At 61.7% G+C, this 49,194-nt stretch carries 50 protein-coding genes and 2 pseudogenes; 23 read left to right on the top strand and 29 right to left on the bottom strand.

Annotated elements, in window-relative coordinates; all coding sequences use genetic code 11:
* Positions 1-128 precede the first annotated feature (128 nt).
* The 4 genes from NCN06_RS11755 to NCN06_RS11740 are packed head-to-tail and all read right to left on the bottom strand — an operon-like array spanning position 129 to position 5,049.
* Positions 129-932 carry an inositol monophosphatase family protein gene (locus tag NCN06_RS11755; RefSeq protein ID WP_226399034.1) on the bottom strand — a complete coding sequence of 268 codons (804 nt, stop codon included), beginning with the start codon at positions 930-932 and terminating at the stop codon, positions 129-131.
* A complete protein-coding gene (locus NCN06_RS11750; RefSeq protein WP_250398969.1) occupies positions 926-2,743 on the bottom strand; it encodes a TolC family protein in 1,818 nt (605 codons plus the stop codon). The genes NCN06_RS11755 and NCN06_RS11750 overlap by 7 nt, the downstream gene beginning before the upstream one ends.
* Positions 2,744-2,768: 25 nt before the next feature.
* Entirely contained in the window at positions 2,769-4,166 is a 1,398-nt protein-coding gene (locus NCN06_RS11745; RefSeq protein WP_250398968.1) for a TIGR03279 family radical SAM protein, read from the bottom strand.
* Between the two features lie 19 nt (positions 4,167-4,185).
* The gene (locus tag NCN06_RS11740) at positions 4,186-5,049 is read right to left on the bottom strand and encodes an undecaprenyl-diphosphate phosphatase (RefSeq protein WP_250398967.1); all 864 of its coding nucleotides are present in this window, start codon (positions 5,047-5,049) and stop codon (positions 4,186-4,188) included.
* Between the two features lie 111 nt (positions 5,050-5,160).
* On the opposite strand from NCN06_RS11740, the gene NCN06_RS11735 reads away from it, so the two are divergent.
* The 3 genes from NCN06_RS11735 to nadB all read left to right on the top strand — a co-directional run bounded on the left by NCN06_RS11735 (position 5,161) and on the right by nadB (position 8,121).
* Positions 5,161-5,871, top strand: a complete 711-nt coding sequence (locus NCN06_RS11735; protein WP_226399031.1) for a DUF3120 domain-containing protein — start codon at positions 5,161-5,163, stop codon at positions 5,869-5,871.
* A 112-nt stretch (positions 5,872-5,983) separates the two neighbouring features.
* A complete protein-coding gene (gene psbU / locus NCN06_RS11730) occupies positions 5,984-6,391 on the top strand; it encodes a photosystem II complex extrinsic protein PsbU (RefSeq protein ID WP_226399030.1) in 408 nt (135 codons plus the stop codon).
* A gap of 71 nt (positions 6,392-6,462) precedes the next feature.
* Positions 6,463-8,121: an L-aspartate oxidase gene (nadB, locus tag NCN06_RS11725; protein WP_226399035.1), complete on the top strand. Its 1,659-nt coding sequence runs from the start codon at positions 6,463-6,465 to the stop codon at positions 8,119-8,121.
* Position 8,122: 1 nt separating this feature from the next.
* Here nadB and NCN06_RS11720 read toward each other — a convergent pair whose 3' ends face one another.
* Complete coding sequence (locus NCN06_RS11720) at positions 8,123-9,052, bottom strand: vitamin K epoxide reductase family protein (protein ID WP_250398966.1); 930 nt, start codon at positions 9,050-9,052, stop codon at positions 8,123-8,125.
* An 85-nt stretch (positions 9,053-9,137) separates the two neighbouring features.
* On the opposite strand from NCN06_RS11720, the gene rimO reads away from it, so the two are divergent.
* Together rimO and NCN06_RS11710 are read left to right on the top strand one after the other, a co-directional pair.
* A complete protein-coding gene (gene rimO / locus NCN06_RS11715; protein WP_226399028.1) occupies positions 9,138-10,514 on the top strand; it encodes a 30S ribosomal protein S12 methylthiotransferase RimO in 1,377 nt (458 codons plus the stop codon).
* Positions 10,511-11,734, top strand: a complete 1,224-nt coding sequence (locus NCN06_RS11710) for an MFS transporter (RefSeq protein WP_226399027.1) — start codon at positions 10,511-10,513, stop codon at positions 11,732-11,734. Before rimO ends, NCN06_RS11710 begins: the two co-directional genes overlap by 4 nt.
* Here NCN06_RS11710 and petL read toward each other — a convergent pair.
* Positions 11,727-11,819: a cytochrome b6-f complex subunit PetL gene (gene petL, locus NCN06_RS11705; RefSeq protein WP_115025429.1), complete on the bottom strand. Its 93-nt coding sequence runs from the start codon at positions 11,817-11,819 to the stop codon at positions 11,727-11,729. The two genes, NCN06_RS11710 and petL, sit on opposite strands and share 8 nt — an antisense overlap.
* 144 nt (positions 11,820-11,963) lie before the next feature.
* Between petL and NCN06_RS11700 the strand changes: the two genes are divergently transcribed.
* Positions 11,964-13,538, top strand: coding sequence for a B12-binding domain-containing radical SAM protein (locus tag NCN06_RS11700; RefSeq protein WP_226399026.1), 1,575 nt, complete (start codon positions 11,964-11,966; stop codon positions 13,536-13,538).
* Between the two features lie 3 nt (positions 13,539-13,541).
* On the opposite strand, the gene NCN06_RS11695 is transcribed toward NCN06_RS11700, so the two are convergent.
* The 4 genes from NCN06_RS11695 to NCN06_RS11680 all read right to left on the bottom strand — a co-directional run bounded on the left by NCN06_RS11695 (position 13,542) and on the right by NCN06_RS11680 (position 16,816).
* Positions 13,542-13,949 (bottom strand): DUF4346 domain-containing protein, encoded by a 408-nt coding sequence (locus tag NCN06_RS11695; RefSeq protein ID WP_250398965.1) that lies wholly within the window; start codon positions 13,947-13,949, stop codon positions 13,542-13,544.
* A 9-nt stretch (positions 13,950-13,958) separates the two neighbouring features.
* Entirely contained in the window at positions 13,959-15,134 is a 1,176-nt protein-coding gene (locus NCN06_RS11690) for a GNAT family N-acetyltransferase (RefSeq protein ID WP_226422697.1), read from the bottom strand.
* 78 nt (positions 15,135-15,212) lie between these two features.
* Positions 15,213-15,887, bottom strand: coding sequence for a RibD family protein (locus NCN06_RS11685; RefSeq protein WP_226399023.1), 675 nt, complete (start codon positions 15,885-15,887; stop codon positions 15,213-15,215).
* Positions 15,888-15,895: 8 nt separating this feature from the next.
* On the bottom strand, positions 15,896-16,816 hold the full coding sequence (locus tag NCN06_RS11680) for a 6-pyruvoyl trahydropterin synthase family protein (RefSeq protein ID WP_226422698.1): 921 nt from the start codon (positions 16,814-16,816) through the stop codon (positions 15,896-15,898).
* Between the two features lie 51 nt (positions 16,817-16,867).
* Between NCN06_RS11680 and NCN06_RS11675 the strand changes: the two genes are divergently transcribed.
* Complete coding sequence (locus NCN06_RS11675; RefSeq protein ID WP_226422699.1) at positions 16,868-17,443, top strand: shikimate kinase; 576 nt, start codon at positions 16,868-16,870, stop codon at positions 17,441-17,443.
* 2 nt (positions 17,444-17,445) lie between these two features.
* On the opposite strand, the gene NCN06_RS11670 is transcribed toward NCN06_RS11675, so the two are convergent.
* Positions 17,446-17,709 (bottom strand): CRR7 family NDH-1 assembly protein, encoded by a 264-nt coding sequence (locus NCN06_RS11670; protein ID WP_166018518.1) that lies wholly within the window; start codon positions 17,707-17,709, stop codon positions 17,446-17,448.
* Between NCN06_RS11670 and NCN06_RS11665 the strand changes: the two genes are divergently transcribed.
* A complete protein-coding gene (locus NCN06_RS11665; RefSeq protein ID WP_250398964.1) occupies positions 17,708-18,385 on the top strand; it encodes a DUF6816 family protein in 678 nt (225 codons plus the stop codon). The genes NCN06_RS11670 and NCN06_RS11665 overlap by 2 nt on opposite strands.
* Here NCN06_RS11665 and NCN06_RS11660 read toward each other — a convergent pair.
* From NCN06_RS11660 to NCN06_RS11640, 5 genes are all read right to left on the bottom strand, one after another.
* A complete protein-coding gene (locus NCN06_RS11660) occupies positions 18,351-19,076 on the bottom strand; it encodes a glutathione S-transferase family protein (RefSeq protein WP_226422865.1) in 726 nt (241 codons plus the stop codon). The two genes, NCN06_RS11665 and NCN06_RS11660, sit on opposite strands and share 35 nt — an antisense overlap.
* Positions 19,077-19,233: 157 nt before the next feature.
* On the bottom strand, positions 19,234-19,596 hold the full coding sequence (grrA, locus tag NCN06_RS11655; RefSeq protein ID WP_226422701.1) for a GrrA/OscA1 family cyclophane-containing rSAM-modified RiPP: 363 nt from the start codon (positions 19,594-19,596) through the stop codon (positions 19,234-19,236).
* 241 nt (positions 19,597-19,837) lie between these two features.
* Positions 19,838-20,479: a hypothetical protein gene (locus NCN06_RS11650; protein ID WP_166018512.1), complete on the bottom strand. Its 642-nt coding sequence runs from the start codon at positions 20,477-20,479 to the stop codon at positions 19,838-19,840.
* 205 nt (positions 20,480-20,684) lie between these two features.
* Positions 20,685-21,296 (bottom strand): hypothetical protein, encoded by a 612-nt coding sequence (locus tag NCN06_RS11645; protein WP_166018511.1) that lies wholly within the window; start codon positions 21,294-21,296, stop codon positions 20,685-20,687.
* Between the two features lie 216 nt (positions 21,297-21,512).
* Positions 21,513-21,740, bottom strand: a complete 228-nt coding sequence (locus NCN06_RS11640) for a DUF1651 domain-containing protein (RefSeq protein ID WP_350223195.1) — start codon at positions 21,738-21,740, stop codon at positions 21,513-21,515.
* A gap of 316 nt (positions 21,741-22,056) precedes the next feature.
* Here NCN06_RS11640 and NCN06_RS11635 point away from each other — a divergent pair, with 316 nt between their 5' ends.
* The 5 genes from NCN06_RS11635 (at position 22,057) to NCN06_RS11615 (ending at position 26,308) form a co-directional block, all read left to right on the top strand.
* Positions 22,057-22,263: a DUF751 family protein gene (locus tag NCN06_RS11635; RefSeq protein ID WP_166018509.1), complete on the top strand. Its 207-nt coding sequence runs from the start codon at positions 22,057-22,059 to the stop codon at positions 22,261-22,263.
* The gene (gene rbfA, locus NCN06_RS11630; protein ID WP_226399053.1) at positions 22,263-22,667 is read left to right on the top strand and encodes a 30S ribosome-binding factor RbfA; all 405 of its coding nucleotides are present in this window, start codon (positions 22,263-22,265) and stop codon (positions 22,665-22,667) included. Before NCN06_RS11635 ends, rbfA begins: the two co-directional genes overlap by 1 nt.
* Positions 22,648-24,249, top strand: a complete 1,602-nt coding sequence (locus tag NCN06_RS11625; RefSeq protein ID WP_226399056.1) for a glycoside hydrolase family 3 N-terminal domain-containing protein — start codon at positions 22,648-22,650, stop codon at positions 24,247-24,249. The genes rbfA and NCN06_RS11625 overlap by 20 nt, the downstream gene beginning before the upstream one ends.
* Before the next feature lie 65 nt (positions 24,250-24,314).
* Positions 24,315-25,517 (top strand): glycosyltransferase, encoded by a 1,203-nt coding sequence (locus tag NCN06_RS11620; RefSeq protein ID WP_250398963.1) that lies wholly within the window; start codon positions 24,315-24,317, stop codon positions 25,515-25,517.
* Positions 25,514-26,308, top strand: a complete 795-nt coding sequence (locus NCN06_RS11615; protein ID WP_226399051.1) for a uroporphyrinogen-III synthase — start codon at positions 25,514-25,516, stop codon at positions 26,306-26,308. The genes NCN06_RS11620 and NCN06_RS11615 overlap by 4 nt, the downstream gene beginning before the upstream one ends.
* Here the strand turns inward: NCN06_RS11615 and NCN06_RS11610 are convergent.
* From NCN06_RS11610 to zds, 3 genes are read right to left on the bottom strand one after another with little or no spacing between them, the layout of a single operon-like run.
* Positions 26,287-26,787 carry a hypothetical protein gene (locus NCN06_RS11610; protein ID WP_250398962.1) on the bottom strand — a complete coding sequence of 167 codons (501 nt, stop codon included), beginning with the start codon at positions 26,785-26,787 and terminating at the stop codon, positions 26,287-26,289. The genes NCN06_RS11615 and NCN06_RS11610 overlap by 22 nt on opposite strands.
* Positions 26,762-27,199 (bottom strand): SRPBCC family protein, encoded by a 438-nt coding sequence (locus NCN06_RS11605; RefSeq protein ID WP_166018502.1) that lies wholly within the window; start codon positions 27,197-27,199, stop codon positions 26,762-26,764. The genes NCN06_RS11610 and NCN06_RS11605 overlap by 26 nt, the downstream gene beginning before the upstream one ends.
* The gene (zds, locus tag NCN06_RS11600) at positions 27,199-28,665 is read right to left on the bottom strand and encodes a 9,9'-di-cis-zeta-carotene desaturase (RefSeq protein WP_166018501.1); all 1,467 of its coding nucleotides are present in this window, start codon (positions 28,663-28,665) and stop codon (positions 27,199-27,201) included. Before zds ends, NCN06_RS11605 begins: the two co-directional genes overlap by 1 nt.
* A gap of 70 nt (positions 28,666-28,735) precedes the next feature.
* Here zds and NCN06_RS11595 point away from each other — a divergent pair, with 70 nt between their 5' ends.
* The 4 genes from NCN06_RS11595 (at position 28,736) to NCN06_RS11580 (ending at position 31,204) form a co-directional block, all read left to right on the top strand.
* Positions 28,736-29,128, top strand: coding sequence for a HesB/IscA family protein (locus tag NCN06_RS11595; RefSeq protein ID WP_166018500.1), 393 nt, complete (start codon positions 28,736-28,738; stop codon positions 29,126-29,128).
* Positions 29,129-29,177: 49 nt separating this feature from the next.
* Positions 29,178-29,597 carry a hypothetical protein gene (locus NCN06_RS11590; RefSeq protein ID WP_166018499.1) on the top strand — a complete coding sequence of 140 codons (420 nt, stop codon included), beginning with the start codon at positions 29,178-29,180 and terminating at the stop codon, positions 29,595-29,597.
* 168 nt (positions 29,598-29,765) lie between these two features.
* Complete coding sequence (locus tag NCN06_RS11585) at positions 29,766-30,935, top strand: lipid-A-disaccharide synthase-related protein (protein WP_166018498.1); 1,170 nt, start codon at positions 29,766-29,768, stop codon at positions 30,933-30,935.
* Positions 30,932-31,204, top strand: coding sequence for a DUF8620 family protein (locus tag NCN06_RS11580; protein WP_166018497.1), 273 nt, complete (start codon positions 30,932-30,934; stop codon positions 31,202-31,204). Before NCN06_RS11585 ends, NCN06_RS11580 begins: the two co-directional genes overlap by 4 nt.
* On the opposite strand, the gene NCN06_RS11575 is transcribed toward NCN06_RS11580, so the two are convergent.
* Entirely contained in the window at positions 31,152-32,081 is a 930-nt protein-coding gene (locus tag NCN06_RS11575) for a TIGR01777 family oxidoreductase (RefSeq protein WP_250398961.1), read from the bottom strand. The two genes, NCN06_RS11580 and NCN06_RS11575, sit on opposite strands and share 53 nt — an antisense overlap.
* A gap of 81 nt (positions 32,082-32,162) precedes the next feature.
* Here NCN06_RS11575 and NCN06_RS11570 point away from each other — a divergent pair, with 81 nt between their 5' ends.
* Complete coding sequence (locus NCN06_RS11570; protein WP_186570730.1) at positions 32,163-32,417, top strand: NAD(P)H-quinone oxidoreductase subunit O; 255 nt, start codon at positions 32,163-32,165, stop codon at positions 32,415-32,417.
* Here the strand turns inward: NCN06_RS11570 and NCN06_RS11565 are convergent.
* The 6 genes from NCN06_RS11565 to NCN06_RS11540 form a co-directional block, all read right to left on the bottom strand.
* Positions 32,396-34,462: a glycosyltransferase family 39 protein gene (locus tag NCN06_RS11565; protein WP_250398960.1), complete on the bottom strand. Its 2,067-nt coding sequence runs from the start codon at positions 34,460-34,462 to the stop codon at positions 32,396-32,398. The two genes, NCN06_RS11570 and NCN06_RS11565, sit on opposite strands and share 22 nt — an antisense overlap.
* On the bottom strand, positions 34,459-35,127 hold the full coding sequence (locus NCN06_RS11560; RefSeq protein WP_250398959.1) for a J domain-containing protein: 669 nt from the start codon (positions 35,125-35,127) through the stop codon (positions 34,459-34,461). Before NCN06_RS11560 ends, NCN06_RS11565 begins: the two co-directional genes overlap by 4 nt.
* On the bottom strand, positions 35,124-36,092 hold the full coding sequence (cysK, locus tag NCN06_RS11555; protein WP_166018493.1) for a cysteine synthase A: 969 nt from the start codon (positions 36,090-36,092) through the stop codon (positions 35,124-35,126). The genes NCN06_RS11560 and cysK overlap by 4 nt, the downstream gene beginning before the upstream one ends.
* Positions 36,093-36,203: 111 nt before the next feature.
* Positions 36,204-37,856 carry an iron uptake porin gene (locus tag NCN06_RS11550; RefSeq protein ID WP_250398958.1) on the bottom strand — a complete coding sequence of 551 codons (1,653 nt, stop codon included), beginning with the start codon at positions 37,854-37,856 and terminating at the stop codon, positions 36,204-36,206.
* 221 nt (positions 37,857-38,077) lie between these two features.
* Positions 38,078-39,589 (bottom strand): iron uptake porin, encoded by a 1,512-nt coding sequence (locus NCN06_RS11545; RefSeq protein WP_226399057.1) that lies wholly within the window; start codon positions 39,587-39,589, stop codon positions 38,078-38,080.
* A 219-nt stretch (positions 39,590-39,808) separates the two neighbouring features.
* Positions 39,809-39,949, bottom strand: a complete 141-nt coding sequence (locus tag NCN06_RS11540; protein ID WP_226409869.1) for a hypothetical protein — start codon at positions 39,947-39,949, stop codon at positions 39,809-39,811.
* A 70-nt stretch (positions 39,950-40,019) separates the two neighbouring features.
* Here NCN06_RS11540 and NCN06_RS11535 point away from each other — a divergent pair, with 70 nt between their 5' ends.
* Genes NCN06_RS11535 through NCN06_RS11520 form a run of 4 tightly spaced genes read left to right on the top strand, consistent with a single transcriptional unit; the run spans position 40,020 to position 45,708 of the window.
* Positions 40,020-41,630, top strand: coding sequence for an ArnT family glycosyltransferase (locus NCN06_RS11535; RefSeq protein ID WP_250398957.1), 1,611 nt, complete (start codon positions 40,020-40,022; stop codon positions 41,628-41,630).
* A gap of 23 nt (positions 41,631-41,653) precedes the next feature.
* Positions 41,654-42,784 carry a glycosyltransferase gene (locus tag NCN06_RS11530; RefSeq protein WP_250398956.1) on the top strand — a complete coding sequence of 377 codons (1,131 nt, stop codon included), beginning with the start codon at positions 41,654-41,656 and terminating at the stop codon, positions 42,782-42,784.
* Entirely contained in the window at positions 42,747-44,282 is a 1,536-nt protein-coding gene (locus tag NCN06_RS11525; protein ID WP_250398955.1) for an ArnT family glycosyltransferase, read from the top strand. The genes NCN06_RS11530 and NCN06_RS11525 overlap by 38 nt, the downstream gene beginning before the upstream one ends.
* Positions 44,260-45,708, top strand: coding sequence for a DUF2079 domain-containing protein (locus NCN06_RS11520; RefSeq protein ID WP_250398954.1), 1,449 nt, complete (start codon positions 44,260-44,262; stop codon positions 45,706-45,708). The genes NCN06_RS11525 and NCN06_RS11520 overlap by 23 nt, the downstream gene beginning before the upstream one ends.
* 7 nt (positions 45,709-45,715) lie before the next feature.
* On the opposite strand, the pseudogene NCN06_RS11515 reads toward NCN06_RS11520, so the two are convergent.
* Positions 45,716-47,143 (bottom strand): annotated as a pseudogene (locus tag NCN06_RS11515) (DUF2079 domain-containing protein); the annotation flags it as partial.
* Positions 47,144-47,235: 92 nt separating this feature from the next.
* The gene (locus NCN06_RS11510; RefSeq protein WP_250398953.1) at positions 47,236-48,171 is read right to left on the bottom strand and encodes a hypothetical protein; all 936 of its coding nucleotides are present in this window, start codon (positions 48,169-48,171) and stop codon (positions 47,236-47,238) included.
* 132 nt (positions 48,172-48,303) lie between these two features.
* Here NCN06_RS11510 and NCN06_RS11505 point away from each other — a divergent pair, with 132 nt between their 5' ends.
* Positions 48,304-48,999, top strand: coding sequence for a DUF8692 domain-containing protein (locus tag NCN06_RS11505; protein WP_250398952.1), 696 nt, complete (start codon positions 48,304-48,306; stop codon positions 48,997-48,999).
* A gap of 52 nt (positions 49,000-49,051) precedes the next feature.
* On the opposite strand, the pseudogene NCN06_RS11500 reads toward NCN06_RS11505, so the two are convergent.
* Positions 49,052-49,194 (bottom strand): annotated as a pseudogene (locus NCN06_RS11500) (photosystem II D2 protein (photosystem q(a) protein)); the annotation flags it as partial.

Here is a 49,194-nt window from a genome sequence, read left to right as displayed (position 1 = left end):
ATCTTGTAAGTCGCCTAAGACACATCAAGACTTTCGCCTTCAGCGCTTCGGCTTGCGCGCTCGCCTCTCGGCTCCCGCGCAAGACAAAACCATAACACCACATCTCCCCAGCTCGCAAGAGGCACGTTTCAAGGCTGCACCAGAGCCTCTCCCCATGGAAGGAAACGCGCCAGATGAGCCCATGAACCTGCCGCCAACATGGGGAAACCCCGTTCAGCAACGTCCTCACCCGGAGAGAGCTGAGCTGGATCCACATCCAACCAGCGAATTGGACAACCGAGTTCGTCGAGCACCAACCAGGCCGCAGCCAAATCCCAGATCTTGGGAGTGGCCTCTAGTGAAGCGATGGTCTGCCCCATCGCCACGCTCACCAGATTGAGGCTGGCAACACCAAGCAAGCGAATCTTTCCAGGGAAGCGCTGATCAGGTTTGCGCTGCAGCACACGGATCGAACGACTGCAAAGCGAAACACAGGCACTGGTCGCCAACGCTCGGGTCTCAGACGTGAGCGGTTGATTGTTTCGGGTGGCGCCGCGGCCACGCAGAGCGACAAAGCGTTGCCCCAGTGCTGGCACATCCAGAAAGACCTCACTGGGTCGGCCGTCAACAAAACGCGCCACGGAAATCGCCCAATAGGGAATGCCGGCCGCAAAATTGGTGGTCCCATCCAAAGGGTCCACCACCCAATAGGCCCGCGTGGCTGGGACTGTTTTGGATCCCTCCTCGCTGAGGACGCCCTCCCCCGGGGCAATGCTGGCCAAGCCCTCAACCAGAGAGGCATCACTCCAGCGATCGCAGTCGGTGATCAAGGAACCATCCGGCTTCACATCGGAACCGATCTGGCCAAAATCCTGCAGCTGACGAGCACGAATGCGATCCAGCAGCAGATGTACTGAGCTCAGTTGATCGTCACTGAGCACCAACGTCACCACAGAGGCTGAACAGGACTGCTCTCAGTCTGATTCACCGTCGAATCTGAGGAAGCTAAAGAGGGACAGGCGGACTTGAGCGGCGTTGGCTCAATGGGAATCGGTGCTTGATCAGGTACCGGCTTGGTCGACGGCAATGAGACCGCATTGCAGGCGACCAACGCATCCAAACCTGTGCGGCGCTGTAGCTGCGCCAGGCTGGTGTTGTAGGCGTTGATGGCTCTGGCGTAACGCAGCTCTGCTTGGGTGAGATCACGCTGATTGTTGACTACCTCTCTCTGGGTGCTGACACCAGCCTGAACCCGCAGATTGGACAGGCGAAGGGATTCTCGGGATGAGAGAACCTCGCTGGCTGTGGTGTCGATTTCTTGGATGGCCGTTCGCAGGCCAATGAAACTTTGCTCCACTTCAAGGCGGATCTGATCACGGGTGCTGGCGAATTTGAACCGGCTTTCTTCAGCGGCCTGCTTGGAGCGTCTGTATTGGGCCCGTGCACGACCGCCATCAAACAGACGCCAGTTCGCCTTCAGCACCGTGCTGTTCTGAATGCCGTACGTGAAATTGCCCATATCAATGTCATTCGACGTCTGACCGGTCTGACCTTGGGTCCGACTTGTCGAGGTGGAGTTGACAAACCTGAGAACGGGCTGAACAGCGGCAAGAGACGCATTAGCTCGGCTGTTGTTGATGGAGATATCGAGGACTAATTGATCAAGCTCTTCGCGGTAGTTGTAAGCAGCAACGATGCTTTCCTGCAGTGAGGGCTCCCAGAGACCCAAAGGCCGGGCAGGTGATGCAGCGGTTGGGGTGATGTCCTGCGGAAGGTCCAGCACCGCTGCGAGATTGCGTCGCTCGAGATCCTGTTTGCCGAGATTCCCCGTCAGGATGTTGCGGTCTCGGGCCAATTGAGTCTCCGCTTCCAACACCTCCAACTTGGTGTTGACACCAGCGTTGAAGCGAGCTCGCGCATCACGCAGGCTGACCAAGGAAGCCTTCACAGAAGCCTGACCGATGCGAACACCCTCATCAGCTTCTTGAAGATCGAAATAGCCCGTTGCCGCTTGAAGACGAAGATCACGCAAAGCAATCAAGTACGAATCGCCAGCCCGCTCAAATTGATCACGGGCTGCAGCTATCTCGGGAACGCGCGCCGGATTGATCAGATCCCAGCTCAATTGCAAGCTGATGTTTAAGCGCCACTCCCTGCCGTAGCGCTCGTTGAACCCATCCCGCGTGACAGGCTTTGTGAACTCTTCACCGGTGTTGGGATTGGTCCCACTTTTTTCACCGGTGACGGGATTGATAACGCGGGTCGTGGGTTTTCGAACTACCCGATCTGGGACGAAATCTGGATTTTGGTAGGAGTACGACTTGAAATATTCTGGGAGACCACTGGCCGAGAGGTCGACAGTGGGGTACCAAGCTGCAATCGCTGCGCGGAGTGCAGACTTGGCCTGATCAACCTGACTGGCAGCAGCCTTGAGCTTCGGGCTGTTGAACTCGGCCAGCTGAAGAGCATCCTCCAGGGTGAGAGGACGCAGCTCATGAATGCGCACCTGAGCCGGCGCATCAGGGAGCGCCAGGCTGGGGGGAGCAGCCAAAGGAACGAGGGGAGGCGGCAAGACGTCGAGAGCCGGAGCTACGACAGATGGATCAGCCTTGGGGCGTGCACCCTTCAAATCGATCGCATCGGGAAGCGTGTTCTGGTCAACCAATGCCGACTCAGACTGCGCAGTCTCCTGGCTGAATGCAGAGGGAACACCGGTGGAGACGACGCCCGCAACGAGACAAATACCCGCGGTGATCCGGCGCACAGCAATCAAAAACCTTTGGCGGAGTTTAGGGACTTTTTCCTACGGCACTCAAAACTGAGGCCACGACGTCAGCCGCCCCATGCACAATCCGGATGGGGGCCGGCAGCTGCGCGGCCAGGGCCTCCAAGGTCATGTCATCGAGGAACACAGGCTGCCCCTGCCGCAACATCACCGACGGCAGCAGCAGCTCATCGCCAAGATCTCGCCCCTGCAACCCACTGAGCAGATCCTGACCTGTCAACAGTCCGGTCACCACTTGGTCCTGCCCCCAATAGGGACTGGGCAGTCCGATCAGGTGAAACTCGACACCATCAACGCCATTCAACCGTTCGGCCACGGGCTGCAATGCCTGGGCGACGATCTGACCCACCACCCAGCTGCAACGACGGGGCTGCGGAACCGCTCTGGGCAGGTCTTCAGTCGCGGCATCCAGAGCTTCGAGGAAGGCGCGAATGCTGCCCACGCCGTTCTCCTGCTGCGGAAGATCCTCGTAGTCATCCCGAGGCGGCAACGGCAACCCAGCCATCAAGTACCACTCATCCGAGAGCCAGGCAAAGCGGGTGCCCAAGGCCGCCTGGAAGTTCTGCTGCATGGGTTCCACCTGGGCAATCACCTGCCGGGCACAGGCCGGATCCACAGGGACAAGGCCATCTTCAGCCGGCCTGAACCGGGTAAGCCCCACCGGAACAACCGCTGCGGACAGCACCGCCGGCCAGGGGCCAGACGCGAAGGATGCCAGGTCGTTCAAGGTCCTCTCCAGTGCAGGACCGTCATTAAGCCCTGGGCAGACCACCACCTGGGCATGAATCTGCAGATCACGCTGGTCAAACCAGGCGAGCTGATCCATCACCTGCGCAGCACGCGGGTTCACCAGCAGCCGGGAGCGCAGGTCGGGCTCCGTGGCATGCACCGATACAAACAATGGAGATAAACGCTGCTCCTCAATCCGCTGCCAATCGGCCTCGCCCAGATTGGTGAGGGTCAGATAGGAGCCATAGAGAAAGCTCAGCCGGTAATCGTCGTCTTTTAGGTAAAGACTGTCGCGCCGGCCTGGGGGCTGTTGATCGATGAAACAGAACGGACAATTGTTATTGCACTGACGCAAGCCATCAAACAGGGCCTCGGTGAAGGCCAGGCCAAGACCGTCATCAGCCTCCTTTTCCAACTCCACCTGATGCAGAGCACCCGCTGCATCACGCACCTCAAGGCAAAGCTCCTCATCCACGCAGAGGTAGCGGTAATCGATCAGATCTCGTGGTCGAATGCCGTTGATGCTGAGCAACTGATCGCCCGGCTCAAAACCCAACTCCTCCCCGATCGAGCCGGCCTCTACGGAGGCCACCACAGCAGGCTGAGGCTGGCGGCCACTGCTGGTTGGATCCAGAGCTGCTACGGCAACTCCAGCGGATGGCTCATTCCACACAAGCCGACTTCATCTGAACTCAGTGTGCGCCGTGAGCGCCCCACCAGACCAGCAGAAGCAGACCGAAGAGCAGCCGGTAGGCAACAAAGATCCAAGTGCTGTGGCGCTGGAGGAACTTCAGCAACCAATCAATCGCCAGCCAGGACACCAAGGCAGCTGAAAAAATGCCTACCAACAACGGGAGGGGGCCATTACCAGCACTGGCATCCAGAGCATCCTTGAGTTCCACCATCCCCGCAATCGTGATTGCGGGGATGCCGAGCAGGAAAGAAAAGCGTGCGGCGTCGGCCCGGTGCCAACCATCGAACAGGGCAGCTGTGAGGGTGCTGCCAGAACGGGACACCCCTGGAATCAAGGCCAACGCCTGCGCCACACCCACCACGAAGCCATCACGCCCTGAAACATCCGGGAGCTGCTTGCGACGGGTTCCAGCCCGTTCCGCCAAAGCAAGCAACAAAGCCATCACGATCGAGACGATCGCAATGGAAAGAACACTGCGCAAGGGCGACTGTTCGTAACCATGAGCCCAGAAGAATTTGATGCCCAGCCCGACCACCAGGATCGGCAGGGTGCCCACCGCCATGGCGAGTCCAAGACGTGCCTCCGGCTCCCGCCACTGGCCATGGCGAATGGCACGACTGATTCCCCGCAGCACCTGGCTGAGATCGCTGCGGAAATAGGCGATCACCGCAACGATGCTGCCCAGTTGAATCGCGGCGGTGACGGAAACGCCAGGGTCGCCCCAACCCAAGAGCACAGGCACCACCTTTAGATGAGCGGTGCTGCTGATCGGCAGAAATTCAGTGAGGCCCTGCACAACTCCCAGCACCAGATCACGCCAGCAGGCCTCAAGCAGGGTTATGGATGCAGAGGGGTCCGCCATCGAGACAACAGATGTCGCCTTGACGGTATCCCCGGCCCGCAAGGCAGGGATGTCGGCCGCGTCACTTGAAGATGTCTTCTAAGGTTCCGTGACTTTCTTCATGAAAAGGATTTGATCGGCGGCACCTGGCACACCTCAGCCTCCGCACGGTCGTGGTCCTTTCCGGTCGCGCGCATCGCTGCAGCAATGGTGGTGCTGCCTGTGTTTCTGCAGGCACCTTGGGTTCGTCTGGATCCTTTCTCAGCAACCCTTTTCACGGGTGTTCTGATTGCAGCCGGCCTGGTGTTGCATCAGAGCCGCTCCCAGACGGCATCCGACCTGGGTTCCCTTCTCGTTGGTTTCAGCGGTAGCTGGCTTGCGGGCTGCATTTTCTGGGGTTGGCTGCGGGCCCATCCCGTGCTGCACCTGCCCGTTGAAGCCTTCGCTTTGCCTGTTGCCTTGGGTGGCCTGCAGGGCCGCTGGCGGCTGGCGGCAACGTTTTATTTGTCATCTCTATTGGGTACAGCCTGCACAGACCTGGCCATGGCGGCCACCGGCGTGATGCAGTTCTGGCCGGCAGTCGTGACCGCTTCCCTGGATCAGGCTCCTCTACTGCTGCATCAGGCAGGGCTGCATTTGCTTCAGCCCCTGCCCATGGTCACCCTGATGATTGCTGCTGCGATCGTCCTATTCGTTGGACGTCGCCTGAACACGAATGGCAACAATTCCAACGGTGAGACCGGAGCCATGGCAGCTGCTGTGTTGATCACAACCCTTTGGGTAGACGGATTATTCCTGCTCTCGGCGTTGCTGCAGCCCGGGCTCAGCGGGTTGATCGAGTGAAACGAACTGCAAAAGCTGCTGCAAATCAGAGGGTTTAAAGGGGCAACGACTTGTAGTCTTCACGAGCCGGCAACGCCGGTCGTCCCGTTCTGACCCCTGATCGAGAGTTGAGATGAAGCGGCTTCTGAGCTGGCTGACCGGCGCACTGGTTATGGCAAGTCTGATGGCAGGCCTTGTGCTTCCCAACAGCGTTTATGCCGACGACGACCTTCGCAGCAAGTATTCCGGCAACGAGATCCGCAACGTTGTGGACGACAAGATCGCTGAACGTGAAGGCAAGGTCGACCTCAACAATTCCTCCGTGCGTCGCTTCCAGCAATTTCCTGGCATGTATCCGACCATGGCCGGGAAAATCGTTCTGGGCGGCCCCTACGACAGCGTTGACGACGTGCTGTCTCTCAACCTGACTGATCGTCAGCAAGAGCTCTTCGCCAAGTATCGCGACAATTTCACTGTCACTCCTCCCTCCATTGCTCTGAATGAGGGCGACGACCGCATCAATGACGGTCAGTACCGCTGATCCATTAACCCCGTCACAATGACTGTGATTGCTTGAACCGCCGGACCACCGGCGGTTTTTTTGTCCCCGTGATGGCACAGCCCCGCAGCTCTGATCCCATCCCCTCAGGTCCCTGGGACGTGGTGGTGATCGGTGCCGGGGCAGCTGGATTGATGACCTGCCTTGATCTACCCCCAGAGCTCAAGGTCTTACTGCTCAACCGCAACACGGGGCGGCGTTCCTCCAGCCGCTGGGCCCAGGGCGGCATCGCCGCGGTGACCCGGAAGGAAGACAGCGCCGACAGCCATGCCGAGGACACCCTTCTGGCCGGAGCTGACCTCTGTGATGGCGATGCGGTGCGACTGCTGGTGCAGGAGGCACCCCATTGCGTGGATCGTCTTGACCAACTGGGCATGGCTTTTGACCGGGATCAAGACGGTCTTGCCACCACCCTGGAAGCAGCCCACAGCCACAGGCGAGTCCTGCATGTGCAGGACCAAACCGGACGGGCTCTTGTGGATGTGCTGCGGGATCGTGTCGAGCAACGGCCGGGGTTGCTGCACCGCCGCGGCGTCCGGGTGACCCAGCTGCTGGTGCGCGATAGGCGCTGCTGCGGCGTACAGGTGCTGGATGGGGCGAATCTTCACGGCATCGAAGCCCGCGCTGTCGTGCTGGCCAGCGGCGGGGGAGGCCATCTGTTTGCCAACACCACCAATCCTGCCCAGGCCTGCGGCGAGGGCATCGCCCTGGCCTGGCAAGCGGGGGCTGCAGTGGAAGATCTGGAGTTCGTGCAATTCCATCCCACGGCCATCCGCCTGGATGACGCCCCCTGTTTTCTGATCTCCGAAGCCGTGCGCGGTGAAGGTGGAGTGCTTGTGGATTCCCTCGGGGGAAGCCCTGTGGCCCATCTGCGCCAACGCGACCTCTCACCGCGGGATCAGGTGAGCCGGGCCTTAATGCAAGCCATGCAGCGGCAGCAGGTGCAACAGATGTGGCTGGACTTCGCCGCCATCCCGCGCGACCAAGCGGAGCGACGCTTCCCAACAATCCTGGACCGCTGCGATGAACTCGGACTCAATCCCTTGGAACGGCCGATTCCCGTGGCCCCGGCTGCCCACTACTGGATGGGAGGAGTCGCCACGGATCTGCAGGCCGCCACCACACTGCCGGGGCTTTATGCCGTGGGGGAGGTGGCCTGCACCGGCCTGCATGGGGCCAACCGTCTTGCCAGCAACTCCCTGATGGAGTGCCTGGTGTTCGCCCATCGACTCAAGGAGATCGAGCTCGGGCCAGCCCTGCCGACACCTACCAACGGCACAGCCCAACCCCTCGAGCTCGACCTGGACGGGAGCAGTAGTTCGCAGTTGATCGACGCGATCGAACAGCTGCGACAACTCTGCTGGCGGCGGGCGGGTGTGGAGCGGTCCGCCTCCGGACTGCGCAAGGCCCTAACCCAGGTCAAGGAGGACGAACAGCACCTGGAACAGCAGCCTCTGCTTCAGGCCTTGCTGCGAGCGGACCCCTGTGCCCCTCGCCTGCTGGCGGAAAGCAGCCGACGCGATCTGAACCTGTTGCTGGATCTGCACCACCGGCTATTAACCAGCCGTCTGATGCTGGAGGCCTGCCTGTTTCGCGGAGAAAGCCGAGGCGGTCATTACCGCAGCGATGCTCCGGCGCCGCTGCCGCAATGGCGGCAGCATTCCAGGCAGCAACGAGAGCAGGGCATCTTCACCCGAGCCGTGCGCCCTTGATTTAGAAGTCGGTGTTGCCGTCGTAGCCGCTGAGTTCCGCCAAGGTGTCGAGCCCTTTCACGCCAGAGTCGACGCTGCCATTGATCTCCCAGCTGGGGAAGCCCTCTAATCCTTTGCTGCGGCAGAGGTCAGCCTGATTGTTTTCACCATCAGGCGCGCACTCAACCACCTTGAGCTGATCGGAAGCCTGCTTGCCGAAAAGCTCCTTCTGGTCATGGCAATGGGGGCACCAGTAAGCGGAATACATCACCGCGCCACTGCTGGTGAGGTGCTCGGCCAAGGCGATCGACGCAGGTGTGCTCTCGGTCGTGACGAGCGGGGCAACACCGGTGCCGCTGGCCACGGTCTCGGGCCGATTGGGATCGACCACCGACGCCCAAATCAAGCCCCCCAGAAGCACGGCCAGGGCCAGCAGCACACCGCGGAACAGCAGCTGCCCCAGATCCTCCCAGCCGCCTCCAATGATGGAGAGCACCAACAAAGCCAGGGACAGCGCCGCAGAGAGAACACAGAAGAAACAGAAGGCCTGAATCTTGAGCAGCATCACGCCCAGCAGCACACCGCTGAAGACGGCCATCGCTAGGGAGACCGTGAACAGGCCCCACCAGGTGCGTCGCGAGAGGTCGGCCTTGTTTTCCTGCAGACCTGGCAACAAGGGCAGCAGCGCCATCAGGAGCACCGCGCTATAGGCCAGCACTCCTATCAGCGCAAGAGGGATCTCAGCGAAGACCGTCCCCCAGGCGCTGTTGAGCACCTTGTCGCAACCGTCAGCCCCCATCGGACAGGTGAGGTTGCCTAGCAGGCCCCAGCGCTTGAGGGTGATCGAACCGGTGTCGATCAGCCCAGCAGTGGCCAGCACCGCCATGGCGATGCGGGCCCATTTCGCGCCTGAATCTTGGCGTCGACGGCTAACGAGACGGGTGGTGCCCATCCTTGATCTTCAAGTATTCGAATTCTGTCAGTTCCGGCGTGATCAAGCCGCTTCGTAGGCTGAGAGATGGCCTGCCGGCGACGTGATGACAAGCACCCCGACAAAACCGACGGTCGCGTTCGCCCACCTGGGGTGCGAGAAGAATCGGGTCGACACCGAACACATGGTGGGGCTGCTGGCGGAAGCGGGCTATGGCGTTAGCACCGATGAAAACGATGCCGCCGTGGTGGTGGTGAACACCTGCAGCTTCATTCAGGACGCCCGCGAGGAATCGGTGCGAACCCTGGTGGGACTGGCAGAACAGGGCAAGGAGCTGATCATCGCGGGATGCCTGGCCCAGCATTTCCAGGAGGAATTACTGGAGTCGATTCCGGAAGCCAAGGCCATTGTGGGAACCGGCGATTACCAGCACATCGTTGACGTGCTGCAGCGGGTGGAGGCAGGGGAGCGGGTCAACCAAGTCAGCGCCGTGCCCACCTTTGTGGGCGATGAATATCTGCCGCGCCAGCGCACCACCGACCAGGCGGTGGCCTTCCTCAAAGTGGCCGAGGGCTGCGATTACCGCTGCGCCTTCTGCATCATTCCGAAGCTGCGGGGGGATCAGCGCAGCCGACCGATCGAATCGATCGTGGCCGAAGCCCACCAACTGGCCGAACAGGGGGTGCAGGAGCTGATCCTGATCAGCCAGATCACCACCAACTACGGCCTCGACCTGTACGGCAAACCCAAGCTGGCGGAACTGCTGCGGGCCCTGGGCGACGTGGAGATCCCCTGGATCCGGGTGCACTACGCCTACCCCACCGGGCTGACCCCGGATGTGCTGGCGGCCTACCGGGAGGTGCCCAACGTGGTGCCCTATCTCGATCTGCCGCTGCAGCACAGCCATCCGGAGGTGCTGCGGGCGATGAACCGCCCCTGGCAGGCGGATGTGAACGACCGCCTGCTGGATCAGATCCGCGAGCAACTCCCCGACGCGGTGCTGCGCACCACGCTGATCGTGGGGTTTCCTGGCGAAACGGAAGAGCACTTCCAGCACCTGATGGGCTTCCTCGAGCGGCAGCGCTTCGATCACGTGGGGGTGTTCACCTTCTCGCCGGAGGACGGCACGGCAGCTGCCGACCTGCCCGATCGCGTCGATCCAGAGGTGGCCCAGGCACGCAAGGATGCCCTGATGGCTCTGCAACAACCGATTTCGGCGGAACGCAACAGCCGCTGGGTGGGTCGCACCGTGGACGTGCTGATCGAACAACACAACCCGCAAACCGGCGAGATGATCGGTCGCTGCGCCCGCTTTGCTCCAGAAGTGGACGGCGAAGTGCGGGTGCAACCCGGCGCCGATGGTCAACAGGCCGCACCGGGGAGCCTGGTGCCGGTGGAGATCACCGGAGCCGACATCTATGACCTAAGCGGGCGGATTGTCGGTGCCCGCGCCATGGTGGCCGCAGCGAGACGCCAGGGTTGACCCTTCTTAAACTGCGGGCCGAGCAGCAGCGCCAGCTTTTTCTGATCGCCTCTGGCGTCAGTACAGCAGGGTCTTTCGCCGGCATCACCGCCAAGGGCTGGATCCTGATGAAAGGGGGCGTGGATCCCTTCGTGCTGGCGCTGAACTTCGCCGCGCTGTCGCTGCCGACCCTGCTGGTGAGCGGACCAGCGGGAGTGCGCACCGACCGCGTGGGCTGTGAAGGGGTGCTGGTGCAGGCGCAATGGGCGCTGCTGGCCGCCTCAGGCCTGGGGGCACTGGCCATTCCTCTCTTGGAGGGCACACCCCAGGTGCTGCTGCTGCTCTGCAGCACGTTGCTGGTGGGCATCGCCGGCGCCTATGAGCTGACAGCCCGCAACAAGTACTGCTCAATCCTGGTCGAGCAACCCGGGCAGCTGGCGGGCTACCTCACCAGCTTTTCGGTGGTGTTCAACGTGGGCAAGCTGGTGGGCCCCCCAATCGGTGCTTGGTTACTGGTGGCCACGGGCCCGGCCTGGGCCCTTGGCATTGATGCGGCCAGCTATCTGCTGCCGATCGCCAGTGTGATGTTCCTGCTCAGTCCGAATCGGGATCAGGAGGTGCGCAGCGGCGGCGGCCAGGACGCCAGCTTGCTCAATGCCTGGCGCCACTGCGGCAGCACCCTACAGGGGGTGCTCAGCTTCACCGCCGTTCTCTGTCTGATCGGGTTCTACCACCCGGGACTGGCCCCATTGATTGCAGATCGCATGCTGGGACCCGATCCTGGAGACCTGGCGCTTTTCACCAGCGTGCTGGCCGCCGGAAGCATCGTGGGCGGCGCGGTGCTGCAACGCAACAGCCAACGTTTCTGCCGGCGCCCGTTCCTCACCCTCGGGAGCTTCGGCTTGGTCACCGCTGTGGCCCAGCTGGGGATGGCCCGCACACCCGGGCCAGGATTCAGCCTGGCCATGGCCTTCCTGATCGGCGCCGGCACCGCCGGACTGCTGAGCAGCTGCAACCTGATCAGTCAGATCGGTTCACCACAGGTGATGCGCGGCCGCATGGCTGGACTGAGCCAGATCGCCTTCCTGGGCGGAGGCGGCATGTGTGGATTGCTTATTGCCCTGCTGGTGAAGACCACCAGCCTGTCAACGGCCTTTGCACTCACCGGAGGCCTCAGCGCTGCTGTGGCTGTGCTCTGGATGCGAAAACGAGGGGCGAAGCGTCTGGAACAGCTCAGATGAGCTTGATTCCCTTGAGGATCTTGGTGAGCACAAAAGCCGTCACCAGACCAGAACCAACCAGGCCGAGATAAATGCCGACGCCCATGTGCAAGTACTGAGGTGACCACTATTAGATCAGACATTCGCCTGGGTTCAGGCCATTGCGCTTAGGGTTTGTGAACAGCCGATACCTATTGAGAGGTATCTCTAACCGGGCCAACCGGACGTCCATCCATCAACGCCCGACGCCATGCGTACCCTTTTTGTTTACCCCGAGTTCCCAAAGACCTTCTGGAGTTACGAGAAGATCCTTGAGCTGGTGAACCGCAAGGTGTTGCTGCCTCCTCTGGGGATGTGCACGGTAGCTGCGCTGCTGCCCCAGGACTGGGAGATGAAGCTGGTGGACCGCAACGTGCGGGAGGTGACAGAAGAGGAATGGAGCTGGGCCGAACTGGTCATCATTTCGGGAATGATCGTTCAGAAGGACGACATGGCCGTGCAGATCGGCAAGGCCAAGCAGCGAGGCCTACCAGTGGCCATCGGAGGCCCCTTCGCCAGCTCCACACCGGATGCACCCGAACTGGATTTGGCGGATTTCAAGATCCTCGATGAGGGGGAAATCACCCTGCCGATGTTCCTGGAAGCCCTGGAACGGGGCGACACCAAGGGTCGGTTCACCTCAGAGGGAGACAAGCCGGACGTCACTGCCACACCGATTCCCCGCTTCGATCTGCTGCAGCTCGACGCCTACGACTCGATGAGCGTTCAGTTCTCCCGCGGCTGCCCCTTCAACTGCGAGTTCTGCGACATCATCGTTCTCTACGGCCGCAAACCCCGAACCAAAACCCCCGAGCAATTGGTGGCGGAGCTGCAGTACCTCTACGACCTGGGCTGGCGACGGTCGATCTTCCTGGTGGACGACAACTTCATCGGCAACAAGCGCAACGCCAAGCTGCTGCTACCGCAGATCCGCACGTGGCAGGAGGAGCGGGGGTACCCGTTCAGCTTCGCCACTGAAGCCTCCGTGGACCTGGCCGACGACGACGAGATGATGCGGATGATGCACGATGCGCGATTCGAAAGCGTCTTCCTGGGCATCGAAACCCCAGATGAAGCCAGCCTGGAAACAGCCCGCAAGGTGCAGAACACGCGCAACCCGCTCGATGCTGCTGTTGACCGGATCACGGCGAACGGCATCCGAGTCATGGCTGGCTTCATCATCGGCTTTGACGGCGAAAAGGATGGAGCAGGCCGCCGGATCGTGGACTTCGTGACCCGCACCGGCATTCCCGCCGCGATGATGGGCATGCTTCAGGCCTTACCCAAGACAGCCCTGTGGGCGCGGCTGGAGCGGGAAGGTCGGCTGATTCAGGGAGAAGATGCCGCCAAGGGCGTGAATCAGACCAACTTGCTCAACTTCGAACCCACCCGACCGATCCGAGACATCGCCAACGAGTACGTGGAAGCCTTCTGCGCGCTCTACGAACCCAATGCCTACATGGATCGGGTCTACAGCTACTACCTGAAAATGGGTGCCCCCCGCTGGAAAGCTGCCGCAAAGCTTCCGACGTGGATTGATATCAAGGCTTTGAGCACCGTGGTCTGGCGTCAGGGGATCAAACGCGATACCCGCAGTCGTTTCTGGAAATACATGTTTGGGATGGCCCGCCATAACCCTGCTCTGCTGGAGCAGTTTTTGGTCGTGTTGGCCCACAACGAGCACTTCCTCGAGTACCGCTCGATCGTTCAGCAGGAAATCCGCGAGCAGCTGGAATCCTTGCCGCCTGAAGAACCCACCACTCCAAAAGAATTACAACCCGTTTAAAACTCAGTCCTGCACATAGTCCGTGCCGTCTCGGAGACACTGTTCGGCCTTCTGCAACTCTCGCCCGAGATAAAGGGCATGATCGAGAAGACTCAGCGGATGAGGCTCATCCCCCTCAGTGAGATCAATGCCGAGCTGTTTGGCTGTACGGCCGCGATAGATCGCTGAGGGCCGCCGGGGGGCATTTGCCCCGTCACAACGCAACACCTCACCGGTGTCGGAATCTCTGGCCAGCCCTTTGTCATCAATGGTGTTGCTGTAGTGCTCCAGCACCAGTTCGGCTGCATCACGATCCAGCTTGATCAGGAAATATCCGCTCGGGTCCAAGGCGATGAAACGCTGAGACAGGCGATGATCCAGGGCATCCATCGCGGCGGCGGTCGATGCCGGTGCTTCAGGGGTTGTGGTCATGCCTTCAACCTACAAAGCCAAGGCAGGAGGTTCTGCTTTGAAGGGCAGCTCCGCATTGATGGCCTCGATCTCTTCCAGCATCAGGCCGTTCACCTTCGGCAACCAGGTGCGGATCAACTGATCCATTTGGGGCTGGTACCACCGGTGCAGGCTGGCGTGAGGGCGTGCCACAAAGCCCCGGCGACGTTTGTGACTGCCACCGGCTCCAGGGTCAAAACTGGTGATGTTGTTGGCCAGGGCCCATTCAATCGGGGCGTAGTAACAGACTTCAAAGTGGAGACAATCAATTTCCTCGTTGCTGCCCCAATACCGGCCCCACAACTGACGGCCGTCCTGGACGCACATCGACATGGCGACCGGATCGTGAGGATCACCGCGGTGGGCTGAGAAGAGCACCAGCTGATCGCGGTGCAGCCGTGCCAGCGCTTCAAAAAAACCCTCCTCCAGATATTTGCTGCCCCAGGGTCCCCAGCGAGCACAGTGCTGCTCATAAAAGCGATGCATGGTCTGAAGCAGCTTCAGATCGAGCTGGTCTCCGCTGAGCGGCGTCACTGTGATTCCCGCCTTGGCTACGGCCTTGCGCTCCCGCTTGATGTTGCGGCGCTGGTTGGCATTGAAGCCCTTGAGATAGTCCTCAAAGCTCTGATCATCGCCTCGGCTCCAGAGGCTCTGCTGGTTCAGCCAAGCGGCGCAGCCTCCCGATTCCGCCAGGGGCCGCCACTGCGGATCCACATAGAGAAAATTGCAGCTGAGGATGCCGTTCTGTTCGCAGAAGCGATCAATCGCCCGCAGCAGCTCCCGTGTGAGCAGAGCCTCGTCCTCTCCAGCCCGCACATGAAAGCGATACCCCAGCACGGGGCTGACCGGGCTCATCCCAAGGAGCTTGGGGTAGTAGTGCAAGCCCAGATCAGCGGCGAGGCGCGCAAAGGTCTGGTCAAACACAAACTCGCCATAGCTGTGCCCCTTCAGGAACAGAGGGGCCACAGCAATCGGACTGTCATCCCGCCAGAGGGCCAGATGCAAGGGTTGCCAGCCTTGATCAGGGATGGTGCTGCCGGAGCTTTCCAGGGCCTCCAACCAGCTCCAGCGGTAAAAGGGGATCGCATCGTCTCCAACCAGGCTGTTCCACTGCTGCTCAGTGATCTCGTTGATGGAGCGATGCCAGCGGGCCGTGAGTGACGTCATTCAGACGGTGTCATTGGCCATCGCTGATGACCTTAACCAGAGAGAACCACGGGCTGATTAAAGGCTCAGGAAAGTTCCCTAGCGGATCCTCTCGTAGCGAAGAAGCCACTCCCCGTGACCGAGGTCCTCAACGCCATCGGACTGCCAGGCGCCCGGTTGCACCAAAGAAGCAGGCAATGGCGAATCCGTGAGTGGCAACCAGCTGAAGGGACCGCCAAGCAGCTGGGGCACCACTGTGAGCTGGAGAGCATCGACGCAGTCCGCTGCCAGCAGATCTGCGGTGAGTTGAGCGCCACCCAAAAGCACGAGCCGCTGAATCCCAGCCGCGCCCAGCGCTTGGAGCCGCTCCGGCCAGGTTGGCGCCAAAGGGAACCAACGATCAAAGCCCTGATGCATGGGTGCCGGAGCCAAGAGCCAACGCTGAAGTGGCTGGTCAAAGAACTGCCAGGTGCGCGAGAAGCCGAGCGATCGGCTGACCACCACAGCGGCCGGCTGCTGTGGTCGCCCCTCCTGCAGGCGCTGCTCCAACAACTGAGGGTTACGGATCAAGCAGGTGCACTGATGGGCGCGCAAGGTCCCAGCGCCAATCAGGCAGGCATCTGCCCAAGCCAGTGCCTGCTCCAAAGCACGCCGGTCTCCGGCTCCACCCAGCTGGGCCGCACCGCCTTGAGGCGGTGCCAAGCGGCCGTCGAGGCTGATGGCCAGCACCAGCCGGACCGTGGGGCATTGAGAGGTGGGGCGTTGGGGCGTCAAGCCGTCAGTCAGACGGCCGCCACTGCATCGAGGGCAGCCGGTGACATCTCCAACTGCGGTGCTTCGGCATAGACCTCAGCCGCATTGTTCGGACTTTCCTGCAGCCGCACCTTGTGAAGGCTGGCACCAATCGCCTTGATCGGGCTGGAGAGACGATCGGTGATGTGCAAAGCGATGTTCTCAGCTGTGGGCACACACTCTTCGAAGAACGGCACGTCCTTGTTGAGGAAGGTGTGATCGAAAGGCTCCACCACCAGATCATCCACGAGGCGTTGCAGGGCGGACAGATCGCAGACCATGCCGGTGCGGGGATCAATCTCACCGCGCACGGTCACATCCACCAGATAGTTGTGGCCATGGCCATGGGGGCGGGCGCACTTGCCGTAGATCGCTTCGTTTTCCTCCTGGCTGAGCTCCGGGCGAGCCAGGCGGTGGGCAGCAGCGAAGTGAGTGCGGATGGTGAGGAAGGCGTCCATGGGATGTCCGAGATAGTCGGCCCAAAGGCCCGGTTGTTCGTAGAGGCGCAGAGCCGTAATCGGCAGATGCGGGCTGAGGCGCTGCCAAATCACCCGCACCAGGGCCTCAGTGGTGGGGAGACAGCCGGAAGGACCGGAAACATCGAATTCCGGCCAGGCCTCATTGAGGAAGCGGAAGTCGAGCTGGCCGGTGACCTCGTTACGAATGGCGTGCTTCACCTCCGAGAGGTTGAGCACCATGCCGTCGGCATCCAGTCCGCCGGCCATGGACACGATCAGTTCGTAGTTGTGACCATGGCCTGGAGCCAAGGCGCAGGGCCCAAAACGGGCGGCGTTGTCATCGGCGGATAACTCCGGCAGCCAATAGCGATGGCTGGCGCTGAAACAGGCCCGCCGGGTAATGACACAGCCACGACCTTGGCCGTGCCGCGCTGGTGACTTCGTTTCAGTCATGTGACGTTCCGGCCGCCAGGCATCCTAATGAGCTAATGCCGATTCCGAGTCATGGCGGATTCCACCCCCACCCTTAAGCAGCGACTGGGCGGGCGCAGCCTGTACCTGGTGGGAATGATGGGCAGCGGCAAGACCAGCACCGGACGGCCCCTGGCCGAACGCCTGGGTTACGGCTTTGTCGATGCTGATGCTGTGATCGAACAGGCAGCAGGCTGCAGCATCCCGGAGATCTTTGAGCGGGATGGCGAAGCAGGCTTCCGCAGCCTGGAAAGCCAGGTGCTGAATGCCATCAGTCAGCGCCACTCACTGGTGGTGGCCACCGGTGGCGGTGTGGTGACCGAACCGGAGAACTGGGGGGTGCTGCACAGCGGCATCGTGATCTGGCTCGATGTGGTCCCCGACCAGTTGATGCAACGTCTTAAAGCCGACAGCACGGTGCGTCCGCTGTTGCAGACCGCCGATCCAGAAGCCGACCTGAAGGCGCTGCTGAACAAGCGACAGCACCTTTACGCCGAAGCCGATCTCACGGTGGTGATCAACGACGAGACCCCGGACGTGGTCGCCGATGGGATTCTGCAGCTGCTTCCGAGCCTGCTGAAAGATCCGAGCCAACGCCGCACCGACTGAAATCAAGCCGTTGGCGGCTCCAGCCGTACTGCAAACCACTGCAAGGTCAGACCGGGGCTGATCTCCAGATCGCAGGCCGTGTCGATCAAACGCTGAGCCGCCGCTTCCACATCGGGTTGATCCGCGAGATCGGCCGGCAGCTGATCGAGCCTGCGCAACCAACCGCTCAGCCATGTCAACGTGTCGGCAGCGCTGAGCAGCTTCTCCGGCTTGCCGGGCTCCAGCACCACATAGTCATCAAGGGCACGGATCAGGGGATCAGACATGGAACGGGGGTTTTGGATGCTGCTGATCAGCCTCACCATCCTGCTCAGTGGCGGCCCCGCCTGGGCTCAAGGCAGCCTTGAGCAGCGGCTGAACAGTTGGCCCGACTGGAGCCTTCCAGCACCATTGCCGCGGCCCTCGAATCGGGACGACCTGGTTTATCCCGACTGGTTTGACGGGCTCTGGCAAGTGGAAAGCATTGATCTGGATGCCCCTGGCGATCCAGCTCTGCGCCATCAGGCACGGTTCAAGGCCGACCGACGCGGTCGCCTGATCGGCGATCGAAGCTTCAATGCCACAGCCATTGGCCGAGCCCTGCTCGGGGAGCAGCTGCTGGGGGTCGAGGAAGACCCCGACTCCGCCAATCGCCAGATCGCTCGACTGAAAGGCGACCTGTTCCTGGAGACAACGGTGACGGGCCGCCGCCAAGAGAGCCCGAGCCCTGAGACTTTTCTTGCAGACGAACTGGTGCTGCAAATCTTGCATGCCCCAGGACCTCCGCGGTTGAGCAGAATCGAAACCCTCAGCCGCTACAACCGCTGCGGCAAAGACATCTGCGCTGAGCAGTGGCAAGGGCGCTATGCCTCCCCAGGGGAAAGCCTGCGGGATCAGGCCATTGCTCAGCACCACTACAAACTGCGCTTCACACCTCTTCCAGCGTCCGCTCCATCAATTTGAGTTCGAGCTGGTCACGCCATTGGAATAGGGGCTGCAGCTTGGGGTGATCGCTCAACCCGGGCACACCCTTGCCAGCCAGGGCCGAACCCGCTGAGGGGGGAAATCGAAGCAGCGACAGCTGGGCTGCCACGGCGATATCGGCCAAGGTGAGGCTATCGCCGACCAACCAGGGGCTGGCCTGCACCGAGGCGGCGAGCTGCTCAAGGCTGGCAAGAAGCTCGGTGCGTTCGTTCTGGTTGACCAGCTCGGTGATGTTGCTGACCCAACCGCCGGGGATCACACCCATCACCGAACGCACGGGATCGGGAAGATCGTCGGGCAGCAGTGCAACACGTAGCTCTGGGTCTAATGCCGCGGCCTGCACCAAAGACGAGCGACCGGCCATCGCCAAGGTGGTATCGGCCCAGTCCTCCAACAGATGCACCTGGGCAACCTGACGTGGATCAGCCGGCAGCAAAGCAGGGTCGGGCTCACGTCGATTCAGGTGCAGCGCAATGGCACTGGAGTCGGCAATCACTTGCTCCCCATCCACCAGCACAGGCACCTGCCGTTGCCCGGACAGCCGGAACACGGCCACCTGGCCAACGCCAGGGGTCACCTCCACGGTGCGGAAACTCAGCCCTTTGGCCTGCAACACCATCCGCACCTTGAGGCAGAAGGCGGAATGGCGGAATTGATGCAGCTCCAGCATGTCCAAAACAGCCATAGGCCCGGCAGAGTAGCCAGCACATTCCGAAGCTCGCCAGAACCATGCGGGAGTTTTGCCCAATTTCAGGGCTACGAATCCCCCATCTGGGTAGGCAATAAAAATCCCGCCATTGCTGACGGGGTGAAGTCAGCTCGCAGTTCTACCAATTCACAAAGCCACGTCGCCCGCCACCGTTGCCCCAGGCACCTGAACCGTTGCGCCAGCCACCACCACCGGCGTTAGCGAAACCACCACTTGAATTAGCGAAACCGCCACCATTGCGCCAGCCACCGCCATTGGCCCAGCCACGTCCGCGACCGTTACCCCAAGCAGCGATATCCAGCGGTTTGTGCAGCTTTGCATTCAACAGGTGCGACCAGCCGTCGTCACTCCGTGCAGCAGCAATGCGTTGCTCGATGCTGTTGTCAGCTTTTTGAACTGAATATGTTCCGGCCTCAGTGGCGCCAACACTGCTCCAGGTGCTGAGCAGGATCAGTGTTCCAAGAAGGGTGGTTGGCTTCATTAGGCCCATTGAGCAGCTGAATTTCTGAAGTACTAGCCATAGTGGAAGCGGCGGGTCATGTGTCAGACGTGACTGCTTGAAGTGTTCCCCGATCTGGTCAAGCAATAAAAATCCCCGCCATCGCTGACGGGGTGGCTTGTATGTGAGGTCTTGTCGAGAGATGGATGGCGACAATCGTGTCGCCTCTTGGCTTATTTACGATCGATCTTGTAGTGCTTTCGCCCAAAAAAACACTTTTTTGCTAGCCAATGGCAAGATCGACGGCCCTGGATAGGGTGAGGCCAAAAACGTCTAGAACAACAAATCCATTTAAAAGTCTTACCGCTTTCGAGGGGGCAGTCTTGCATGAATCTTGCGAGTAATCAAAACAAACTTCGGCCGCAAAAAAGAAATATTCCATGGCTCCAGGTGCATCATAGACCAGAATGGCAGGAGGTAAATTCCTAATCGAACGACCTTCATTGATGCGCCAATACCACCACGAAAAGCAGATCAAAATTATGGGTATAAATAGAAGAAGTTCAACAATTAAAAGGACTGGGCTTTTGATCGGGGCAACAAGAAGTAAATTCATGATAACAAGCTCTAAAATCCAGCACACTGAGAGAAATATTGCCAATATATCGACGCCTTTTCTCACTCCCTTGTTCGCCAAATTCAAGACAATAAGGATAAATGTGTAGCCAAAAAATATGGCGCCAATTGGCTGCATATGGTTGGTAAGGGCGTCCAGAAAAGCATGTGCAACTTCTAGGAAGTTTTTTATTGCTCCTTCTTCTACTGCCTCGAGGTTGAGGTTTCGATCGAATTGTTCGGTAAAAATAAATGTAGCGAGTAATACGTAGATTTCTGCTGGTTTTTTGATTCGCTGAAGAAATGTCATGTCTCTGCAGTCGTCTTCACAATCTTACTGACAAAGCCTGAGGTGTCTCCAGTTGCCTTGGAGAGTACTGCGCCTAAAAGCAGGTGTTTGTTCGAGAAGGACTCACCCAGAGAATGGAAGGATTGGGCTGAGATCACATTCTCTCGCATCTGAGTTGAGGCTCTCCCCCAGGTGCCAACCAAGCAGCCTGCCCTGCTCGTCCCGATCATTTCTTCAGTGGGTCAGCCTCCAACTTGATGCGCTGCTTTTCAGCGGCTTCAGGGTTGCTTTCAGCCCATGCCTTCATGCCAGGGTTTGCCTCCAAGTAGGCGCTCCAGTCGCACTCGAACGCAACAAGCCTCTTGGAGCATTTAGGGCGCTTCGCTTCAGCCTCTATGGCTCGCCAATTGTCTTCAGCATGCTCGCAACTGGAGTTCCAACCTTCTTGAGGAGCGACTGAAGGGCAGGTAGAGGTTTGCTCGACCTCGACGGTGGCACCAAGACGCAGGATTCCAACCTGCAGCTCGTCCTTCCAGAAGTTGTAGTTGTTTCCGCAGCGCCAGGTGGACTTGCCAGCAACCAGCGGTTCGTGGTGACCTCCGCCAAGTCCAACCCAGTCGCAGTAGACGCGCTGGCATTTGCCTTCGCCGACATAGGCGTGATTTTCAGGGCACTTGTTGCCGAGGTACTCAGGGGTTCCAGCCTGAGCCTCTACACAGCCGCGATAGTCGGCGGCTTGAAGACAGAGCTGGTGGATTTCAGGGGCGACATCACCAGCAGCAGTTACAGGAATTGCTCCAGCAATCAGAGCAATGGTTGCGAGAGCGGCGCGAATCATGAGCCAATTGTGGTCTCAAACCGTTTCTGGTGCCCAGCCCACTTACTTCTGCCACGTCGACGCCCAAAGCGTGCATCACTACTTCAGGCGCTCACCCTGCTGCAGTTGCTTTTGTCTGAGGTTGCATCGCATCAGATCTTCCAACAGAAATTTCCAGGCCCTAATTACATACACACCAGGACGCTGATTCCCCCCATACCCCCTTCGTTCTAGAGCTCAGCAGAGGCTCCCTCCCCAACAAGGCTCCACTTGTTGCCAGCCAACGCGATGCAACTCCTTCCAGAGCTGCTCTGCAGCGTCCCTGCGCAGATGCACACGTGTCTTGAGGAGTGGTGGTTCTTCCGGTATGGGTATCCCCGTGTCGAAAAAGACCTTTGGATCTCTGATCCAGCTCTTCTTATCCCGGTGAAACCGCTTCGTTTCTTTGGTCGCCGGATCTTGGATGAAGCCCTCTGACCCAAAAACTCTGATTTAGTTCATATGTACCAAGCTATTGCAGGTCACATCAATAGATCGAGCCAGCCTGTCCAAGGCGTTGGATAAAACATGTCCAATAACCCCGCAGATGCACTGCAATTACAAGAGATCTAGAAGTCTCAGGCAAACTCCCTCACGGTTTTTTGAGCCGAATAAACTCCACGCATCCAAGGCATCTCTTGCTGAACACCGGTCCGTTATGGATCTGTGCTGCGTCAGCAGCCTCTGCCCAAGAATTGTCTAAGCCTTCCAAACACCTCCAAAAACGTTGCAATAACTAGATATGAGAGAGTTTTTCCTCAACGTCTCCCGTTACCCCCGCTACTTGGTGGCCTTCACCCTCGGGGTGATGAATTCCGTCGCCGAACCCCTAGTCGCACGCCGGAGCAATCCCGTCACAGCCGTCGCCTTGATCGGCGCCCTGATCAGCGGGGGAATCAGCCTCATACTTGTGCTGCGTGCCATGGTGAATTCAGCACCGATGGCGTGATGGCACAGGGGCGTCGAGTGGAGCGGGTTGCCGCGCTGATCCGCAAAGAAGTCAGCGAACTATTGATCAATGGCATTCGGGATGAACGGGTGCACCAGGGCATGGTGAGCATCACCGAAGTGGAGGTGTCCGGCGATCTGCAGCACTGCAAGATCTTTGTGAGCGTGTTCGGAGAGGCCCAGGAGCGCGCACAGGTGCTCGAAGGCCTTCAGGCCGCCAGCGGTTTCCTGCGGGGAGAACTGGGGCGGCGGCTGCAGATGCGCCGCTCCCCCGAGGTGGTGTTCCAACTTGACCGCGGCCTGGAACGCGGTACCTCCATGCTGGGGCTGCTGAATCGCCTCGAGGATGAACGGCAGCAGCGAGGTGAGGTTCCACCGGGGAGTGATGAACACCCCAGCGAGTAGCAACCTGCGTCGCCAGGTGGCTGAGCTGCTGGTGCTGCGGGCCAGTGGTCATCTCAGCGACCACCAGCGCCGTTACCCGCAATGGGAACTGCCCAACGGCACACTTCAGCGTCTGCTTCAGGAAGGTGTCGGCGGCGTGATTCTGCTGGGGGGCAGCGCCGTGGAGCTGCAGCAACGCACCCAGCAACTGCAGGGGTGGAGTAGCCAGCGGTTGCTGTTCTGCGCAGACGTGGAGGAGGGCGTGGGCCAACGCTTCGAGGGCGCCAGCTGGCTGGTGCCGCCCCTGGCCCTTGGACGCCTCTACCGGGGCGACCCCGAGCTGGCCATGGCACTAAGCGAACGCTACGGCCGCTGCACCGGCGAACAGGCTCGCCGCTGCGGCCTGAACTGGGTGCTGGGACCGGTGTGCGACGTCAACAACAACCCCGCCAACCCCGTCATCAATGTGCGGGCCTGGGGGGAGGATCCCAGCAGTGCGGGCGCCCTGGCCGTGGCTTTTCAGCGGGGGCTATCGCAGGCCGATGTGCTCGGTTGCGCCAAGCACTTTCCCGGCCACGGCGACACCGCCAGCGACTCCCATCTCGACCTGCCGGTGTTGCCCCACAGCCGCGAACGGCTGGAACAGGTGGAACTGCCCCCATTCCGTGCCGCCATTGCCGCCGGCATTGACAGCGTGATGACGGCCCACCTGTTGCTGCCGGAACTGGATCCAGAGCAGCCCGCCACCCTCTCCAAGGCCGTCCTCACCGATCTGCTGCGGCGCAAGATGGGGTTCAACGGTCTGGTCGTGACCGATGCCCTGGTGATGGAAGCGATCAGCGCACGGCATGGCGCAGCAGAAGCGGCCGTGCTGGCCTTTGACGCCGGAGCCGACCTGATCCTGATGCCGGCGGATGCAGATGCCGCGATCGATGGCCTCTGCGCTGGCTTCAACAGCGGACGACTGCCCCTCGAGCGGTTGGAGGAGAGCCGTCAGCGCCGTGCCCATGCTCTGCAATCAATCCCTATCAGCGCCCCTTCAGGGCCAATTGTCACGGCAGCCGACCAGGCCCTGGAAGCGGAGCTGGTGCGCCACAGCGTCACCATCCGCGATGCAGTGGTGCGGGCTGACGCAGGGATCAACCTGGTGCGGGTGGATTCACTGTTACCAAGCGCAGCCGCCCTCAGCGGCTGGTCACCGGCCCTGCGCATTCCCGAAACCCAAGGATTTCGCTCGGTGGTGCTGCATGGAGAAGGCCTGTCGCCCTGGAGCGGCCAGCCGGAGGCACCCCTTGCGCTGGAAGGCCTGGGGAATGGCCCGGTGATGCTGCAACTCTTCCTGCGGGGCAACCCCTTCCGCGCTGGGCGTGACGCTCAGGAGCCCTGGGCTGCAGCCATCCAACAACTGGTCACCCTCAACCGACTGGCCGGGGTCGTGATCTACGGCAGCCCCTACCTCTGGGAGAGCCTTCAGCCCATTCTGCCCAGCGGTTGTCCGGCCGCCTATTCCGCTGGCCAGATGCAGGAGGCCCAGCGCCAGGTGCTCACCGCGCTGTTTCCCACCAGTTCGCCGGCTAGCGGAGGCGGTGCATTCACCGACTGACCACATCCAATCAACCGCACGGACCAACCGCATCTAACCTCTCGCCAACTTCCAGCCGGCCGGCCATGCTCAGCCTCTCGATGATCGTGCGCGATGAAGAGGCGCGTCTCGGGGAGTGTCTGCGCTCCGTGCAGGGCTTTGCCGACGAGCTGGTGGTGGTCGACACCGGCTCCAGCGATGCCACGGTGGCCATTGCCGAAGCCGCCGGAGCCAGGGTTGAACGCATCACCTGGCCTGGGGACTTCGCCCCGGCCCGTAACCAGGCCATGGAATTCCTTAACGGTGACTGGGTGCTGGTGCTGGATGCCGATGAACAGCTGCGCCCCGAGGCCATCCCCGCCCTGAAGGCTCTGATGGCCCAGCCCGATGTGCTGGTGATCAACCTGCTGCGCTACGAGGTGGGAGCCGCCATAGCGCCCTATTCCAGCGTCAGTCGCCTGTTCCGCCGCCACCCCTCAATCCAGTGGAGTCGGCCTTATCACTCGATGATCGACGACAGCGTTCGCGCCCTGCTGGAGACGGAACCCCAATGGCGCATCGCCGATTGCAGTGAACCTGCGATCCTCCACGACGGCTACAGACCGGAGCTGCTGGAGGGCAGCGACAAGGCGGATCGGCTGCGGCAGGCCATGGAAGACGACCTGCGGGACCGCCCCGGTGATCCTTACGCCAGCGCCAAGCTCGGGGGTCTGTTGATCAGTGAAGGCAAGACCGACGACGCCATTCCCCTACTTCAAGCGGGACTCCAACACTGTGATGGGGGCAGTGCCGAACGCTATGAGCTGCTGCTGCACCTGGGATTGGCCCTGACCCCCAGCGATCCCGCCCAAGCGGTGCGCTGCTACCGGCAAGCGCTGGAGATTCCCCTCGACACCCGGGTGAGTCTGGGAGCCCGACTCAACCTGGCGGCCCGACTGATGGAACAGGGCGACCTTGAGGAAGCCATCAGCCTCACCCAAACCGCCGCCCAGCGCGCCCCGGAAGTGGCCCTGGCCTGGTACAACCTGGGGCTGATGCAACGACGGCGCGGTGACCTCGCTGCGGCCCTCGAGGCCTACGGGCGCGCCCTCGGCCTGGATCCCAACAACGCCGCGTGCCATCAGAACAACGCGGTGGCGCAATTGCTGGGCGGCAACATCGATGCGGCCCGCAGCAGCTTCATCCGCGCCATCAGCCTGCTTCAGGCGCAGGGGCAGTCCGACGCGGCCGACGCGCTCCGGGAGAAAGTGCAGGGGGTCGTGAAGCTGAACGGGGAGGCTGTCGCTTGAGCCATCCCTTGAAGAGCCGAACGGTGATCGTCACCCGCGCGGCCGACCAGCAGGGGGCCGCGCGTCAGCTGCTGGAGCAGCGAGGTGCCACGGTGCTGGACCTTCCGGCCCTGGTGATCGGACCACCCGACCACTGGGGCCCACTGGATGACGCCCTTGAGGAGCTGGACAGCTTTCACTGGCTGGTGTTCTCCAGTGCCAATGGCGTGCAGGCCGTGGAGCAGCGGCTGCAACGCATCGGGCGTTGCCTGGCCCGGCGCCCCGCCAGCCTCAAGATTGCGGCGGTGGGCCGCAAGACGGCGCAAGTGCTGGAGAACCTTGGGGCTGCAGCGGATTTTGTGCCCCCAAGCTTCGTGGCCGACAGCTTGATCGATCACTTCCCAGTGTCGGGCTGGGGCCTCAAGATGCTGTTGCCACGAGTGCAAAGCGGTGGTCGCACCCTGCTGGCGGATGCCTTCGGCGAGGCCGGAGTGCGGGTGGTGGAGGTGGCGGCCTACGAATCCGGATGCCCCTCCTCGATGCCGGACCCAACAGCAGCCGCCTTGGACGAGGGCAGCGTCGATGCCATCGCCTTCAGCAGCGGCAAGACGGCGGAGCACACCGCTCAGCTACTGGAGCAACGCTTCGGCCCAGGGTGGACCAATCGACTGGAGGGAGTGAAAGTGATTTCGATCGGCCCCCAGACCAGCCGCAGCTGCCTGCAATGCTTCGGGCGGGTGGATTCCGAGGCCGACCCCCACGATCTCGAGGGACTGGCCGACGCCTGTGCTCAGGCGATGCAAAAGTCCTGAGGTTCGTCGTTCAGCGACAGGCGGATGCAGCCGCTCACCATATCGATGCTGAGCACCGACCATCCCGTCGGCAGAACCAGCGGAGCGTCATCCTCGCAGCGGCCATCGGCACCCACACAGATCACACCGCTGACGCTGGCGGTGGTCACCATGGCGCGTTTCTGGTTGCCCACCATCAGAACTCCCGTCACTATCGGGGTGATGACGGACGTGCCTTCCTGAACATCCGCACCGGACAGTGGACCGAAGGGATCGACCCGTCCACCAGGGGCAGCCTGCTGCACCTCCTCGGCCGAGGGCAATGGGGTCAGGCCGATGGCAAGAGCTGCGGGAGCAGACGCTTCCGGCAACGGCGAAGGCTGCACTGGAGCCGATGGCAGTGCTGTGACCGTTGGCGTTTCACCACCACAGCCCGCCACTGACACCAACACAACTACGGGAAGGAACCAGCGCTCAGCCGCCTGCTTCCACCAGGTCACGGAAACGGTCAAGATTGGCCTGGAGCTCCTTGGTCACGATGCCCCCCAGGATGCTGGGTTCCATTAACGGTGCCAAGACCCGCGGCAATTCGTAGGCCACGCTCAACTTGACCACCGTGCGGTCGTCAGCTTCGGGATAAAAGCGCACCGCCCCCTTGGTGGGCAGTCCCCCCACGGATTCCCAATGCAGTTGCTGGGCTTCGACCCGCTGCGTGATCCGGGCTTTCCAGCTGAAGCGAAAGCCCTGAGCCGCCAGGGTCCAATCGGTGAGATCGGGATCCTCCAGGGGCTTGACCGACTCAATCCAACGCATCCAGCGGGGCATCGCTTCGAGATCACTCCAGACCTCCCAGACCTTGGCGGCCGATGCCTGCACCTCGGTGGTGACCGTGTGTTCGAGCCAGCGTCCCATCAGGCCACCGCCGCGTTGGTGGCCAGCTTCACAGGCCGATCAAGGATGGCCGCCGCTGCCAGATGACCGCTCATCGTGGCTCCCTCCATCGAATCGATGTAGTCCTGGCGGGTGTAGCTGCCGGCAAGGAAGAAATTAGAGATCGGTGTGCGCTGTTCAGGGCGGTAGGGCTCCATGCCTGGGGCTTCCCGATACAACGACTGGGCCAGCTTCACCACGTTGCTCCAGGTGAGCTTGAGGTTGCGGGCTGAGGGGAACAGCTCTCGCACTTGACGGTCGGTGTGAGCCACGATCTCGTCCACAGACTTGGGAATCCAGGGATCCCCTGGAGTCAGCACACATTGCAGCAGGGATCCTTCTCCTTCCTTGCGGTAGTCCTCCGGGCTGGCCAATGCCAGATCAGCGAAGCAGCTGAAATCAGCATCAGCGGTGTACAGCAGATTGTTCAGACCTGTAGGTGTCGCCACATCCCGACGCTGGGCCTCGTGGGAATCCCCCAACTCGGTCACCCAGCCGTCGTAGCGGAGCTGAACCGTGGCCACCGGCACGGCCTCTAGCTGATGAATTGCCTCGAACTGGGGGTAGCGGTTCCAAGCTTCGGGCAGCAACTTCTGAATCCCCGGCACATCACACGCCGCCAAATAGACATCGGCTTCAACACGGACATCACCCTCAGGCGTTCCCAGCTGGAGGCCGGTGATCTCGGGCGCCTCACCCTCGCTGAATTCCACCTGCTTCACCCGGTGGCGCAGATGCAACTTGCCGCCACGCTGCTGGATGTAGTCGAAAATCGGGCCCGTGAGCCAGCGGTGGGGGGATCCCTTCAGCAGGTTGAGCTTGGAAGCTTCAGTCTTGGCCGCAAACATCATGAAGATGGTCAGCATGCAGCGGGCGGAGATGGCCTCGCAGTCGATGAAACCCAGGGCGTAGGCGACGGGGTTCCACATCCGCCGGATGCTTTCAGGGCTGCCGCCATGGCCCACAAACCAATCCTGGAAGCTGACGGAGTCGAGAGCACGAATGGTGCGCATCGCTCCCTCGTAATCCACCAAACCACGCACGATCGGGCTGGTGCCCAGGGCCAGGGCATTGCGCAACTTGTCGATCCAGCTGAGCTGCGGTGTGGTGAAGAAAGCCTTGAGGCCGTTGAACGGCGCACCGATGGGGAAGCGGAAATCCAGCTCCCGTAGATCGCCCCCCTTGTTCACGAACAGGTGCGTGTGCTGCTTGGGCAGCAGGTTCTCAAACGCCCCGACCTTGCGCATCAAGGCGAAGAGATTGGCGTAATTGAAGAAGAAGACGTGCAACCCCATCTCGATGTGGTTACCTCCCTCATCCACCCAACTGCCCACCTTTCCGCCCATGAACGGACGGGCTTCGTAGAGATTCACCTCATGGCCTGCATCCACGAGGTCAACAGCAGCGGAGAGACCGGCGAGGCCGGAACCAACGATCGCGACCCGCACAAGATCTGGTCAACTAAGGCGACTCTATGTATGAGCGTTCATAGAGTGAGAGCACGAGCCTGCGTTGACCATGACCTCCACCCCCGATACTGCGCCGGCCCATACCGCCAAAGACGGCAAGGGCATCCTGATCACCGAACCGGCGATGCAGCAGCTGGCCAAGCTGTGTGGCGAACAGGGTGACAACCAGGTGCTGCGCGTCGGAGTCCGCTCCGGCGGCTGCAGCGGCATGAGCTACACGATGGATTTCGTGTCCGCCGCCGACACCCTCGACGACGACGAGACCTACGAGTATGTGGCCTCTAATGGCCAGAGCTTCCGGGTGATCTGCGATCCGAAGAGCCTGCTCTACATCTACGGAATGCAGCTGGACTTCAGCACAGCCCTCATTGGTGGTGGATTTAACTTCACCAACCCCAACGCGAGCCAAACCTGTGGCTGCGGCAGTTCTTTTGCAGTGTGAGCGAAGCCACGTGGGACTCTGAGGGGAGATCACTGCCCTCTCCCCGTTGATGGAGACTTCCCAGGACAGCCTGTTTGAGCAGGCTATGGCCCGATACCAGAGCGGCGCCGCTGCCGAAGAGGTGCTGCCTGATTTCGCCCAGATCGTTGAAGCCGCCCCCCGCCAGTCGGCGGGGTGGACCTGTCTGGCCTGGCTGCAGCTGCTCTGCGATCAGCCGGAGGAAGCGCTGCGATCAGCACGCTTCGCCGTGAAGCTCAACGGCCAGGACCCGCAGGCCAGGATCAATTTGAGCCTGGCCTTGCTGGAGACGCAATCCAAGGGCGTGCGGGACCACATCCAGGTGGTGCAGCAAGTGATGACCCTTGCCCCGGAGGTGTCCAGCGAACTCAAGGCCTCAATCACCGATGGCCTCGAGCGCAAACCAGGCTGGAAGGCTCTCGAGAAAGTGAAAGCCTGGCTTGAACTCTGATTGCAACAACCCGCCCTCCAAAAGCCCGGTCACGCGCACTGCCTGCATGACAGCCCTGCATGACAGCCCCTGCATGACAGCCACCTGGACCATCACCCGACTGCGGTCCCAACACGCCAACGGCATTCCGGATCCGAATAGGTGGATTTAGTGAGAGAGAACCCCGCAATGGCACGCATCCTTCTGCTGAGCAATGGCCACGGCGAAGACCTCTCCGGCGCCCTGCTAGCCCAAGAACTTCAGCAGCAAGGGCACAGCGTGCAGGCGCTCCCCCTGGCGGGACTCGGCAGCGCCTACCGCAAGGCCGGCGTGCCGCTGCTGGGACGCAGTCATGAATTCAGCACCGGCGGCATCGGCTACACCAGCCTTCAGGGTCGCCTGACAGAACTGCTGCAGGGACAGGTGCTGTATCTACTCAAACGACTGATTCGTCTGCTGCGTCACCGGCATCGCTTTGATCTGATCCTGGTGGTGGGGGATGTGATCCCGGTGATCGCGGCATGGCTCAGTCACCGCCCCGTTGCGACATACCTGGTGGCCTACTCCAGCCACTACGAAGGGCAGCTGCGCCTGCCCTGGCCCTGCGCCGCTCTGCTGAAAAGCAAACGGTTCAAGGCCGTTTACAGCCGCGATCAACGCACCGCTGAGGATCTCAGTCACCAACTGCATCGACCAGTGACCTTCCTGGGCAATCCGTTCATGGATTCAGTGCTGACTGCGGCACCCACAGCGCCAGCCAGCGGTCAGCACATCGGTCTGGTGCCCGGCAGCCGCCGACCGGAACTGGAGCAGAACCTGCAGCTGCTGCTGCAGCTGATGGAGCTGCTCCCCACCACACCACCCTGCAGCGTGGATCTGGCCTTGGTGCCAAGTCTGGATGACGTCAGCCTGCAGCGACTGAGCAACAGGATCGGCTGGCGGTTGACGAACGGCGTGCTGCAGCGCGATGGAGCCGTGTCGATCAACGTGCGCCGCGGAGCGTTCAAGGCCGTACTGCAGAACAGCGATCTGGTGATCGGCATGGCGGGCACCGCCATCGAGCAAGCCGTTGGACTGGCCAAACCGGTGCTGCAGGTACCAGGCCAGGGGCCGCAATTCACCGCGGCGTTCGCAGAAGCCCAGCGGCGCCTGCTGGGCCCCACCGTGTTCTGCGCCCCCGGGGAGAGCGGTAGCCGTGAGGCCCTCAAGGCCACAGCAGAGTTGGCCTTGGCGCTGCTGGATCGCTTCCGAGGGGATCCAATCTTTCAGCAGCAATGCCGAGTGGAAGCAAAACGACGCCTCGGGGAGGCAGGCGGAGGCCAGAGAATGGCGGCAGCCATCAGTGCACTGCTGCCATGAGTGCCCCTTCAGAACCGGCCTGGAAACGCTGGCTGGACCGCCTGCTGATGGTGAACGTGCTGTTTGTGTTTGTCGGAGCTGGGGTCTTTGCGGTTGCGGTGGTGGGCCAAAGCCAAGGGGATGACTGGCTCATGGACCGGGTTCAGGTGCTGTGGCAACCCCTCTTCGCACCGGCCATCAGCCTGCTGATCATGGCGGCCCTGGTGAGCGGCATCTTCAGCTGGTGGCAGCGGCGAGTGCTGAAGTCAGATCGGGGTAACGGAAGCTGAAGTTCATGGTGTCCAGCCGCTCCGAAGCGACCTGCTGGCCCTCTAGCACTACCTTGGCGCCATCCCCCAGGAGCACCTGGAGCACCGGTCCAGGGACCGGCAGCAGGCTGGGGCGTCCCAGGCTGCGTCCCAGCTGCTTGCTGAAGGCCGCCATCGAAACCGGCTCCGGAGCAACGGCATTGATCACGCCACTCCAGCTCTCATCCGCGAGGGATTGAAGGATCAGAGCACAGAGGTCACTGCGATGGATCCAGCTCATCCACTGCCGGCCACTGCCGATCGGACCGCCGAAGCCCGTGCGGAACACCGGCAGCATTTTCCCGAGCGCGCCGCCATCGGCGGCCAGCACAATGCCGATCCGCAGGGTCACTTGCCGCACGGAGGACGGAACCGCCGCTGCAGCCTCTTCCCAGCGTTGGCAGAGGCTGGCGAGAAAATCGTTGCCCGGTTTGCTCGATTCGAGAAAACGCTGCTCCAGGCTGGAGCCGTAGAAACCAACCGCCGAAGCGTTGACAAGCACCTTTGGCGGAGTTGCACAGGCCTCGATCGCTTTCACCAGCTGGGAGGTCGTCTCCAGACGGCTGGTTTCCAGGAGCTGCCGGTGGGCCGGGGTCCAACGCTTCTCAGCAATCGGTTCCCCCGCCAGGTTGACCACCGCATCGGCCTGGTTGAGGGCATCCAACAAACCGGCATCGGCCCAGGTGCTGCTGCTGGAGGGGTCGAGCTGCATCCAGATCAGTCGCCCATCCGCCCGTTCAGTGTTGTAACCACGGGCCAGCCGACGGCTGACCACGGTGAGCTGATGGCCGGCCTGGAGCAGGAGCGGCAGAAGCTCACGGCCAACGAAACCAGTGCAGCCGAACAGCAGCAGACGCATGAAAGCGAGGGTGGGGCGGCTGGGAGGCTAAGGGGTTCGTCGGCGATTGGTTTTAGCCTGGTGCCATCACCATTTCTTGTCATGGCCGAATCCGACGCCGCTGCCCCCGCCAAGGCCAAGCCTGCTGCGCTGCGGAAAGGTGCGTTGGTCAGGGTGAACAAGGCCGCCTACAGCGCCAGCCTTGAAGCCGCTGCCAGCGACCCGACGGCACCGGATTACATCTTCGAAGGCCCCGGAGAGCTGCTGTTGGTCAAAGGGGACTACGGCCAGGTGCGTTGGAACCGTCCGGTGCCCGATGTGTGGTTGCGGATGGATCAGCTGGAAGCCTGCTCCTGATCCCGCTCTTGATTGGAGGCGGGGTCCAGGGCTTCCTCCACGGCCGTGACGGCCGCAGGGACGGAATTCATGGCCGAGGGGATGCGCCAAACGGCCCCCGACAGCACGCCGCTGAGATCCCCCAGGGCCGCCAGAACGGGATTCGAGACGCTTGCCCCATCAGCAGCGGCGGCAGCCTGCCAGGGATTCCAGCCCGCCAGGTTGACCACACTGCGGTAAGCCGCTGGCCAGGGGTTATCGGGCAACAGGCGTTGCAAGGCCTCGAACTGTTCCGACGCCTGCCCCGGACGGTTTTCCAGCACCGCCAGCAGAGCCAGGCTCCAACGCGGCTGAACCGCCTCCGGATCGTTGGCCAAGGCCTCTAGGGCCCTTGAGCGCACGGGCTCCCGATAGCTGAAATGACCATCGAGCATGTGCTCCCGCCCCACCGCTGCGAACACCGGATCCAGCCCCACCGGCCCGGCCGCCAGCCCGGCGGCGAGACTTGGGAAGCGCTCGGCAAAGGATGGGCCTGAAATGGGGTGCGTCGTGCTGCGACGCCAGAGGGAATAACTGCCCCCCCTGGGACGCTGAAACTGATCCACCAGATCAAACACACCGCTGCTGCGCACGGCTTGATCCAAGCGCCGTGCAGCCTTGCGCACCGATCCCTGGTTCCCTTCCGCCAGCACAACCCATTCCGACCGCGCCAACACAGGCTCACGGTCCCGGCGGCTTCCACCCAACTGGCGTCCGACGGTCTGCCCCCCATGGCGACGGCCGTAGAAGCTGACGTTGTGCTGGTTGAGATCAGACGTGCTGGGCACCACGATCAAGGTGGCAGGAGGGTTGCTGGGATCCGCACCGCCTGCTGCTTGCACCAGAGCCTCCACCGGTCCGCGGGGCCGGTCCTCAAACCGATGCAGCTGATGGGCCCAACCGGCTGGGACACAGGCCAGCACGCCTGCTCCAAACAAAGGCCATACCAGCTTTGAACGCCTGGCCAGCAACCAATGGCCCCACTGCCACCACCCACGGGCCAGCAGCAATAGCAGGGAGGGAAGCAGGGGGGCGATGTAGCGGTCGCCTTTGTTGGGGCTCAAGGTGGTGAGCACCCAGGCCGCGACGAGATTGATGAGCAGCCAGCGCCAGGACCAGGCGTGATCGGTGGAAACCTGCTGGCGCTGCCAGCACCAGAGCAGCACCCCCGAAAGACCAACCAAAAGCAGCACACTGCCCAGCTGCTCTGGCAACAGCCGCGGGTACCACAGCCAACTGGCCAGGCTGAGCACGCCGGGATCCCCTTCCCGGGCCGCCGACTCGAACACAGCCCGGTTGGTACCGCCGAGGCTGGTGATCCAGTTGTGACGCAACCAGGGGCCAACAAGCGCGGCCGTGAGGAAGGGCAACAGCAGGGCCTGACGCAACCAGGGGCCACCCCGGCGAATCGCCATCCCGGCGGCCCAGAAACCGGCGGGCACAAGCACCAGCAAGGCGCTCTGCTTCACCAGCACCGCCGCCAGAGCCGCCACGGTGCATCCCCAGGCCTGCCCCCAACGGCCACCGCTCTGGGGGTCGCACCAGACCCCGAGACGCCAGATCGCCAGGCTGCAACTGGCCACAAGGGCCATCTCAAGCACGTAATCCGTCCGCAAATCCAGGAAGGCCGGCGTCAATGCCGCCAAAAGGCAAGCGATCAGGGCCAGGCCCTCCCCCTGCAGCCGCCTCCCCCAGCCCGCCATCACGACAAGGAGCAGCCCGTGCCAGAGGCTGAGGCTCCAGGCCGCCTGCTCCGGGGCATCGCCACTCAACGCCATCACAGTGCCGTTCACCAATGAGGCCAACGGCGGAATCTTCGGGGAGAGATCCAGCAATGCCTGCCAACCCTGCCAACCGCCACCCGGCAGCAATCCCAAAGCGCGGCCGTGGTCCATGGCGCTGTTGAGGTAGTCAGCCTGATCCCAGGCGGGGACACCGGTCTGCAGCGTCCACCAAAGCCGATCCACCAGGGTTGACAGCACCCAGATCAGGGCAACCCAAGCCCAGAAACGCCAGCGCTGTTTCACACGATCTCCAACCGACGCCGCTCATCCTGGAGCCGCTTGCGTCGCTGCTTGGCCTCGCGCAGCATCTCGCGACCATCGTGGAGGTAACCATCCACGTAGCCCATGGTGTAGCGCTCCAGCTCTGCCAGAGCGTCCTCCACTTCCGAGAGGCAGTGATACAGGCTGAGGCCGAAGCCACGGGCCGAGGCCGGCGTGGGCAATGACTGGAACAGTTGTTTGACGCGTTCCATCCGGCTGCCGCTCGCCTCGAGATAACTGCAGAACGCCTCCATCAGCTCGTCGTCATAGGGATCAGCCGACAGTGCTTTGAGTTGCTTGGGGAAGGGATTGATCACCTCACCGAGCATGCGGTCGATCGGGGCGTAGACCCGCCGCAGCCACTCCACCAGAGCGTCATCAGCCGCCAACGAGCGCTCGTGGGCACGGCTGGCCCGGCGAAGATCCGCCGGCGATGCAGCACGCCCCGGCTGGGGCCGCGTGCGATCAAATGCCTTCCGGCGCTCGGCATCGCCAAGCACTTCCCAGGCGGCATTGAGGGCCAGCATCTGCTGATCGTCGCCGCCGGCATCGGGATGGTGCTGCTTCACCAGCTGGCGATAGGCCGCTTTGATTTCAGCGTTGCTGGCGGTGCTGCTGACACCAAGCACGGCATAGGGGTCGCTCACAGCTGGCCATCCCTCCGGGCGGGAAGCTGCGAAGCAGCACTGAACATTGGTGTTGAGAGATATCTCTCGCCATAACTAGCCAGCATCACCACCAGCCGTTTGCCCGCCATGGCGGGATCCTGGCCAACGCGGAGGGCCGCTGCCATGGCTGCTCCACTGCTGATGCCGTAGAGCAGACCTTCCTCCCGGGCCAGTCGCCGTCCCACCTGCATCGCCTCCTCATCGCTCACCGTGAGGATCGAATCAATCCGATCCAGTTCCAGCACCGCAGGAACAAAACCGGCCCCGATCCCCTGAATGCGGTGGGCGCCCGCCGGCCTCCCAGACAGAACGGCACTGGCCTCGGGCTCCACGGCAATCACCTGGAGCTGCGGCTGACGCTCTTTCAGCAGCCGGGCACAGCCAGTGATCGTGCCACCGGTCCCCACCCCTGCCACAAAGGCATCGATCTGGCCCTCCGTATCGCGCCAAATCTCCTCGGCCGTGGTGCGTTCATGCACGGCTGGATTGGCGGGGTTGTCGAACTGCTGGAGCAGATAGGCGTTGGGGATCTCTGCCACCAACTCCTTGGCCAGGGCAATCGCCCCATTCATGCCCTGGGCACCGTCAGTGAGCTGCAGCTCTGCGCCATAGGCCCGCAGCATCGCTCGACGCTCGGTGCTCATCGTGTCCGGCATGGTGAGAATCAGCCGGTAGCCCCGGGCCGCCGCCACCATGGCCAGGGCGATTCCGGTGTTGCCGCTGGTGGGTTCCACCAGCACTGTTTGGCCGGGAACGATCGTGCCGGCCTGCTCTGCCTCCAGCACCATGGCGCTGGCGATGCGGTCTTTGACCGAGGCCGAGGGATTGAAACTCTCCAATTTGGCCAGGATCTCGGCCTGGCAGCCGCAAGCCTGAGGCAGGCGGTTCAAGCGCACCAGGGGCGTGCCGCCGATCAGGGCCGTGATATCAGGCGCAATGCTCATGGGTGCAGCTTGCCCGCGGAACAACCATAAAAAAAGCCCTCCGCAGGGAAGGGCTTGATGTGTGTGTGAGGGAAGCTGTTCTGATGGCCCAACCAAGATCAGGCCAAGAGATCAGAACTTGAAGGTGGTCTGAACCAGGCCACCGAAGACGCCGAGGGACTTGTAGTCGCCATTGACGTTCTGGGTTTCGTCACCGAAAGGACGGCTGAGCCAGTAGATGGCTGGGGTGATCTGGATGTTGTCGGTGACCTGGAAGCTGTACCAGAGCTCCATGGCGTAACCGCCATCAGCCACAAAGCCATCCTCGACGTCGTAAACGAACTGGGGCTGACCCACGGCATAACCCAGAGCATTGCCTTCAAGAAGGACATCGTTCCAGGTGAGGCCCACCATCCAGCTGGCCATGCCGCGCTTGTTGGTGGCGTCATCCCAATCGCTATTGCCGCTCAGGAAGGACTTACCCACACCAGCGCTGATGGAAGGCATCCAACCAGAATCTTCGGGACGCCAGAAGCCATGCAGCGAGACGCTGTTGCTTTGTGCACCGGAGCGCACGCTTTCACCATCAGCGTTAGTAACGGTGCAAGGGGTGCCGAACTTGTCGCCAACGGCATACTCCGTACCGGTGCGGAACTTGGCGCCGCACTGGCCGTAGCGATAACCGGCGGCAAAGCCCCACTGCTTGTTGCCATAGGCAATCTGAGTGGTGATGTTGGCTTCAGAGTTGTCGGTCATGAAGCCACCCGTGTTGGGGTTGCTGTCATTGGCCTCACCGGAGTCAGCAACGTAGTTCGCAGCGACGGTGAAGTAGGGGTTGCCCTTCTCCACCTGCTTCTTGTTGCTGTAGACGGCACCGAAGCCACCACCGGTTTCCTTGTTCCAGACGCCGGGGGTACCCAGGGAACCACCGAAGAAATCGAGGATTTTGGTGCCGCCTTTGGCGTAAGCCGTGGCCTTGTAGCCCATCATCTCGGTGTTCCGGGTCAGAGGACCGACCTGGATGGTGAAGCTGTCGCCGAGGGGGAAGCGGTAGTAGATACGATCAATCTCGACGATGTTGCCGCCAGGAGCAGCAGTGTCGAGTTTGTTCAAGCTGACGCCGTTGCCGTCCCACACGCTGGTGTCGCCCATGTTGCCCGCACGCAGGCGGGTGTAGAGCAGATCCTTACCGCTGAAGGAGGTCTTCAGGCCAAGACGGAGGTCGTAGCTGAAGGAGAAGCCGCCGTAATCAGCGTTGTAGGCATCACGTGCACCTTTCTCGCCACCCGTGTTGTAGTTGTCACCTTTGGCGCGTGTCGCACCAGCGACCCAGACGGTTTTGGCTTTGAGTTTGGTGGTGGTGGAGAACTGGGTTGCTTCCAGTTCGCCAACACGAGCCTCGAGGCCGTCAACGCGACCCTTGAGGATGGCCAGCTCGGTTTCGAATTCCTTGAGCAGGCGACGCAGCTCGTCGGTCACTTCAGTGATCCGGTCGAGGCAAGCGTTCAACAGGGCAGCCGCTTCGTAGCGGGTCATGGCCCGGTTGCCACGGAAGGTGCCGTTGGGGTAGCCGGCCACGCAGCCGTACTGCTCCACCAGGTTCGCCAGAGCCTGATAGGCCCAGTCGGTGGGGTAGACGTCGGAGAACTGGGTGACGCTGGTCACCTGATCAGCGGAAGCCGCGTAATCAGAAACGCCGTTGATGTTGAGCTCGGCAGCATTTGCGCCACTGGCCAGAAGGCCAAGGGCAGCAGGAGCCACCAGCAGTTGCTGGAAAAGCTTCATTTGGGTTCTCACACCAAGAGAAAAGTGCCGGCAAGACATGCCAGCGGACTCACGCTATGGGCACGACTTCGCCCTGGCAGTAAGGGCAACTCAAGAGTTGTTTAGGTATCGGTTAAGACCATCTACCAAGCGTTAAGCCGCAAAAAAAAGCTCCCCACCGAAGTGGAGAGCTGAAATTTCTGAATGGATTGAGACTCCATAAAGAGCCTCGGAACCAGTGATCAGAACTTGAACTGAGTCTTGATCAGACCGCTCATGGCGTTCAAGCCACTGGAGTCCTGAGAAGGGAAGGGCTTGCTCAGGTAGGTGATGGCAGGGGTGACGGTGATGTTGTCGGTGACCTGGAACTTGTAGAAGAATTCCCAGGCGTAGCCAGCACCTTCGGTGTAGTCGTCGTCGTCGACAGACACGATGTAGGTGGGCTGGCCGACGGCCATACCGAAGGAGTTTCCTTCCAGGAAGACGTCATCCCACTCGAGACCCACATACCAGGAGTTGGTGTAGGCGTCGGTGCCGTTGTTGGCTTCGAGCCAGGTGCCGCCGTAGCCGGCACTGATGGAAGGAATCCAGCCGGAATCTTCAGGGGTCCACCAGGCACTCAGGCCAACGGAGTTGGACTGGCCACCGACGTAGGAGATGGCAGCAGCTTCATAGTTGGCATTGCCCTGGTAGAGGCCAACGCCGTTTTCGCTGGAGGCCTTGGTGTAAGCAGCAGCGATACCCCAGTTCTCAGGAGCGTAAGCAAGCTGAGTTGTGGCACTGAAGCCTGCACCATTGGTTCCGATGCCACCCGTGTTGGGGTTGCTGTCGTTGCCGTTGACCGACAGGTAGCTGGTGGAGATGCTGAAGTCATCGGACTTCCAGTACACACCAGCACCAGCGCCGAGAGCCAGGTTATAAGCACCAGGCGCGCCGGCGTAGGTGAAGAAGTCATACGTCATGGCAGACGGATAGGCGCTAGGCCACACCGGCAGCATGTCGTCCATACGGACCATGGGGCCGCCAACCACGGTGAAGTCATCACCGATGGGGAAGCTGTAGTACATACGGTTGACAACCACGGCGTTGTCGGAGTTAAAGCCGTACTCCTGGGCAAAGATGCCGTTGCCGCCGTAGACGTTGCTCATGTTGCCTGCACGCAGGCGGGTATAGAGCAGGTCCTTACCGGTGAAGCTGGTCTCCAGGTTCAACGCCAGGTTGTAGCTGAAGGAAGTACCACCTTCAAGAGCTGCGGCGACATCGCTGCCGTCGCCGTGGAATTTGGCAGCACCAAAGACCCAGTCAGCCTTACCCTTCAGCTTGGTGGTGGTGGAGAACTGGGTTGCTTCCAGTTCGCCAACGCGGGCCTCGAGGCCGTCAACGCGACCCTTGAGGATGGCCAGCTCGGTTTCGAATTCCTTGAGCAGGCGACGCAGCTCGTCGGTCACTTCAGTGATCCGGTCGAGGCAAGCGTTCAACAGGGCAGCCGCTTCGTAGCGGGTCATGGCCCGGTTGCCACGGAAGGTGCCGTTGGGGTAGCCAGCCACGCAGCCGTACTGCTCCACCAGGTTCGCCAGAGCCTGATAGGCCCAGTCGGTGGGGTAGACGTCGGAGAACTGGGTGACGCTGGTCACCTGATCAGCGGAAGCCGCGTAATCAGAAACGCCGTTGATGTTCAGCTCGGCGGCATTAGCGCCACTGGCCAGAAGGCCAAGGGCGGCAGGAGCCACCAGCAGTTGCTGGAAAAGCTTCATTGAATTCCTCACACAGGAAATAGGCGCAACTACGCCATTTCCACATTTTGAGAGGCAGCCATCGAACATCCAAGTCGACTTGTGCCGGTCTTTACATCGACATGTATCAACGACGACTGTTTGGGCCGAGCAGAGGGCTCTTAAAAACGATGCCCCCGTCCGGTAAACCGAGCGGGGGCTCTCGCCGGGTCCGCTTTTGCCGCGGAACCGGATGATCAGTCAGAAGGCGCCGTTCAGCCGGCGTTCTCCGCGATCAGCAGACCCTGAATCAAACAACTGGAAATCATGGACACCTCCTCCTGAAGGATTGTGAATGCCGGCCACGCCTTCGGAATTGTGTTCGCTTCCCGAAGGAAGCATTCACCACTCCACGTCGCTGCATCCTGAACACCCGGACCATACTCAGTTTTTGATGCGATGAGGAGCACCCATGCGCTCCGGCTCAGCTCCTGACCCAGCCCCCTGGATCGCATTGATTGGTCTCGGCTTTGTCGCTGCCGTTCTTGCTCTGATTGGCCTCGGGGATCTCCCCCTACGGGACTTCGATGAGGCCACCGTGGCAAGGGTGGCCCTCGAAGTTCGCCACGGACTCGGTGAAGCCCCGTTGCTGCCCACCCTCTGGGGCGCGCCGTACCTCAACAAGGCACCAGGACTGCACAGCCTGATCGCACTGGTGATCGGCGCGACGACGCAGCCCAACCAGCTCCCCTCGGAGTGGACCATCCGGCTGGCGCCGGCCTTGCTGTCTTGCTTGGTGGTCCCCCTCGGAGGTTGGCTGCAATGGACGCTGCGGCCTGGAGATCGCTCCAGCGCCATCGCCACCAGCGTGATCCTGCTATCGCTGCTCCCAGTGGCTCGGCACGGACGCCTGGCCATGCTGGATGGCACGCAGCTGACGGCCATGGCTCTGCTGTGGTTGGCCTTGCTGCAACTCAACCAAAGCCGATGGAGCGGCCTCTGGGGAGTGGTGGCCGGCCTGATGGCCAGCGCGATGCTGCTGCTCAAGGCACCCCTGCTGGTGCCCTCGGCCGTGGCCGCCGGCCTGGCGCTGGTCTGGGGCCAGGAATGGAAAGCCTGGAACAACCGTGCCACGGCTTGCACTGGGTTCATGCTGGGGCTGGTACCGGGAATGGGCTGGCATCTGTGGCATGCCCACATCCGGGGGGCCGAGGCGCTCTGGCTCTGGGGTGGTGATGGCGCAGGGCGGGTTCTGCTGGATGCAGGCGAAGGCAGTGATCTGGGGTGGCGAGTCCCCGTGATCGAAATCGTGGAGGGGGGCTGGCCCTGGTTGCCCCTGGTGCCCTTTGTCCTGATCTGGGCCTGGCGGTGGCGCCAGAGCCGCTGGGGACGATGGTCACTGGCCAGCCTGCTCACCCTGGCTGGAGCAATTCTGCCGCTACGCACCCAGCTTCCCTGGTACAGCCACCCGCTCTGGCTGCCGATCGCCCTCCTCTGCGCGCCGCTGCTGGTCTGGCTGGTGGAGCGACCCTCCTCGTCTTCAGTTTCACCGGATTCAGTTTCACCGGACAGCCCAAGGCCACCCTGCCGCTGGCTGCTGTTGCAGCTTCCATCGTTTTGGTGCGGACTCGGCCTGCTCCTCCTGCTGCTGTGGCTGAGCAGTTTCAGCAACATCGGCAGCAGCCTTGCGCCCTATCGCGGACTAGCGGCCGTACTGGGCCTCGGCTGGTGTAGCGGCGGATGGTGGCTGCGATCCGCCTCCCCGGGTCAACGGCGCCTCGGGGTGATCAGCCTGGCCTGCGGCAATGTGGCGGCTCTGGCCCTGCTGTTTCACTCCCCACTGTGGTTGTGGGAACTCAACGAAACCTGGCCCGTGCGACCCGTTGCGGCCTTAGCCCGAGACAACTCTGGAACTGAGTTAACTCTGAAGGGCTACGACGAACGTCCCAGCCTGAACTGGTACGCCGAACAACGTATCCCGCGTTTCAAAGGTGGAAGGAGTCGGCGTCTCAGCGACAAACCTCAGGAGAACTGCATCATCGAGGGCCAAACGGGGCAGTGGAGCCTGGCCGACTGTCGGTAGCCTGAGCCCGACTGGAGCGCACTGTGTCGTCCACCGCGGAACGTGAAGGACAGACAAGCCACAGCGGCCTGTCCATCGTGCTGCCCACTTTCAACGAAGGCGGGTCGATCCGCCAGGTAATCGAATCACTGTTGCGGCTGGGGACCGATCATCCGCTCGAGATCCTGGTCGTCGATGACGATTCCCGGGACGGGACCCCTGATCTGGTGCGCAGTCTGGCCCGTCAGGACCCCAGGATCCGGATCATTCAGCGGGTGGGACGCTCCGGACTCGCCAGCGCCATCAAAGAAGGACTCATCGCAGCCCTCTATTCCACCGCCGTGGTGATGGATAGCGATGGCCAGCACGAGCCCAGTTCCGTTGGGGAGGCAGTGCAGCTGCTTGAACGCGACGACCTGGATTTGGTCGCGGGGAGCCGATTCCTGGACCACTCCGAAATTCGCGGCCTCAGTGATCGACGCACCGATGGTTCCACCCTCGCCAACCGTCTGGCCCGTTGGAGTCTTCCAAGGTCCTATCGGCACCTGACCGATTGCATGAGCGGATTCATGGTGCTGCGGCTCAACAGCTGTCTACCGCTGGTGCGCCAGGTGGACGTCAACGGCTTCAAATTCTTCTACGAGCTCCTGGCGATCAGCAGCGGCCGCATGCAGGTGGGTGAAATCCCGCTGAGCTTTCAGCCGCGTTTGCATGGCAACTCCAAGCTCGACCTCGCCATCCTCTGGGACTTCCTGGTGTCCCTGATTCACACCGCAACCCTGCGGCTGCTGCCGCGGCGGGCGATCAGCTTCGGGCTTGTTGGCGCCTCGGGTGTGGTGGTTCAGCTGATGTCCACCGCTCTGCTGATGGGCCTGCTCAACCTCTCGTTTCAGCAGGCTCTGCCAGTGGCCGTGATCACAGCAGCAAGCTCGAACTATCTGGTAAACAACGCTCTCACTTTTCGCGATCGGCGTCAGAGCGGACGGCACCTGATCCGGGGGTTGCTGAAGTTCCTGCTGGTGGCCTCCCTGCCGGCACTTGCCAACGTCGGCCTGGCCACCAGTTTTTACACCCTGATCCAGGCCCATGCGCTCTGGGCCCAATTAGCGGGCATTGTTGTCGTCTACGTCTGGAACTATGCGGCTTCATCCCGCTTTGTCTGGAATAGCCCCTAGGCCGGCCTGGCTGCCCATCGGCCTGGGAAGCCTGCTGCGGCTGGTGCAGATCTGGATGCCGGTGCTCGGCATTCACAGCTGGCGGCAGGCCGACACGGCAGCCATGGCTAGGCATTTCAGCCAGGCGGGCACACCGATCTGGCTGCCTCAGATCGACTGGAGTGGGGCCAGTGCCGGCTTTGTGGAGTCGGAATTTCCCATCTACCCCTTTCTGGTGAGCCGCCTCTACACCCTGATGGGCGTGCAGGAATGGCTGGGTCGCGGTCTGTCGGTGCTCTGCAGCGGGCTGACCATCTGGCTGGTGATGCGACTCGGCCGGCGTTGGTTTAGCCCCGAAGCCGGTTGGTGGGCTGGCTTGGCCTTTGCCATCGCACCCTTGGGGGTGTATTTCGGGCGCGCCTTCCAAGCCGAAGCCCTGCTGCTGCTCTGTGCCGCAGGGGCCCTGGAAAGCCTGAGCCTTTGGCGTGAACAACGATTGCCATGGGCTCTAGCGCTGAGCTGGCTTTGCTTCACCACAGCGGGCTTGATCAAGGTGATTCCCCTGCTCTGGCTGGGACTTCCCCTGCTGATGGTGCAACTCAGCACCAACCCCCAGAACCATGCCACCCCTTGGCAAACCCTGCTCAGTCGCTTGATGCGACTGCTAAGGCATCCAGGGTTTTGGTTTTACATCAGCACCAGCCTTGGGGCGATCGCCGGCTGGTACTGGCATGCCCATCAACTGGGACAAGCCAGTGGCCTGAGCTTTGGGTTCTGGGGGTCGGGAGCCGATCGCAGCAGCCTCAGTCTTCTGTTGGACCTCAACGGTTGGATCAACCTTCTGCTGCGGATTGGCCTGCGTCTCCTGGCACTTGTGGGAGTGCCCTTCCTGCTGCTCGGCCTCAGGGCGAGCTGGCGCAGCGGTGGCGGACAGATCGCCATCAGCGGACTGCTGGGCGTTCTGCTCTGCACAATCGCCACCATGCGCTCAAGCACGATTCATGAGTATTACCAGCTGCCGCTGCTTCTGTTCAGCTCTCCGCTCATCGGCCTCGGCTGGCAGACCTGGAAAGAGCATCGCCCCCGCTGGCAACGTCGGCTGTTGCTCAGCCTTGCCCTGGTGGTGAGTCTCACGGTGCTCTCGCTGGATTACTGGGCCGTGGAGCATCGGCAACGTCAGGCATGGATGCCCCTAGCCCTCACCATCCGCAGGGATCTGCCGATCGACGCACGGATCGTGAGTGTCACCAGCACCGATCCAACCTTGCTCAACCTGGCCCGCCGTCAGGGCTGGCTGATCTCCAGCAAGCAACTCACACCGGAGCGGATTCAGCGCTGGAAGAAGGCCGGAGCCAGCCATCTCGCCGGCAGCTTCGTGTGGGACAAGACCTACCGGCCGATGCCTGAGCAGCGGCAACGAATTCTGCGAGAGATGGTGGATGCAAGCCCCGGCGCCTGGGTGGACCCGCGCAGCCAGACCTACCTGATTCCGATTGATGAGCTCCACCCCAAGGGCTGAATCCCAGCCATCGCTCCCGCCTGACTGCCCCCAGCTACTGGTGGTCTTGAGCGCAGGCCTGGGCCTGCTTCTCTGGGGTGTCGCGGCGGCGCGGCATGGCCTGCTCCAAAGCAATGCCTACGACCTCGGACTGTTCGACCAATGGGCCTGGCTGATCGGATCTGGAGCCGCACCGATCTCCTCGATGGAGCAGGTGCATGTGCTGGCCGACCACGGAGCTTGGATGCTGTATTTGGCCGGGGGGGCCTATCGGATGTTGCCCAGCCTGCATTGGCTCTTGGGCAGTCAGGCCCTGGCCCTGAGCTTCACAGCGCTGCCGATCTGGTGGCTGGCGGAGCAGGCTGGGTTATCGCGACGACGCTGCTGGCTGGCTTGCAGCCTCTGGTGGTTGCAGCCGGTGGTGTTCAACGCCGCTTTGTTTGATTTCCATCCCGAAACCTGGGTGATGCCCGCCTTTGCTCTGGCGCTCTGGGCCGAACGCGAAGGCCGCCCCCGGCTCTGGTTGGCACTGCTGCTGCTGCTGCTCGGCTGCCGCGATGGCCTTGTGCTGATCACATCCGGCATGGCCATCGATCTTGCCTGGCGCCGGCGTTGGCGGTGGAGCCTTGCGGCGGGCGGCCTCAGCGTTGGATGGCTGCTCATCCTCAGCCGTTGGCTCTATCCACTGCTGCGGAACGGCGAAGGGCCCAAAGCCGCATCACGCATGTTCAGCCATTTAGGTGGCGATCCAACCACCGTTCTCAGTGGCCTCGATTGGAGCGGTGGTGCGGAATACCTGCTGCTCCTCTGCCTGCCCTGCATCTGGCTGTGGCGTCGGGCCTCCGTCAGCACATTGCTGATCGGGCTGCCCTTGGTGCTGGTGAATCTGCTCTCTGCGGCCGCCAGCTATCGGACCCTGGTGCATCACTACAGCCTGCCCCTTGCGGTGGTGGCCGTGGTGGCCTGCATCGATGGTCTGCAGCAGCAACACCAACCCCAGCGGACGTTTCCCTGGATGCTGTGCTGGGCTGTGGCCTGCTGGCTGGTGCTGGCCAAGCCCTGGTTCTTCACCGGGCCCTACCTGGCCCGACTACCCCAGCTGCAGGCCGTTCACGAGGCCAAGGTCCTGATCCAACAAGAGGACGCGGTGCTCACCACCAGCTATCTGGTACCGCAGCTCAGCCAGCGCACCACCATCAGCTTCCCCAAAAAAAAGCAGAGCATGCCCCACGACGCTGCGGCCTGGAACGTGCTGCTGCTCAATCCCAGTGACCCGGGCTGGGGATCGAGCCGAAAGGTTCAAAAAAGCTTGCTTACTCAAGCCAGGGACAGGAACTGGACCTGTCGGAGCTGGCCATCGGGCCTGGAGCTGTGTCGAGCCCCTGCCGCTGCAAAACAACAGCCCCGCCATGGCAATGCACCAAGCGATAGTCACCCGACTCCTTGAGCTTCCGCAGTTCCCGCTTAATGCGCTGCTGTTTGTTGCGCGACCCCTTGAACACCTCAGCCAACGGCGTGTAGTAACCGGGCAGGGCGACAACCCAGTCCACCGGTTGAACGCGTCCCTGGCGATCGCGGTAGTGAGCATGCCGAGGGAAACGAATCACCGCCTCCCGCTGTGCCAACAACGGCAGCACAGGCGTATCCGCAGCAACGCTGGCATTAGCTGGAATCAGAGCCACAGCCTGTGAAGCCGCCTGGCGGCGGGCCAGCATTTGCTGCGGTGACACATAGGCCCAAGGGGAAAAACTGTCGGGGATCACGGCCGAAAAGGTGCGATGCGGGTTAGCCACCAGCGTGAGCACAAGGCCAAGGGACAGGGCCCCGGTCCAACAGCGACGCAGCCACAACTTCGACCAGACCTCCGGGTGCCGTTGCCACCAGAGCACAGCACCGAGATAGAGCCCGGGTACCAGGGCAAGCACGTAGCGCAGCGTCACCGACAGCGCCGATCGCCCCTGGGAGAGCAACGCAATCAGCAACGGAGCCAACATCAGCAAAGCCGCATCCACCGAGAGCAGGGGCACCAGCACGAGCGGCAGGCTCAACGCCAGCACAAAGCCGAGGGTTGCTCCCGGCGGCGACACCAAGGCGTCCAGCAAGGCCAGGGGCTGGCGCAGCATCGCCCAAAGCACAGCAACGGTTCCCCCCGACGGATCGTCCACCAGATGGCCGAACTTCTCCTTCAGAAAGCGATCCGACAAGGAGGAGTCCACCATCGGTTGAATCCATCCGGTGACCAACACAACCCACGCAAAGGAAACGAGCATCAGCAGGGCGCCGGTGATGCGTTGACCGGGACGACGGACCAAGGCCCAAAGCCCGAGTGAAAACAGCAACAAACCACTGTCTTCTCGCACCAACAGCAACAAGGCACCAAACAGCCACACCCGCCAACGGCAGCCATCGAGCAGGCCTCCCACCACCAGGAACGCCAACAAAGGCAACCAAACCAGATCGTGAAAGTTCTCGAGGGCCGGACCAATCACCGCGCCACTGAGGAAGTAAGCCAGCGTGATCCGCTCCGCCAAGGGGCGCGGCAGTCGCGAGTCGGCCAATCTCCACAACACGAGCCCCGCAGCGGCGAGAAGCCCCACCTGAAGCAAAGGAAGCGCCCACATCCCGAACACAGCCACCAGGGGGGCCATGAGCACGGTGAGGACGTTGGCGTGCTGCCCCAAGTGCAAGTAATCGATGGACGGAAGGCCATCGCCGACCACCACCGCTCCGGACAACACGGATGAAAGGCTGCTTTCAAAAGGTCGCCCCTGAGCGGTGGCCCAGAGTTCCTGCAGAAACAGGGCTTGGTCATAGGTCGCGCTGAGGCTGAACAGCCTCCAGACCTGCAACGCAAAGCAGATCAGGGCAAACAGGCCCGCCATCGCCAACACGTTGCGTGGCCACCGTGTCGTGGAAGGCGCATCAATGCCGCTGGGTCGACGCATGCAGCCGTCCTGGATGGATTTTGGGCAGGTTACGGAGCGTCCTGCACGGGGCCAAGCAGCACCCGCGTCCGCAGCAGCAAGAGATAGATCGACGCGTACAGCACCAGCTCACCCCACTCCTGATCCCGGTTGAGGATCACGTCGGAAAAGGTCCGCGTGGCAATGAAGAACGCCAGTGCAGAAACCGCCAGGAACAACGGCCAGCTGTAGAAAGCGGGGGTGAGGGCCCTGGTCACGGCCGCCATCGACTCCGAACACTGTTTGGTTAGAGCTCGCATCCAGCGAGGCGCCAAAACCACAACAGCCAAAACCCCAAGGGTCGCGAAGAACGTGCCGACATCCAGTCGATCCTGAAACCAACCGATGTTGTGCAGGGTCGTCTCGTTCTGGGCATTGATCTCGTTCAACAAGGGCGGAGTCCGCCAACTGAAGATCACCTGACCCCAGGCGAGTTCCTCCATCAAGACCAGGGCAAGGCATCCGGCACCGATCTGGAACAAGTGCCCGGGTCGGCGTTCCTCCAGACGTGCATTCAAATCAGTGCCGATCAGCCAGGCCGCTCGGGTGGCGAGCACCAGGACAAGCACTTGGCTCCACTCGACCAGCCCCCCTTCGCCAAACACCAGATTTTTGTAGGCATCACGATCCGCCGAGCCGGTCTTCAGCGCCACCACAAGCAAAACCACAAGCGCCAGGAGCCCCCAGACCGCGCGGGAACGCCCTTGATGAGCCAAGGGATCGGCAACCGACAGCAACCGCAGCAACCACTTGGAGCGGGCAGCCCAGATCGCCACGGCCGTAGTCACCCCCGCCAAGACACCCCAACCGAGATCCAGGGAAGATCCGCCAGACGCAGTGCTCACCAGTTGCACCACCACCGTCAGTAGAGACGCCGCCGCAATCACCACAAACAATCTGGTAAGAGCGGTCTTGAGGCCGCGACCCCGTGTGTAGATCACTGCCACCAACCCATCTCTTGCGCGAAGCGCAGGTTAAGCAGAGGTTTAGAACCGAAGAGCGGGGCCGTTGTTCGTCCTCCGCACCATCCAATCGTGACTCAGCAATCCAAAGCAGCAGACCACAGCCAAGAAGGGATCATGCCCCTCACTCCCAGGTCTGTTCGCAACCTGCTGCTGGCCATCACCGCAGGGTTTCTGGTGGCCCACTGCGTCGTTCAAGTGGGCATTTATGGCTTCGGGGCCGAGAAGCATTGGCTCGACAGCCTCAACATGGACCGGGAACTCAACCTGCCCACCCTGTTCAGCAGCTCGCTGTTGCTGATATCAGCACTGTTGATGCAGCGACTGGGTCACAACAGCAACCCCGACGCAGCAGATGACTGGCGTTTGCTGTCGAAGATTTTCATCTTTCTGGCCCTCGACGAAGCACTGCAGATTCACGAGATCCTGATCATTCCAGGGCTACGACACCAGGTGCACCCCGCCCTGGCATCCACCTGGGTGGTGCCCTACGCCGCCCTCGCCCTCATCATGCTCTGGAAATTTCGAAGCTTCCTCGGGTCGATCCCCAGAGCAACGGCAACAGGGTTGCTGCGTTCAGGCGCCGTCTATGTGGGCGGAGCCATTGGCATGGAGATGATCGGCAGCTTTGCTGTTCGATCGAGCCTGATCCGCCTGCATAGCCCCTGGTATGGCGCCATCACAGGCCTCGAAGAAACACTGGAACTGGTTGGCATCATTCTTCTGATCGATGCGCTGATGCGAGCACTGCTTGTCCAACAGGACAGCGTCGACATCACTCTTCGTTTGACTGCCGCTCAAGACGACCAATAAACCAAAAAAAAACCGCCCTATTGGGCGGTTGATGGAAACAATCTTCTTGCGATCAGAGGGCGTTGCCGCGGGGCAGAACCTCTTCAGGGAAGACGAAGTTTTCGTGCGGCTGGTCAGCCGGTGCCATCCAGGCACGCAGACCTTCATTCAGAAGGATGTTCTTGGTGTAGAAGGTCTCAAATTCGGGATCTTCTG

The organism is Synechococcus sp. MU1648 (assembly GCF_023630615.1).
Classification (GTDB): domain Bacteria; phylum Cyanobacteriota; class Cyanobacteriia; order PCC-6307; family Cyanobiaceae; genus Parasynechococcus.
The sequence above is the reverse complement of the archived record's forward strand: the minus strand, read 5'-3'. Positions and strand labels throughout refer to the sequence as shown.

Coding starts and splice junctions, on each gene's coding strand:
- NCN06_RS11740 (WP_250398967.1), bottom strand. CDS start 5,049: ATGGCGGACCCCTCTGCATCCATAACCCTGCTTGAGGCCTGCTGGCGT.
- psbU (WP_226399030.1), top strand. CDS start 5,984: ATGAAGCGGCTTCTGAGCTGGCTGACCGGCGCACTGGTTATGGCAAGT.
- nadB (WP_226399035.1), top strand. CDS start 6,463: ATGGCACAGCCCCGCAGCTCTGATCCCATCCCCTCAGGTCCCTGGGAC.
- NCN06_RS11720 (WP_250398966.1), bottom strand. CDS start 9,052: ATGGGCACCACCCGTCTCGTTAGCCGTCGACGCCAAGATTCAGGCGCG.
- rimO (WP_226399028.1), top strand. CDS start 9,138: ATGACAAGCACCCCGACAAAACCGACGGTCGCGTTCGCCCACCTGGGG.
- petL (WP_115025429.1), bottom strand. CDS start 11,819: ATGGGCGTCGGCATTTATCTCGGCCTGGTTGGTTCTGGTCTGGTGACG.
- NCN06_RS11700 (WP_226399026.1), top strand. CDS start 11,964: ATGCGTACCCTTTTTGTTTACCCCGAGTTCCCAAAGACCTTCTGGAGT.
- NCN06_RS11695 (WP_250398965.1), bottom strand. CDS start 13,949: ATGACCACAACCCCTGAAGCACCGGCATCGACCGCCGCCGCGATGGAT.
- NCN06_RS11690 (WP_226422697.1), bottom strand. CDS start 15,134: ATGACGTCACTCACGGCCCGCTGGCATCGCTCCATCAACGAGATCACT.
- NCN06_RS11680 (WP_226422698.1), bottom strand. CDS start 16,816: ATGACTGAAACGAAGTCACCAGCGCGGCACGGCCAAGGTCGTGGCTGT.
- NCN06_RS11675 (WP_226422699.1), top strand. CDS start 16,868: ATGGCGGATTCCACCCCCACCCTTAAGCAGCGACTGGGCGGGCGCAGC.
- NCN06_RS11665 (WP_250398964.1), top strand. CDS start 17,708: ATGGAACGGGGGTTTTGGATGCTGCTGATCAGCCTCACCATCCTGCTC.
- NCN06_RS11670 (WP_166018518.1), bottom strand. CDS start 17,709: ATGTCTGATCCCCTGATCCGTGCCCTTGATGACTATGTGGTGCTGGAG.
- NCN06_RS11660 (WP_226422865.1), bottom strand. CDS start 19,076: ATGCTGGAGCTGCATCAATTCCGCCATTCCGCCTTCTGCCTCAAGGTG.
- grrA (WP_226422701.1), bottom strand. CDS start 19,596: ATGAAGCCAACCACCCTTCTTGGAACACTGATCCTGCTCAGCACCTGG.
- NCN06_RS11650 (WP_166018512.1), bottom strand. CDS start 20,479: ATGACATTTCTTCAGCGAATCAAAAAACCAGCAGAAATCTACGTATTA.
- NCN06_RS11645 (WP_166018511.1), bottom strand. CDS start 21,296: ATGATTCGCGCCGCTCTCGCAACCATTGCTCTGATTGCTGGAGCAATT.
- NCN06_RS11635 (WP_166018509.1), top strand. CDS start 22,057: ATGAGAGAGTTTTTCCTCAACGTCTCCCGTTACCCCCGCTACTTGGTG.
- rbfA (WP_226399053.1), top strand. CDS start 22,263: ATGGCACAGGGGCGTCGAGTGGAGCGGGTTGCCGCGCTGATCCGCAAA.
- NCN06_RS11625 (WP_226399056.1), top strand. CDS start 22,648: ATGAACACCCCAGCGAGTAGCAACCTGCGTCGCCAGGTGGCTGAGCTG.
- NCN06_RS11620 (WP_250398963.1), top strand. CDS start 24,315: ATGCTCAGCCTCTCGATGATCGTGCGCGATGAAGAGGCGCGTCTCGGG.
- NCN06_RS11605 (WP_166018502.1), bottom strand. CDS start 27,199: ATGGGACGCTGGCTCGAACACACGGTCACCACCGAGGTGCAGGCATCG.
- NCN06_RS11595 (WP_166018500.1), top strand. CDS start 28,736: ATGACCTCCACCCCCGATACTGCGCCGGCCCATACCGCCAAAGACGGC.
- NCN06_RS11590 (WP_166018499.1), top strand. CDS start 29,178: ATGGAGACTTCCCAGGACAGCCTGTTTGAGCAGGCTATGGCCCGATAC.
- NCN06_RS11585 (WP_166018498.1), top strand. CDS start 29,766: ATGGCACGCATCCTTCTGCTGAGCAATGGCCACGGCGAAGACCTCTCC.
- NCN06_RS11580 (WP_166018497.1), top strand. CDS start 30,932: ATGAGTGCCCCTTCAGAACCGGCCTGGAAACGCTGGCTGGACCGCCTG.
- NCN06_RS11575 (WP_250398961.1), bottom strand. CDS start 32,081: ATGCGTCTGCTGCTGTTCGGCTGCACTGGTTTCGTTGGCCGTGAGCTT.
- NCN06_RS11570 (WP_186570730.1), top strand. CDS start 32,163: ATGGCCGAATCCGACGCCGCTGCCCCCGCCAAGGCCAAGCCTGCTGCG.
- cysK (WP_166018493.1), bottom strand. CDS start 36,092: ATGAGCATTGCGCCTGATATCACGGCCCTGATCGGCGGCACGCCCCTG.
- NCN06_RS11550 (WP_250398958.1), bottom strand. CDS start 37,856: ATGAAGCTTTTCCAGCAACTGCTGGTGGCTCCTGCTGCCCTTGGCCTT.
- NCN06_RS11545 (WP_226399057.1), bottom strand. CDS start 39,589: ATGAAGCTTTTCCAGCAACTGCTGGTGGCTCCTGCCGCCCTTGGCCTT.
- NCN06_RS11540 (WP_226409869.1), bottom strand. CDS start 39,949: ATGCTTCCTTCGGGAAGCGAACACAATTCCGAAGGCGTGGCCGGCATT.
- NCN06_RS11535 (WP_250398957.1), top strand. CDS start 40,020: ATGCGCTCCGGCTCAGCTCCTGACCCAGCCCCCTGGATCGCATTGATT.
- NCN06_RS11525 (WP_250398955.1), top strand. CDS start 42,747: ATGCGGCTTCATCCCGCTTTGTCTGGAATAGCCCCTAGGCCGGCCTGG.
- NCN06_RS11520 (WP_250398954.1), top strand. CDS start 44,260: ATGAGCTCCACCCCAAGGGCTGAATCCCAGCCATCGCTCCCGCCTGAC.
- NCN06_RS11505 (WP_250398952.1), top strand. CDS start 48,304: ATGCCCCTCACTCCCAGGTCTGTTCGCAACCTGCTGCTGGCCATCACC.